This is a genomic window from Acinetobacter sp. YH12046 (assembly GCF_013419905.1).
Lineage (GTDB): Bacteria > Pseudomonadota > Gammaproteobacteria > Pseudomonadales > Moraxellaceae > Acinetobacter.
Genome location: NZ_VOZF01000015.1, coordinates 1 through 57,671, shown reverse-complemented (window position 1 = coordinate 57,671; position 57,671 = coordinate 1). Strand labels below are relative to the sequence as shown.

Annotated in this window: 51 protein-coding genes (1 of these 51 running past the window's edge); 30 read left to right on the top strand and 21 right to left on the bottom strand. The window is 41.5% G+C overall.

Features of this window, described 5'->3' with window-relative positions; genetic code table 11:
* Window positions 1-667 carry the 5' portion of a TIGR04219 family outer membrane beta-barrel protein gene (locus FTU03_RS10195; RefSeq protein WP_179992894.1) on the bottom strand. Its footprint begins 26 nt before the window's first position, so the window shows 667 of its 693 coding nt (coding positions 1-667); its start codon is at window positions 665-667; its stop codon lies off the left edge, out of view.
* A 130-nt stretch (window positions 668-797) separates the two neighbouring features.
* Here FTU03_RS10195 and FTU03_RS10190 point away from each other — a divergent pair, with 130 nt between their 5' ends.
* From FTU03_RS10190 to zupT, 4 genes are all read left to right on the top strand, one after another.
* Window positions 798-2,246 (top strand): aldehyde dehydrogenase family protein, encoded by a 1,449-nt coding sequence (locus FTU03_RS10190; RefSeq protein ID WP_179992895.1) that lies wholly within the window; start codon window positions 798-800, stop codon window positions 2,244-2,246.
* Window positions 2,247-2,839: 593 nt separating this feature from the next.
* Window positions 2,840-4,315 (top strand): sodium-dependent transporter, encoded by a 1,476-nt coding sequence (locus tag FTU03_RS10185; protein WP_125279821.1) that lies wholly within the window; start codon window positions 2,840-2,842, stop codon window positions 4,313-4,315.
* A gap of 10 nt (window positions 4,316-4,325) precedes the next feature.
* The gene (locus tag FTU03_RS10180) at window positions 4,326-4,436 is read left to right on the top strand and encodes a methionine/alanine import family NSS transporter small subunit (protein ID WP_004780392.1); all 111 of its coding nucleotides are present in this window, start codon (window positions 4,326-4,328) and stop codon (window positions 4,434-4,436) included.
* Between the two features lie 83 nt (window positions 4,437-4,519).
* Window positions 4,520-5,335 (top strand): zinc transporter ZupT, encoded by an 816-nt coding sequence (gene zupT, locus FTU03_RS10175; RefSeq protein WP_179992896.1) that lies wholly within the window; start codon window positions 4,520-4,522, stop codon window positions 5,333-5,335.
* 62 nt (window positions 5,336-5,397) lie between these two features.
* Here the strand turns inward: zupT and rsmB are convergent, their stop codons facing one another.
* Complete coding sequence (gene rsmB / locus FTU03_RS10170) at window positions 5,398-6,702, bottom strand: 16S rRNA (cytosine(967)-C(5))-methyltransferase RsmB (RefSeq protein WP_179992897.1); 1,305 nt, start codon at window positions 6,700-6,702, stop codon at window positions 5,398-5,400.
* Window positions 6,699-7,661, bottom strand: coding sequence for a methionyl-tRNA formyltransferase (gene fmt / locus FTU03_RS10165; RefSeq protein ID WP_004780397.1), 963 nt, complete (start codon window positions 7,659-7,661; stop codon window positions 6,699-6,701). The genes rsmB and fmt overlap by 4 nt, the downstream gene beginning before the upstream one ends.
* 407 nt (window positions 7,662-8,068) lie before the next feature.
* Between fmt and ilvD (FTU03_RS10160) the strand changes: the two genes are divergently transcribed.
* The 5 genes from ilvD (FTU03_RS10160) (at window position 8,069) to FTU03_RS10140 (ending at window position 14,410) form a co-directional block, all read left to right on the top strand.
* Window positions 8,069-9,898 (top strand): dihydroxy-acid dehydratase, encoded by a 1,830-nt coding sequence (gene ilvD / locus FTU03_RS10160; protein ID WP_081402678.1) that lies wholly within the window; start codon window positions 8,069-8,071, stop codon window positions 9,896-9,898.
* A 190-nt stretch (window positions 9,899-10,088) separates the two neighbouring features.
* The gene (gene ilvD, locus FTU03_RS10155; RefSeq protein WP_179992898.1) at window positions 10,089-11,774 is read left to right on the top strand and encodes a dihydroxy-acid dehydratase; all 1,686 of its coding nucleotides are present in this window, start codon (window positions 10,089-10,091) and stop codon (window positions 11,772-11,774) included.
* Window positions 11,775-11,926: 152 nt separating this feature from the next.
* Window positions 11,927-13,207 (top strand): hypothetical protein, encoded by a 1,281-nt coding sequence (locus FTU03_RS10150; RefSeq protein WP_179992899.1) that lies wholly within the window; start codon window positions 11,927-11,929, stop codon window positions 13,205-13,207.
* 21 nt (window positions 13,208-13,228) lie between these two features.
* On the top strand, window positions 13,229-13,516 hold the full coding sequence (locus tag FTU03_RS10145) for a chorismate mutase (RefSeq protein ID WP_004780403.1): 288 nt from the start codon (window positions 13,229-13,231) through the stop codon (window positions 13,514-13,516).
* A gap of 156 nt (window positions 13,517-13,672) precedes the next feature.
* Window positions 13,673-14,410 carry a sulfite exporter TauE/SafE family protein gene (locus FTU03_RS10140; protein ID WP_179992900.1) on the top strand — a complete coding sequence of 246 codons (738 nt, stop codon included), beginning with the start codon at window positions 13,673-13,675 and terminating at the stop codon, window positions 14,408-14,410.
* Here FTU03_RS10140 and FTU03_RS10135 read toward each other — a convergent pair.
* The 4 genes from FTU03_RS10135 to FTU03_RS10120 form a co-directional block, all read right to left on the bottom strand.
* Entirely contained in the window at window positions 14,407-15,312 is a 906-nt protein-coding gene (locus FTU03_RS10135) for a LysR family transcriptional regulator (protein ID WP_179992925.1), read from the bottom strand. The genes FTU03_RS10140 and FTU03_RS10135 overlap by 4 nt on opposite strands.
* Before the next feature lie 97 nt (window positions 15,313-15,409).
* The gene (locus FTU03_RS10130; RefSeq protein WP_179992901.1) at window positions 15,410-16,705 is read right to left on the bottom strand and encodes a solute carrier family 23 protein; all 1,296 of its coding nucleotides are present in this window, start codon (window positions 16,703-16,705) and stop codon (window positions 15,410-15,412) included.
* Between the two features lie 297 nt (window positions 16,706-17,002).
* Window positions 17,003-19,687, bottom strand: coding sequence for a phosphoenolpyruvate carboxylase (gene ppc, locus FTU03_RS10125; RefSeq protein ID WP_179992902.1), 2,685 nt, complete (start codon window positions 19,685-19,687; stop codon window positions 17,003-17,005).
* A 150-nt stretch (window positions 19,688-19,837) separates the two neighbouring features.
* Window positions 19,838-20,461 carry a TetR/AcrR family transcriptional regulator gene (locus tag FTU03_RS10120; protein ID WP_179992903.1) on the bottom strand — a complete coding sequence of 208 codons (624 nt, stop codon included), beginning with the start codon at window positions 20,459-20,461 and terminating at the stop codon, window positions 19,838-19,840.
* Window positions 20,462-20,609: 148 nt separating this feature from the next.
* Here FTU03_RS10120 and FTU03_RS10115 point away from each other — a divergent pair, with 148 nt between their 5' ends.
* The 4 genes from FTU03_RS10115 to dnaJ all read left to right on the top strand — a co-directional run bounded on the left by FTU03_RS10115 (window position 20,610) and on the right by dnaJ (window position 26,580).
* Window positions 20,610-21,713 carry an efflux RND transporter periplasmic adaptor subunit gene (locus FTU03_RS10115; RefSeq protein ID WP_179992904.1) on the top strand — a complete coding sequence of 368 codons (1,104 nt, stop codon included), beginning with the start codon at window positions 20,610-20,612 and terminating at the stop codon, window positions 21,711-21,713.
* Between the two features lie 2 nt (window positions 21,714-21,715).
* Window positions 21,716-24,853, top strand: coding sequence for an efflux RND transporter permease subunit (locus FTU03_RS10110; protein ID WP_179992905.1), 3,138 nt, complete (start codon window positions 21,716-21,718; stop codon window positions 24,851-24,853).
* Window positions 24,854-24,983: 130 nt separating this feature from the next.
* Entirely contained in the window at window positions 24,984-25,361 is a 378-nt protein-coding gene (locus FTU03_RS10105; protein WP_104426832.1) for a hypothetical protein, read from the top strand.
* A gap of 103 nt (window positions 25,362-25,464) precedes the next feature.
* A complete protein-coding gene (gene dnaJ, locus FTU03_RS10100; RefSeq protein ID WP_034703346.1) occupies window positions 25,465-26,580 on the top strand; it encodes a molecular chaperone DnaJ in 1,116 nt (371 codons plus the stop codon).
* 171 nt (window positions 26,581-26,751) lie between these two features.
* On the opposite strand, the gene FTU03_RS10095 is transcribed toward dnaJ, so the two are convergent.
* Window positions 26,752-26,937, bottom strand: coding sequence for a hypothetical protein (locus FTU03_RS10095; protein ID WP_004780424.1), 186 nt, complete (start codon window positions 26,935-26,937; stop codon window positions 26,752-26,754).
* Between the two features lie 856 nt (window positions 26,938-27,793).
* Between FTU03_RS10095 and FTU03_RS10090 the strand changes: the two genes are divergently transcribed.
* From FTU03_RS10090 to FTU03_RS10080, 3 genes are all read left to right on the top strand, one after another.
* Window positions 27,794-27,991: a hypothetical protein gene (locus tag FTU03_RS10090; protein WP_004780426.1), complete on the top strand. Its 198-nt coding sequence runs from the start codon at window positions 27,794-27,796 to the stop codon at window positions 27,989-27,991.
* A 539-nt stretch (window positions 27,992-28,530) separates the two neighbouring features.
* Window positions 28,531-29,352: a 4-hydroxy-tetrahydrodipicolinate reductase gene (dapB, locus tag FTU03_RS10085; RefSeq protein WP_179992906.1), complete on the top strand. Its 822-nt coding sequence runs from the start codon at window positions 28,531-28,533 to the stop codon at window positions 29,350-29,352.
* 57 nt (window positions 29,353-29,409) lie between these two features.
* A complete protein-coding gene (locus tag FTU03_RS10080) occupies window positions 29,410-30,054 on the top strand; it encodes an START domain-containing protein (protein WP_179992907.1) in 645 nt (214 codons plus the stop codon).
* A 53-nt stretch (window positions 30,055-30,107) separates the two neighbouring features.
* Here the strand turns inward: FTU03_RS10080 and FTU03_RS10075 are convergent, their stop codons facing one another.
* Both FTU03_RS10075 and dkgB read right to left on the bottom strand, forming a co-directional pair.
* Window positions 30,108-31,283 carry an MFS transporter gene (locus FTU03_RS10075; RefSeq protein WP_179992908.1) on the bottom strand — a complete coding sequence of 392 codons (1,176 nt, stop codon included), beginning with the start codon at window positions 31,281-31,283 and terminating at the stop codon, window positions 30,108-30,110.
* A gap of 9 nt (window positions 31,284-31,292) precedes the next feature.
* A complete protein-coding gene (gene dkgB / locus FTU03_RS10070; RefSeq protein WP_179992909.1) occupies window positions 31,293-32,099 on the bottom strand; it encodes a 2,5-didehydrogluconate reductase DkgB in 807 nt (268 codons plus the stop codon).
* Between the two features lie 113 nt (window positions 32,100-32,212).
* Here dkgB and FTU03_RS10065 point away from each other — a divergent pair, with 113 nt between their 5' ends.
* Window positions 32,213-33,103, top strand: a complete 891-nt coding sequence (locus FTU03_RS10065; protein ID WP_179992910.1) for a LysR family transcriptional regulator — start codon at window positions 32,213-32,215, stop codon at window positions 33,101-33,103.
* A gap of 86 nt (window positions 33,104-33,189) precedes the next feature.
* Here FTU03_RS10065 and FTU03_RS10060 read toward each other — a convergent pair whose 3' ends face one another.
* The 11 genes from FTU03_RS10060 to FTU03_RS10010 all read right to left on the bottom strand — a co-directional run bounded on the left by FTU03_RS10060 (window position 33,190) and on the right by FTU03_RS10010 (window position 43,506).
* The gene (locus FTU03_RS10060; protein ID WP_166135373.1) at window positions 33,190-34,212 is read right to left on the bottom strand and encodes an NAD(P)-dependent alcohol dehydrogenase; all 1,023 of its coding nucleotides are present in this window, start codon (window positions 34,210-34,212) and stop codon (window positions 33,190-33,192) included.
* A gap of 4 nt (window positions 34,213-34,216) precedes the next feature.
* Complete coding sequence (locus tag FTU03_RS10055; RefSeq protein ID WP_179992911.1) at window positions 34,217-34,798, bottom strand: DNA-3-methyladenine glycosylase I; 582 nt, start codon at window positions 34,796-34,798, stop codon at window positions 34,217-34,219.
* Window positions 34,799-34,821: 23 nt separating this feature from the next.
* On the bottom strand, window positions 34,822-35,067 hold the full coding sequence (locus FTU03_RS10050) for a hypothetical protein (protein ID WP_004780440.1): 246 nt from the start codon (window positions 35,065-35,067) through the stop codon (window positions 34,822-34,824).
* 15 nt (window positions 35,068-35,082) lie between these two features.
* Window positions 35,083-35,586, bottom strand: a complete 504-nt coding sequence (locus FTU03_RS10045) for a M23 family metallopeptidase (protein WP_171431287.1) — start codon at window positions 35,584-35,586, stop codon at window positions 35,083-35,085.
* 90 nt (window positions 35,587-35,676) lie between these two features.
* Window positions 35,677-36,705: an A/G-specific adenine glycosylase gene (gene mutY, locus FTU03_RS10040; protein ID WP_218947156.1), complete on the bottom strand. Its 1,029-nt coding sequence runs from the start codon at window positions 36,703-36,705 to the stop codon at window positions 35,677-35,679.
* Between the two features lie 166 nt (window positions 36,706-36,871).
* Window positions 36,872-37,231: an HIT family protein gene (locus FTU03_RS10035; RefSeq protein ID WP_005233203.1), complete on the bottom strand. Its 360-nt coding sequence runs from the start codon at window positions 37,229-37,231 to the stop codon at window positions 36,872-36,874.
* Between the two features lie 79 nt (window positions 37,232-37,310).
* On the bottom strand, window positions 37,311-38,045 hold the full coding sequence (locus FTU03_RS10030) for a dienelactone hydrolase family protein (RefSeq protein ID WP_179992912.1): 735 nt from the start codon (window positions 38,043-38,045) through the stop codon (window positions 37,311-37,313).
* Window positions 38,046-38,208: 163 nt separating this feature from the next.
* A complete protein-coding gene (locus FTU03_RS10025; protein WP_179992913.1) occupies window positions 38,209-38,898 on the bottom strand; it encodes an FKBP-type peptidyl-prolyl cis-trans isomerase in 690 nt (229 codons plus the stop codon).
* 48 nt (window positions 38,899-38,946) lie between these two features.
* Window positions 38,947-39,651 carry an FKBP-type peptidyl-prolyl cis-trans isomerase gene (locus tag FTU03_RS10020; protein WP_125279709.1) on the bottom strand — a complete coding sequence of 235 codons (705 nt, stop codon included), beginning with the start codon at window positions 39,649-39,651 and terminating at the stop codon, window positions 38,947-38,949.
* 166 nt (window positions 39,652-39,817) lie between these two features.
* Complete coding sequence (locus FTU03_RS10015; RefSeq protein ID WP_179992914.1) at window positions 39,818-42,001, bottom strand: polysaccharide biosynthesis tyrosine autokinase; 2,184 nt, start codon at window positions 41,999-42,001, stop codon at window positions 39,818-39,820.
* Between the two features lie 428 nt (window positions 42,002-42,429).
* Window positions 42,430-43,506, bottom strand: coding sequence for a polysaccharide biosynthesis/export family protein (locus FTU03_RS10010; RefSeq protein WP_179992915.1), 1,077 nt, complete (start codon window positions 43,504-43,506; stop codon window positions 42,430-42,432).
* A 745-nt stretch (window positions 43,507-44,251) separates the two neighbouring features.
* Here FTU03_RS10010 and rfbB point away from each other — a divergent pair.
* The 13 genes from rfbB to FTU03_RS09945 all read left to right on the top strand — a co-directional run.
* A complete protein-coding gene (rfbB, locus tag FTU03_RS10005) occupies window positions 44,252-45,310 on the top strand; it encodes a dTDP-glucose 4,6-dehydratase (protein ID WP_179992916.1) in 1,059 nt (352 codons plus the stop codon).
* The gene (gene rfbA, locus FTU03_RS10000) at window positions 45,310-46,185 is read left to right on the top strand and encodes a glucose-1-phosphate thymidylyltransferase RfbA (RefSeq protein ID WP_104426847.1); all 876 of its coding nucleotides are present in this window, start codon (window positions 45,310-45,312) and stop codon (window positions 46,183-46,185) included. The genes rfbB and rfbA overlap by 1 nt, the downstream gene beginning before the upstream one ends.
* Window positions 46,185-46,616, top strand: coding sequence for an FdtA/QdtA family cupin domain-containing protein (locus FTU03_RS09995; protein WP_257225621.1), 432 nt, complete (start codon window positions 46,185-46,187; stop codon window positions 46,614-46,616). The genes rfbA and FTU03_RS09995 overlap by 1 nt, the downstream gene beginning before the upstream one ends.
* A gap of 100 nt (window positions 46,617-46,716) precedes the next feature.
* Entirely contained in the window at window positions 46,717-47,805 is a 1,089-nt protein-coding gene (locus FTU03_RS09990; RefSeq protein WP_179992917.1) for an acyltransferase, read from the top strand.
* 87 nt (window positions 47,806-47,892) lie between these two features.
* A complete protein-coding gene (locus FTU03_RS09985; protein WP_179992918.1) occupies window positions 47,893-49,008 on the top strand; it encodes a DegT/DnrJ/EryC1/StrS aminotransferase family protein in 1,116 nt (371 codons plus the stop codon).
* Window positions 49,009-50,253, top strand: coding sequence for an O-antigen translocase (locus tag FTU03_RS09980; protein ID WP_179992919.1), 1,245 nt, complete (start codon window positions 49,009-49,011; stop codon window positions 50,251-50,253).
* Window positions 50,254-50,268: 15 nt separating this feature from the next.
* A complete protein-coding gene (locus tag FTU03_RS09975; protein WP_179992920.1) occupies window positions 50,269-51,156 on the top strand; it encodes a glycosyltransferase in 888 nt (295 codons plus the stop codon).
* 130 nt (window positions 51,157-51,286) lie between these two features.
* Entirely contained in the window at window positions 51,287-52,429 is a 1,143-nt protein-coding gene (locus FTU03_RS09970) for an O-antigen ligase (protein WP_179992921.1), read from the top strand.
* Window positions 52,430-52,431: 2 nt separating this feature from the next.
* Entirely contained in the window at window positions 52,432-53,301 is an 870-nt protein-coding gene (locus tag FTU03_RS09965; protein ID WP_179992922.1) for a glycosyltransferase family 2 protein, read from the top strand.
* Window positions 53,298-54,452 (top strand): glycosyltransferase family 4 protein, encoded by a 1,155-nt coding sequence (locus FTU03_RS09960; protein WP_179992923.1) that lies wholly within the window; start codon window positions 53,298-53,300, stop codon window positions 54,450-54,452. The genes FTU03_RS09965 and FTU03_RS09960 overlap by 4 nt, the downstream gene beginning before the upstream one ends.
* 71 nt (window positions 54,453-54,523) lie before the next feature.
* Window positions 54,524-55,489, top strand: a complete 966-nt coding sequence (locus tag FTU03_RS09955; protein WP_257225622.1) for a GNAT family N-acetyltransferase — start codon at window positions 54,524-54,526, stop codon at window positions 55,487-55,489.
* Between the two features lie 845 nt (window positions 55,490-56,334).
* The gene (locus FTU03_RS09950) at window positions 56,335-56,973 is read left to right on the top strand and encodes a sugar transferase (RefSeq protein WP_179992929.1); all 639 of its coding nucleotides are present in this window, start codon (window positions 56,335-56,337) and stop codon (window positions 56,971-56,973) included.
* Between the two features lie 512 nt (window positions 56,974-57,485).
* On the top strand, window positions 57,486-57,671 hold a 186-nt coding region (locus FTU03_RS09945; RefSeq protein WP_179992924.1), incomplete at its 3' end, for a transposase.

The following is a 57,671-nucleotide window of genomic DNA, read 5'->3' as shown; positions in this document are numbered from 1 at the left end:
AAGGACCTTTAAATTCTAGTTCCAAGTCTGGCGCATTATTTTGTTCGGCATCGATATTCATGATGCGATAACCGACTTTAGCCCCTACATCGACCAGCAGGTTATCAATAAAGTCATATTGCAGTTCAGCCTGAACATCAGTCTTTTTGATATCGCTACCGTGACTGTAAACCGCTTCAGCTTTAGCACTCATGCCAGTTAATGGCAGTTTTACCCCAGCTGTAGCGTAGAGTAATGGACTATATTCATCTAGATCGTACTGAGTCAGGACACCTGCATTCAGATTTCTGACTGTACCATCCAGATTAGTCAGACCCGCACCGATATCAGCATGCACAATGGTATCCAGCAGTTCGTAATACAGAATATAGTCGATATTATTGAGTTCGATATCGGCAGCATTCAGCGGGGTGCTTTGTTCGCTATTGCTGTCCAGATTCACATATTTGATTTTGGCATTTGGCAGTAGTGGTACTGGATGTTCAAATGCAACCGACAGTTGTGCCGTGCCTTGGCGATCCAGGTCCTGTTTGCTGGCATTGGCAGATTGGCTATAACCGTCAAAATTCCAGTAGCTGGCATCTGCTTTAAGACCAATCACATCGGCATGGCCTATGCTGCTCAGTCCTAATCCTAGTAATAATGCAGTGAATAATTGTGTACGCATTTCTAATTTTCCTTACGCTTTCTTTAAATTGAGCGATTTTGTTACCTAAATACATCTTCTTAAACGTAATCAGTAAGTGCATGATATAGGTAATTTCTAAAATGTATATGCTAATGTGAAGGGCAGAATAATGGGATCGACAGCAGCACAACATCATCAAGACTATCCATTATATGTGGCAGGACAGCCGGTAAAAACGGGTGAATGGCTGGAGGTCAAACATAAATATAGTCAGGAGCTTTATGCACTTGTCGCGCTGGCAGATGCTGAAACTTTAGAAAAGGCGATTCAGTCTGCGACTCAGGCAGAAGCAGAAATGGCAGCATTGGAACCTTTCCAGAAACAAAAAATTCTGCTGCATTGTGTGAAGCGGTTTAATGAAATCCGTGAAGAACTGACTGAAATCCTGATTGCGGAAGGTGGCAAGCCACGTAAAGCAGCCGGTGCAGAAGTAGAACGTCTGATCAATACCTTCCAGATTGCGGCAGATGCGGTCACCCAGATGGATCAGGGCCGTATTTTGCCTCTGGCAGTCACCGCCGCAGCTACCGGTTATCAGGGCATGGTTAAGCAAGTACCGATTGGCGCTGTATCCCTGATTAGTCCATTTAACTTTCCATTAAATCTGACTGCACACAAAATTGCGCCGGCAATTGCTGCAGGTTGTCCATTTGTATTAAAACCGGCGAGTCTGACTCCGGTTTCAGCCTTAAAAATTGCCGAGATTCTGGCAGAAACTGATTTACCGAAGAATGCATTCTCAGTTCTGCCGTGTCCACGCGATCTTGCAGATGTACTGGTTACAGATGACCGTTTTAAACTATTGAGCTTTACCGGTTCTGATGTCGTGGGCTGGGATATGAAAGCCCGCGCCGGCCGCAAAAAAGTTACTCTGGAACTCGGTGGGAATGCCGCAGTAATGATTGAGCCAGATACTGAACTCAGCGAACAGCTGATTGATCGTCTGATTGGTGGTGCTTATGGTCATGCAGGGCAGGTGTGTATCAGTGTGCAACGTATTCTGGTGCATCAGGATATTTTTGAAGAACTGAAAGACAAGCTGGTTCAGAAACTACAACATCTGAAAGCCGGTGATCCCGATCTGGAAACAACTTTGCTAGGGCCAATGATCAAGGAAGCTGAAGCTAAACGTTTGCATCGCTGGATGGAAGATGCCGTAGCGCAAGGTGCCAATGTACTGACTGGTGGTGAAGTGAAGGGTGCGATGTTTGAACCGATCCTGTTGGAAAAGGTAGACCATCAACTGGAAATTTACCGTAATGAAGTGTTTGGTCCGGTCGCTATTATTGAAGCTTATAGCGATTTTGAATCAGGGATTGCCTGTATTAATAGCAGTCGCTTTGGTCTGCAAGCCGGCATCTATACCCAGAATCTGCAGAAGATGATGTATGCCTGGGATCATCTGCATGTGGGTGGTGTCATCATTAATGATATTCCGTCATTCCGTGTTGATAATATGCCTTATGGCGGTGTCAAGGATTCCGGTCTGGGCCGTGAAGGCATTCAGTCTGCGATTCGTGACATGCAGGAAGAACGGATGCTTGTCATCAAATGTTAAGCTGACCGAATCAATCAGTACTGTTCCACAATCGGGATAATTAAGACCGGTTGTGGAATTTTGCTTTTTATTGCTTAAAAAGGTAGCAGCGTAGGCAGAAAATATAGGCTGAATAAATGAAGACACAGCTCTGTTTTTATTCAGAAGAAAATAAGCGAGGAAGGTATAAAAATACTTTTTCAATTTCTATTTAACACTTGATGAATTAAGAGCGAAAAATTGCTTGAAAACTGTAGTAAAACTTAAAAACAATATATTCCAAAAAGTTTATATACATATAACCAATAAAATCAAGGGATCAGCGTAGAATTATTGAGCATTTGATAAGAATAGATTATAAAAAAAGAATGTTTTAAGCAGAAATTACAGAAAAAAATTGAAAAAGTCAGTATTGTTGAACCATCTACAAGGTCGGCTTTCTGCTCAGACTTTAAGCAAGCTGTCCGGCTAGCTGACCTGTTTGTATATTAGAATTCGATGCCCAAAAGGTATAACTCTAATTCAAACACCCGAAATAATTGAAATGCTTCTTCAGTGCTCGCGACATAACCATAATAAGCAGTATTGAATGAAGTTTAAAGTTTAGGTGTTCTATGACAGATACTCGAGAGAATTGGTCGGCACGATCAGGATTTATTATTGCAGCCATTGGCTCTGCCGTTGGTTTGGGGAATATTTGGCGCTTTCCATACGTTGCCTATGAAAATGGCGGCGGGGCATTCCTGATTCCTTATCTGATTGCGATTTTTGCAGCAGGTTTACCTCTATTATTTTTAGATTATGCAGTCGGACATAAGTTCCGCAAAGCACCACCGATGGCCTATAAAAAACTCATGAATGCAGAATCTCTGGGTTGGTGGCAGGTCATGGTGACCCTGATCATCGGGATTTATTATGCCAGCGTCCTGTCTTGGGCCGGCAGCTATATGATTTATTCCTTTGGACAGCAATGGGGCACAGATACACAAGCCTTTTTCTTCAATAGCTACCTGCAAAATGGTGAGGGCTTAACTTTCGGTTTTGTACCGGTCCTGTTCTTTGGTCTGGTGATCGTTTGGGCAGCCGTGATGCTGATTCTTTACGGTGGGGTACGCCGTGGGGTGGAATTGGCGAATAAAATATTCATGCCTTTGCTGGTAATTTTATTCACGATTCTGGTGATTCAGGCGGTACGTTTACCGGGTGCAGTCGATGGCTTAAATGCCTTCTTTACCCCAAACTGGGAAGCCATGACTAACTATAAAGTCTGGCTGGCTGCGTTTGGTCACATCTTCTTCTCACTCTCAGTGGGCTTCGGGATTATGTTGACTTATGCTTCTTACCTGAAACGCAAAACTAACCTGACCGGTTCAGGTGTCGTGGTGGCATTGGCTAACTCGTCTTTTGAAATCCTGGCAGGTATTGGGGTTTTTGCAGCGCTTGGTTTTATGGCGTTCAGTTCAGGTGCAAAGGTTGAAGATGTGGTCTCTGGTGGTATCGGTCTGGCCTTTATTGCCTTCCCGAAAATCATTTCCAGTTTAGGTGCAGGCGGTGACCTGTTTGGCTTCCTGTTCTTTGGTTCATTGACGGTGGCAGGTATTACCTCCATGGTCAGTATTCTGCAGGTGCCAATTGCGGCATTCCAGGACAAACTTGGCTGGTCAAAGAACAAGTCAGTGACCATTATTGCGGGTGGTTCAGCAGTTGTATCTACCTTGATGTTCTCGACTCATAGTGCTATTACCTTTGTCGACATCATTGACTACTTCGCTAACAACATTGGTATTGTGGGTGGTGGTCTGTTCTCGATCATTTTATTGTCCTGGTTCCGTCGTCCATTGATGAAACAGCTGGAAACACATGTGAACGAGTTTGCCAGTCTGAAACTGGGTGGCAGCTGGAAGTTCATGCTGACTGTGATCACACCGTTATCTTTATTATCAGCATTAGGTTTAACCCTGAAATCAATCATGGCAGAGGGTTACGGTGATTATCCTGCAAGTACGTTATGGATGATTGGTGGGGGTACGATTGCATTCTTTATTCTGGGTGCCATTTTGTTCAGTCTAGTTAAAGATCGTCATAGTTAGGAGAACGAATATGAATACATCTGCATTAATTATGATGATTTTCTCCATGGTTTTATTATGGGGTGGTCTGGCACTGGCTGTCATGCATCTGGCAAAAAATCCAGAAGAACCAGAAGACTAAAAATCTTCACATAAACACATTGTTGCTGTAAATGAAAGTCATTATCATCTTTGGTGATAATGACTTTTTTAATGGGCAGACTTATGGGAATTGCTCCCGTTACCGATGCACAAGTCTATACCGCTTTTGCAGTGACATTTTTGGCAGGTCTGGCTACCCTCGTGGGTGGGGGATTGGTGCTGTTCTTGAAAAAACCGAATTACCGGGTTTTAGCCTTCGGACTGGCCTTTGCTGCCGGAGCAATGATCTATGTCTCGCTCACAGAAATTTTAAATAAATCTATTAGTTCTTTTAGCCTGGCTTTTGATGAAAAATCCGGTTTTGCTTATGGTACTTTTGCCTTTTTATTGGGTGTGGTACTGGTCTTATTGCTGGATCGATTCGTTCCTAATCCGCATGAAACCATTGAGGCTCAATCGAAACAGGATCTGAGTCAGCCGCAATTACTAAGAACAGGACTACTGACGTTATTTGCGATTAGTGCACATAACCTGCCAGAAGGATTGGCGACTTTTTTTGCGACGCTGGAAAGTCCTGCACTGGGTGCACCATTGGCGGTTGCCATTGCGATTCATAATGTGCCTGAAGGTGTTGCGATTGCATTACCGGTTTATGGTGCAACAGGCCGTAAAGACTATGCACTTGTGGCTAGTCTGGTTTCAGGCCTTGCTGAACCTCTGGGCGCTGCGCTGGGTTATTTCATTCTGGCGCCGTATATGAGCCATACTATTTATGGCATGGTGTTTGGGATTATCGGTGGGGTGATGGTTTATCTGGCACTGGATGAACTTTTGCCAACTGCGAAACGTTTTTCTAAAGGTCATGAAACCGTGTATGGTCTGGTCAGCGGGATGGCGGCACTGGCGACCAGTCTAGTGATTTTTAAATTTGTACAATAAGAATCTCAAATCAAAACAATAAAAAAGGCAGCCGAAGCTACCTTTTCTTTTAGCAATATCATTTAAGCAGTTTTTTCAATCCGGCAATAGAAGAATCCATCGCCTTGACCAGTTTTAGGGAGAAGCTGACGACCATGGATCTGTTCAATGCCCCAATCGGCTTCAATTTTAATTTCTTTAGCCTCGGGATGTTTGTTAAAGAATTCGACCATCTGCTGTTCATTTTCCGCTTTAAGAATTGAACAAGTGATATAGAGCAGGGTGCCACCGACTTTCAGTTGCTGCCACATATTTTCCAGAATCTGCTTTTGTAACTCTACCGTCTGGGTAATATCGGTTGAATGACGTAACAGACGAATATCGGGATGGCGACGCATTACACCGATGGCTGAACAAGGCGCATCCAGTACGATACAGTCCGGCTGTTCCGGTGCCTGCCAGGTAATGGCATCTGCGGCTTTAATTTCAACGTGTTCGCCTTCTAATAACAGACGTTCAAGATTCTCAGTGACACGCGTTAAACGCTTGGCATCCTGATCCAGCGCAATCAGTTTACGCGGCTGATATTTTTCTAGAATATGCGCCGTTTTACCACCCGGTGCTGCACAGGCATCAATCACAAACTTGTCATCGAGATCTGGCAACAAGGTAGCGCAGAGCTGGGCATGTTCATCCTGCACCGAAAAACCGCCGACATCAAAGCCGGGTAAATCAGGTACCTGTACATTGGCATCCAGGACAATTCCGACCTTGGAAACAGTACAGGCGTGAGCCGGAATTTCGTGCTCTTCCAGAATTTCCAGATAGTCTTCACGGCTAACCTGACGTTCATTTACGCGTAAGGTCAGTGGAGCAATCTGTTTCAGTTCATGACTCAGCTCAGTAAGCTGCTCTGGCCAGTCTTTTTTCAGACGTTTAAATAGCCAGCTTGGCAGGCCATGAGCCTGATCCAGTGCTGCCTGAAATTCCGATGTTTCACGTGAAACACGGCGCAGGATGGCATTGACTACGCCACTTAAAGCCTGATAACCAAGTTGCTTTACTGCAGTCACGGTTTCAGAAATGGCAGCATGCGGTGCAATTCGGGTTTCCAGTAACTGGTATAGGCCGACATAGAGACAGGTTTCAACCGTGTCATTATTTAAAGGCTTCACCAGCAGTGGCAGAGTAATACTTTTAAGTGCGTACCATTGACGCAAAGTACCCAAAACCAGTTCATGGAACAGGGCACGATCACGGTCAGCCACTTTCTTTAAATGCAGCGGCAAGATGCTGGCCAGAGATTGTCCTTGCTGTACAGCAAGTAAGGTACGAATCACTTGGGCACGCAAGTTAAGGTGAGATGTGCCTGATTCAGAATGACTCATGCCAATAATTGTCCTACATGTAATTTTTGGGTCTGGTTAATTTGTACCGGATTGAGCGGTTTGCCGCCCGGCCATTGCAGTGAAGTTAAACACACTGCTTTTTCATCACCACAGGCTACATGCACACCCTGTTTATCAATCGCCAGAATCGTGCCGGCTGCATGACAGTGTGCATTTTTTTCTGAGAGTACCGAACCCCAAACCCGCAGGTTGTTATTTTCATCTAGAGGGATAAAAGCCACCGGCCAAGGATTAAAGGCACGGATATTACGGTCAATATTAGAGGCAGTACAGCTCCAGTCAATTCGGGCTTCTGCTTTAGATAGCTTATGAGCATAGACGGTAAGTTCTTCGTCCTGCACTTCCCGTGCGGCTAAATACTGTTGTAATTTTTCTTCAGATTCCAGTACCGCTACAATTGCTTCCGCACCTTGAGCAGCCAGTTTATCGTGCAGGCTAGCTGAAGTATCTTCTGCAGTGATAGGACATAAAGTTTTATACATCATGTCACCAGTATCCAGCCCGGCAGCCATTTTCATGATGGTCACGCCAGTTTCGTGATCACCTGTTGCAATTGCACGTTGGATCGGCGCAGCACCACGCCAGCGTGGCAGCAGTGAACCATGAATATTCAGGCAACCATATTTAGGCGTATCCAGAACCACTTGCGGCAAAATCAGACCATAGGCAGCTACAACCATCACATCAGCATTCAACGCTTTTAACTCAGCCTGAGCAGCAAGACCTTCTTCAGTTGAAGACTTGAAATGAAGTGGCTGATATACCGGAATGTCATGTTCAAGCGCCAGCTGTTTCACAGCAGAAGCGGTAAGTTTCTGACCACGACCGGCTTTACGGTCCGGCTGAGTATAGACCGCCACAATTTCATGATCGGTTTTGAGAAGCGCAGCCAATGCAGTTGCTGCAAATTCTGGTGTGCCTGCAAATATGATTTTCACACATGAAATTCCAAATAAACTTGGCAGCTATTATAAGCTAAAAGCCAAATGGCCGCCTAATCTACAATGCACTTAACTGTTACAGCGATTATAGATTCCTACTTTTAATTAAATTTTATATAAAAAAAACTCATGCAAATTCTAAAAATTATTCATGAAAGTTTTGTATTGTCCGATCCATGATGGCGGTATAGTAGCTTTATTAAGAGATTTTTATTGTCAGCTCACCGAGACCTCTCTATAGACATTTTTGTCTGCATCTACAACGAATAGGTCATCTTGTAAAACAATGGCTTGTAGTATGATAGGTCTAACATTCGACTGATTTAAGCTCATTGTCAGTATGATCTAGCCAGAGTGAACCTTTTTCGGTTCATTTCAAGCTCAAACTTTGTTGGAAATATAAAATGCCTGACTATCGTTCAAAAACATCGACACACGGAAGAAACATGGCGGGTGCGCGTGGCTTATGGCGCGCAACTGGGATGAAGGATGAAGACTTCGGTAAACCGATTATTGCCGTGGTGAACTCATTCACTCAGTTTGTACCGGGTCATGTTCACCTTAAAGATCTAGGCCAACTCGTGGCACGTCAGATTGAACAGGCAGGCGGTGTAGCAAAAGAATTCAATACCATTGCTGTTGATGACGGCATTGCGATGGGTCATGACGGTATGTTGTATTCACTGCCTTCACGCGACCTGATTGCTGACTCGGTGGAATATATGGTCAGCGCACACTGTGCCGATGCCATGGTGTGTATCTCGAACTGTGACAAGATCACTCCGGGGATGTTGATGGCAGCAATGCGTCTGAACATTCCAGTGGTCTTCGTGTCTGGCGGTCCGATGGAAGCCGGTAAAGTAAAAATTCGTGGTAATGACAAAGCCATCGACCTGATCGATGCGATGATCGTCGCTGCAGATGATAACTATACTGATGAAGAAGTTGCGGAATACGAACGTTCTGCATGCCCAACCTGTGGTTCATGTTCAGGCATGTTCACTGCGAACTCAATGAACTGTTTGACTGAAGCATTGGGTCTATCACTTCCAGGTAACGGTTCAACTTTGGCAACGCATGCGAACCGTAAAAAACTGTTCGAACGCGCTGGTTCTCTCATTGTTGAACTGGCAAAACGTCATTATGAACAAGATGATTACAGCGTCTTGCCACGTTCAATGGTGACCAAAGCATCGTATGAAAATGCCATGACTTTGGATATCGCGATGGGTGGTTCAACTAACACAGTACTTCACCTGTTAGCTGCTGCAAATGAAGCAGGTGTAGACTTTACGATGGATGATATCGACCGTCTGTCTCGTAAAGTACCAGTGCTTTGTAAAGTTGCTCCTGCGAAGAATGACGTGCATATGGAAGATGTACACCGTGCCGGCGGTATCATGTCGATCCTCGGTGAACTGGATCGTGCAGGCCTGTTAGATACCTCTGTCGGTACGGTTCACGAAGCAACATTAAAAGATGCTTTGGACAAGTGGGACATCATCCGTACTGAAGATGAGGAAGTGTATAAATTCTTTAAATCAGCACCGGGCGGTGTACCAACTCAAACTGCATTCTCACAAGACCGTTACTACTCACGTCTGGATGGCGACCGTGAAAATGGTGTGATCCGTAATGCAGAACATGCTTTCTCTAAAGACGGTGGTCTGGCTGTACTTTATGGCAACATCGCGCTGGATGGCTGTATCGTAAAAACAGCTGGTGTAGATGAATCAATCCTGAAATTTAACGGGACTGCACGCGTATTTGAAAGTCAGGATTCTGCGGTAGATGCGATTCTGGGTGGTAAAATCACAGCAGGTGATGTAGTTGTGATTCGTTACGAAGGTCCACGTGGTGGCCCTGGTATGCAGGAAATGCTGTACCCAACCAGCTACCTGAAATCTAAAGGTCTTGGTAAAGAGTGCGCACTTCTGACTGACGGCCGTTTCTCTGGTGGTTCTTCAGGTCTGTCGATTGGTCACGTTTCTCCGGAAGCAGCTGAAGGTGGTGCTATTGGTCTGGTTGAAGATGGCGACCGTATCGAAATCGATATTCCAAACCGTACCATTCATCTGGCTGTTGATGATGCGACTATGGCCGCTCGTCGTGCTGCTCAAGATGAAAAAGGCTGGCATCCAGTGGAAGACCGTCCACGTAAGATTTCTAAAGCCCTAAAAGCCTATGCGATGCATACGACTAGTGCGGCGAAAGGCGCAGTACGTGAAATCTAAGCTGTAAATTTTTATAGCGCAAAAAAGCACTCCAGAGGGGTGCTTTTTTTATTTTTGATAATTGCACTACCTCAAATAACTGAATCAGATACACAGAGTCTTACTTTTATCTAAAGATCGCTTTCTATACAATCGAATAAAACCTAGACAGCTTTTAAGCTTCACAAGAATTACATCCAGGACGAATAAAATGAGTAAAGACAATATCCGAGAACATTCTGCTCCCGTCTATGAAGGCATCGAAAATGCACCGGCCCGTTCCATGATGCGTGCCACCGGTTTTCAGGATGAAGACTTTACTCGTCCGTTTATCGGGATCGCGTCGACCTGGGCCAATGTGACCCCTTGCAATATGCATATTGATGGCCTGGCACGTACAGTCGAGCAGGGCGTGAATGCTGCCGGTGGTAAGGGCATTATCTTCAATACCATCACTATTTCTGATGGGATTTCCAACGGGACTGAAGGGATGAAATACTCCTTGCTGTCGCGGGAAATTATTGCCGATTCGATTGAAGCAGTAGTTGGTTGTCAGGCCTATGATGGCGTGATTGCCATTGGCGGTTGTGACAAAAACATGCCGGGCTGCATCATGGGCTTGGCACGCTTAAACCGTCCGGGTCTGTTTATTTATGGCGGTACCATCAAGCCGGGTGAAGGCCATACTGACATGATTTCTGTATTTGAAGCGGTCGGTCAGCATGCCAAAGGCGAAATTAATGCGATTCAGGTGAAACATATTGAAGAAGTGTCTTTGCCAGGGCCGGGTTCTTGTGGGGGGATGTATACCGCCAATTCTATGGCCTCTGCGATTGAAGCTCTCGGCATGAGCCTGCCAGGCTCATCCGCACAGGAAGCGGTGTCTGAAGACAAGCAGATTGACTGTGCCCGTGCTGGTGAAGCAGTGATGAATCTGCTACGTCTGGATATCAAGCCACGTGACATCATGACCAAAGCGGCTTTTGAAAATTCAATTAAAGTATTGATTGCATTGGGTGGATCAACCAATGGAGTGCTGCATCTGTTAGCCATGGCGCATACAGCGGGTGTTGAGCTGAGCCTGGATGACTTTGTACGAATTGGTAAAGAAATTCCTGTAGTCGCCGATGTCCGTCCATCCGGTAAATATCTAATGTCGGAACTGATTGCCATTGGTGGGATCCAGCCATTGATGAAACGCATGCTGGATGCTGGCATGCTAGATGGTTCCTGCCTGACTGTGACCGGAAAAACACTGGCAGAAAACCTGGCAGATGTAGAAGATTATCCTGAAGACCAGCAGATTATTTTGCCATTCGACCAACCGGTGAAAAAAGACTCGCATCTGATCATTATGAAAGGCAACCTGTCACCGAATGGGGCTGTGGCCAAAATTACCGGTAAAGAAGGTCTATATTTCAAAGGACCGGCCCGCGTGTTTGAAGGCGAACAGGGTGCGATGCGCGGGATTCTGGATGGCGAAGTTCAGCCAGGTGAGGTACTCGTGATTCGCGGTGTAGGTCCTAAAGGTGGACCGGGCATGCCGGAAATGCTAAAACCGACTTCTGCTATTATTGGTAAAGGTCTGGGGGATTCAGTCGCACTGATTACTGATGGCCGTTTCTCAGGCGGAAGTCATGGTTTTGTGATTGGTCATGTCACACCGGAAGCCTATGAGGGTGGCCCGATTGGTCTGGTGCAAAATGGCGATGAAATTTCCATTAATGCGGAAACCCGTGAAATGACCTGGCATATTTCGGATGAAGAGCTTGCTGCACGTCAGGCGGCCTGGGTGAAACCGAAACCGAATTACACTCACGGGGCACTGGCGAAATTCGCCAAACTGACCTCTGGGGCGGAGACCGGGGCCGTGACTGACCTAAATCTTGAAATCTAAAGTCCTAGAAAACATTGAACATTTGTTGCTGACTTGATATAAGTTTTGCACAAGACTTATATCAGGTCATAAACATCCTCATAATAGGATGTTGAATAAAACGATCCTGCTGGCAAGGGCTGGCATGACAAAATCTTTTCGAGGCACCTCTCATGTCCCTGCTACGCCGTTGGTTTGATCCAATCCGATCGAGTTGGTTTTACCAGAAACCAGTTCGTCAAACGGTGTTATCTATTGAAGATGGCTTGAGCATCCATTTAAGACTGGATGATGTTTATAGTTATCTGGCGGTACAACAGTTACCGCAACTGGAAGAAATTCTCAGTCCGGAACTGAAGCCACTCAAAGTCATCATTTCAGATCAGCGGGCTGAGCCGCCTAATCAGATGTCTTTTGATGAATGGCAGCACTATTGCCTGAATGATGCCAAAATTTTATCTAAACAGCATCGTTTTAGCTTTCATGAGACCCCAGAATTACCGACAGCTGAAGCCTTAAAGCAGGCAGAAACCATCCTGAGAAATACGCCATTACGCGGACAGGATTTTCTGTATTTGCTGGAAGATGTCTTTCATATGCTCTGGCAAAAACAGAACGGAAAATTACGCACCTTATATGCGATGGCTAGCCGTCATCATGCGCCGCAGAATTTTCCGGAACGAATTTTTGAGCATAGTCCGATTCTGGCCAGTTATTTCCAGTTTGGCGGACGCCAGTATCAGGCGGTAGATGATCTGTTACGTCTGACCCGTCGCCTGAAACAGCAGAGATTACTGACCGGCAACCCGATTTTCCTGATCAATCATATTGAATGGCGCGAGCATCTGATCAGTGATGCCGAAGAGCTGAATGAAATCCAGTCCATGGATCCTGAATTGGATTTGTATATCGCTCTGGAAGATCCGATTTCCTGGTTGTTACTGGCTTATATCAAGGAAGAGCTGGCTGATTTTTATAATATCCAGTTGAATGTCTATCCGTTGTCTTATCAGGGACGGGACTGGTTTGACTGGAGTCTGGCGACGCGCTTATCCAAGCGGACTGAAGTCAAATTTACCCCATTCTGCCGACCAACCGAGCAGGCTGTAATGCCGATGGCGCAATTGTTTTATAGCTGTCCGGAAGAGCAACGGATTGAAGCCATGTATCAGATTCTGGAAGCGGTCTGGACCCGTGGTTATGATCTGTCTTATGCGGCACATTTCAAGCGTATGCAGCAGGAACTGAATATTACTGAACTGACCCAGGAAGATGTTCTGGCCAAGTTGCAGGAAAATGACACCTTATGTGAAATGAAGTCCCAGCCGAATTTACCGGTCCTAGAACTGCGTATTGATGGGCAAAGTTATACATTTAATAGCTTATATCGTGTCTGGATGATTGAAAGTATTTTCAGTAATGTGTTAGAAGAAAAGTATAAGAGTGATAACTAAACTGAAAGTGACTGAATAAACATGGAAAAAATCAAAGCTGAATCATTACAACATGCACGTCAACAGATCGATGCCATTGATACAGCTTTAGTTGAGCTGATCGCTGCGCGTCAATTTTATGTTGATCAAACCACCCGTTTTAAAAAAACTGAAACTGATCTGCAATCACCGGAGCGTATGGAGCAGATTGTGGAAAATGTCAAAGCCTTGGCACAACAGCAGGGCGTGGATCAGGCCTTCATTGAGCATTTGTACCGGGAAATGTTCCAGTATTTCATTCAGCGTGAACTGAAAGAGTTCCGTCCTTAAACGACTTTTAAATCCGATTTTTGCTGATGAATCTGATGAGTTTCAGCACATCCATCTGAAGCCTCAATATTTACTTGAGGCTTCCTTCTTAAAACCCTGATTTTACTCTATTCGTGATTTCTATAGCATGGGCTTAAATCAATTTAGGGTCATCAGATGACTGCTTTTGTTATTGTTATTTTTGCTTTGGCTGGTCTGATTAAAGGCACCATTGGATTAGGTTTGCCTGCGGTGTCCATGGGTTTGCTGACCATATTTATGAGTCCATTTCAGGCAGCAACTTTACTGATAGTACCTTCGATGCTGACCAATTTCTGGCAACTTTTTGCCGAAGGTCATGTACTGAAGCTGATTCGCCGTTTCTGGCTGTTGCTAGCAGGCATTATCGTGGGTTCAGTCTGGAGTATTTTCCCGACTTTAGGTCATTCTGAATTTCATAGTGAAGCTTTATTGGGCGGGATGCTTGCTCTATATGGCCTATATGGTTTATTGGCGAAACGGATGCCAGATTTAAGCCAGCATGAAAAGTGGCTTTCTCCGATTATGGGATATCTCGGGGGGGCCTTGACCGTGGCAACCGGGGTAGTGGTAATTCCAGTGGTGCCTTATTTGCAAACCCTGCATTTAAAACGTGATGATCTGGTTCAGGCCTTAGGGTTGGTATTTACCACCTCGACGGTGTGTTTGGCAATTTTCCTGCACCAAAACCCGGTAGAAGATATGCCGATTGATTATGCCATGTCGGCGATTGCACTGATTCCAGCTTTGATCGGGATGTGGTTTGGCAAAAAAATCCGTTCCCGTATCCCTGAACAGAAATTCCGGACAGTATTTTTTATCGGCCTGATCACCTTAGGCAGCTATATGATGCTGCATCAATTCGGCTGGATTTAATTCAGGATTTTTTGTACATCCGCAGAAATGAGGAACTGGCTAAAGTGCTGATAGGCGGTGCTCAGTTCATCAAAGTTCTTTGCAGCTAACAATAACTTGCGGTTGGCCCAATCTCCCGTCAGTTGGATTTGATGAAATGCATAGAGCTTCGACAAACGTTGTGCAGCACGTTTTGGCATGATCGCGATACCTACACCATTGGCCACAACTTGGGCAATGGCGGCAAAATTTGGTAAGCGTAAACGGTATTGAATCTCACAGTTCAGCAAGCGAGCCTGGGTTTCAATCGACTGCTGCAAAGAGTGATATTGCATCAGACCAACAAAGGGATAATTCAGATAGTCTGCTAATGTTAATGCCTGATTCGTTGCCAGATCATGTTGTTCAGGGCAGATCAGTACCAGAGGATCATCTGAAAACTCCAGAGTCTGTAATTGAGGGGCAGAAAAAAAACTGGAAATAAGTCCTAGCTTGGCAGTACCACTCACTAAAGCCGCAATGATGTCCTTGCTCTCTGCTTCTTTGAGGTCGATCTGGATATTTGGGTTATTCACCAGATACTGGGGCAATAATAGGGGAAGGTACTCACTTTGTGCTGAAGAGTTACACCATAAGCTGATATTGGAATGGAGTCCTTCACTAAAACCGGCCATGGCTTGAGACAACTGTTGTCCCTGTTGCAACAGGGCTTGGGCATGCTCAGCAAAGACCTGACCTGCAAAAGTCATTTTCACCCCGCCAGAATGGCGGCTGAACAGACTGACCTGATATTGCTGTTCCAGCTTTTTAATCCGCTCACTGGCTGCCTGTAAGGAAATGGCAGAGCGTTCAGCACCTTTGGTCAGACTACCTGTGTCAACTATGTTGAGAAAAAGACGTAAATCAAAAAAATCCAGACGCATCGGCAGGATGCTCATATAAAAGATCAGGCCTATTTAAACAATTCTTGCGATATAAAAAAAGCAGCCTGGAGGCTGCTTGAAAATTTAAGTCTTCACATTATTTTTTATCGACCAGGCTAAAGAACCAGTTCAGGAATAGCGCAGCAAAGGTCGCTGTACCAATTCCGCCTAGGTTAAAGTTACCGAAGGTCAGGGCAAAGTCACCCGTACCCAGAATAATCGTTACTGCTGCCACCATCAGGTTTTTATTCTGTGAAAAGTCTACTTTATTTTCGATCCAGATTTTTGCACCGGCAATAGTAATCAAACCAAAGACCACAATAGAGGCGCCGGTTAAAATCGCCGTTGGAATGGTATGAATAATTGCACCAAACTTCGGTGATAAACCGAGGAATACTGCAAACACACCCGCAACAGCAAAGATAATCGTTGAATAGACACGGGTAACTGCCATCACACCAATATTTTCACCATAGGTAGTCATACCCGGTGCGCCCACACCACCTGCCAAGGTAGTTGCAATACCGTCCGCCACAAAGGCTTTACCGATATGCGGATCTAGATTCTCACCGGTCATGGCACCCACGGCTTTAATATGTCCCAGGTTTTCTGCAATCAGAATCAGGGCAATAGGCGCAATGATCAGCATGGCATTGCTATCAAATACTGGCGCATGGAAGCTCGGAACACCAAACCAGCCAGCTTGCTGAATGGGCGCAAAATCAATTGCAGTCCCATAGCCCATTACATTACTTAAAATGTAGTAAATGAAGTAAGCCAGCAATAAACCGATCAAGAGCAATAAACGCTGTACCAGACCTGTGGTAAACACCGCAATGGAACCCATACACAGCACGGTCACCAGTGACATCCACATATTAAAGGTATTGCCCATGACGTTTTTCACGGTCACAGGGGCCAGGTTCAGACCAATAATCATCACCACCGCACCGGTCACGACAGGCGGCATCAGTTTTTCAATCCAGCGGGTTCCTGTTGCCATCACCAGAATACCCATCAAGGCATAAAGCACACCACAGGCAATAATCCCGCCAGCGGCGACACCAATATTTGGATTCAGTCCGCCAGCACCTGCATAACCGGTTGCCGCAATCACTACCCCAATGAACGCAAAGCTTGAACCCAGATAACTTGGTACACGACCACCCGTGATCAGGAAGAACAGGATGGTACAGATCCCCGACATTAAAATGGCCAGATTGGGATCAAAACCCATTAGAAATGGCGCCAGTACCGTCGCACCGAACATGGCAAAGGCATGTTGTACCCCCAAGATCAGGGTCTGGGCAGGCGGTAAATACTCTGCGGTACCTACTGGTCGTGCATCGATACTACCCTCATAAGGGCGCCACTTGGGAAACCAATTGGACATAAAATGAGCACTCAAAAGATAAATTGTGCACATCATACTCTTGTTTTTTAGAAGATTTAATCACTGAAACAAAATTTTTGTTCAAATTAATTCTATGACTTTATTTGATATTTTACCGTGCGGTAAAAGTTTTTTAAATCAAAACTAAAGTTAAATCAGTGGATTAATTCCCGGACAATTCATATTCAACTTCTATAAGTAATTTTAATTTGATATATAAATAAAGCTTTTTTTGGCTATTGACTGATCAATAAAAAAGCACATCGTGTAGATGTGCTTTAAATGGAAGGGAAAAAATCAACCGGTATTTCGTAAACCGGCGGCAATACCGGCAATACTGACCATTAGGGCATGATCGACTGGCGTGTGTTCAGCCTGCTGCTGTTCCAGATATAATCGACGACGTTTCATCAGTTCGGCTTGCAGTAAATGGAGCGGCAACAGATAAGGTTTACGCACCGTCATGGACTGGTCCAAGACACCATTACTGCTCAGCAGTTTTGATTCATCTTTTAAAGTGAGTAGGGTCTGGATGGCATCTTGCAAGCGTTGACGCAGTTCCGTGCCGAGCTCTTTCAGGTCTTCATCCTGAGTCAGATGTGATTCGTAATAGAGCGCGACATTGCTGTCTGCTTTGGACAGCACCATTTCCAGCATATCAATTAAGGTCTGGAAATAAGGCCATTCGGTTAGCATCTCATCCAGAATTGTACGTTGCCCTTGATCCAGTACTTCATTTAATGCGGCACCGGTACCCAGCCAGGCTGGTAACATCAGACGGATTTGGGTCCAGGCGAAGACCCATGGAATGGCACGCAAGGATTCAATCCCGCCGCTGACCTTACGTTTGGCAGGACGTGAACCAAGCGGCAACATTTGTAATTCCAGTTCTGGGGTCACGGTACGCAGGTATTTTACGAAATGCGGATTTTCACGTACGGTCTGGCGATAGACTTGTACTGACAGATCAGTCATTTTATGCATCAGATCACGCCATTCCGGTTTCGGTTCAGGTGGCGGTAATAAAGTCGCTTCCAGCGTCGCCGCTGTATAAATTTCCAGATTTTGTAGTGCGATTTCTTCCAGACCAAATTTAAAGCGAATCATTTCACCTTGTTCAGTCACCCGAATGGCCCCTGAAATCGAACCCGGCGGTTGTGAGAATAGTGCTTGCTGGGTGGGTGCACCACCACGGCTGATTGAGCCGCCACGACCATGGAACAAGGTCAACTGGATACCATGCTGTTTAGCAACTGCGGTCAGTTCTTCCTGCGCACGGTACTGTGCCCAGTTGGCTGACATAAAGCCGGCATCTTTGGCTGAATCCGAATAACCAATCATGACCTCATGCTTACCCTGAATATGCTGCTTGTACCAATGCATATTAAAGAGTGTCGACATGGTGTCAGCAGCGCCGTCGAGATCTTTTAAGGTTTCAAATAAAGGTACTACCCGTAAAGGCTGTTTAATCCCGGCTTCTTTTTGCAGCAGCAAGACAGCCAGCACATCACTTGGGTATTCGGCCATGGAAATAATATAGGCACCCAGAGATTCACTTGGCTGTTCAGCCAGCGTGTGCATAGTGGTAAACACTTCCTGCACATCCGGATGTTCAATCAGGCTACCCGCTGGTTCATTCAGGTGTTTAGGTAGTAGAGGCCGTTTACTTTGCAGTTCCTGCAACAGGAAGTTTTGACGGGCCTGTTCAGTCCAAGTTTCGAAATTACCCAGACCCAGATATTCAGTAATGGCTGAAATGGCCTGACGATGACGACCAGATTCCTGGCGAATATCCAGTTTGAGGAGTTCAATTCCGAAACAGTTCACCCGGTAAATCAGGTCCAGCAGACTGCTATTGGCAAGTTCTGCCAGATTGCACGCCATCAATGAGCGATAACAGGTCAGTAACGGTTTTAATAACTCATCTTTACTTTTAATGACCCGACTATCATCCGCATCTTTGCCATGCAGTTTTTCAGCCAGCCAAGCACGGGTAATTTTTAGACGTTCACGTATATCGCGTAAATATTCACGGTAAGGTTCAGGATGTTGGTGGCCTAACGCCTGTGTAATTTCATCACTGCATTGCTGAATAGAAAGTTCCCAGCGCAGGTTTTCAATATCACGCAAATACAGGTCGGCTGCTTTCCAGCGCGACAACCACAAGACTTCCTGAGTCACATTATGTGTCACATTCGGATTGCCATCCCGGTCGCCACCCATCCAGGAAGCGAAACGTACCGGAGCAACATCTAGCGGCAAAGTCTGGCCACATTGTTCCTCAACCATGCCGTTCAGCTCACGGATGAATTTAGGAACCGCATTCCAGAGGGTCTGTTCAATTGTCGTAAAGCCCCATTTGGCTTCATCCACCGGGGTTGGACGATGTTGACGGATTTCATCAGTTTGCCAGGCAGAACTGATGAGCTGTTTTAAGTCAGCCAAAACTGCCTGACGTTCACGCGGGGTCAGTTTCTGCTGGTCAAATTTGGACAGGGCATTATTGATGCCATCATATTTTTGGATCAGGGTGCGTCGGCTGACTTCTGTTGGATGTGCGGTCAGCACCAGTTCAATCTTTAATTCACAGATTTGCTGATATAAGGTTTCTGCAGAAATTTCTTGCTGTTTGAATTTCTCAAATAAAGGCACCAGAGGATTTGGAGATTCTGTACTTTCCTCAAATTCGCTTTGACGGCGACGACGTACCACATGGTACTGTTCGGCAATATTGGCAAAGTTTAAGAAATGGGTGAAGGCACGGGTCAATGGCAGGATTTCATGATCTTCTAAAGTCAGGAATAATTGTTCCAGCTGTTTTTCTGCTTCAACCTGTCCATCGCGAGCACCTTTCGATAAGGCCCGAATTTGCTCGACCTGATTAAACAAATCTTGCCCCGCATGTAACTTCAGGGTTTCTCCCAGCAAATTACCCAGTAAACGTACGTCTTCGCGTAGAGGTGCATCAATCTGTTGAACCATTTTTTATATCCCTCCGATTCTTCCTTTGACTATACCCCGACTGCATGACAATCCAAGTCTTTTGCAGACAAAAGTTGAATATCATTTGTTGATAATTGGATGAATTTTAGTCCTTATACTGTTGCAAGGATCAGGCCAGATAGAAGAAATTTAACGGGAAATCGCATATTTCAGCATAAAGATCTCGATGGCCTGCTGGATGATCTGATGGCGTTGCTGCATGTCGGGTAGCGGACTTAAGCCCAGTAAGACTTTGTGATGCCGCATACCTAACAGTAAGGACACCATCAGTTCGGTCTGATGCTGCGGATCATCAGTCTGGATAAATTGATGTTGCTGCGCCTGCTCAAAGAAATCATGCCAGGCCTGATTCAGCTTGATATGTGAGGCAGTATAAAAACGTTCCGCCAACGGATTTTTTTCATAAGCCAGTTGCATGATGAGCAGGTCCAGTTTGAGAGCTTCCGGCAGATTGGCAATATTGAATGAGCGCAGACAGATCTGATATAGCTCCTGCTGAAAATCACTATCAGGCTGCAGAACTTTAGGAGATTCCTGCAAAATTGCCTCACAGGTTTCTTCAACCGCACAGCTAAACAGCGTGGCCTTATCCTGAAAATGATTATAGACAGTGAGTTTGGTCACACCGGCTTCCAGCGCAATCTGGTTCATGCTGGAACCATGATAACCATGCTGTAAAAACAGCTGTTTCGCTGCGTTCAGAATACGCTGGCGTTTTTCCAGATCCTTGGGCCGTCCAACCGGTATTTGCACAATTTCATCCAAAAAAAATCAATATGGTCATTGTTTTAACTGCAGAATCCTAATTAGTGTACCGGGTGGTATATTAATTAAAAAATAAGCAATTTATATATCTACCTATTTTGCCCTAAAAATGATGATTAGATAAGAGCGAACAATAATGAGCACGATACAGAGCGCACTGGCTGGCATGATCGTCCTATGCAGTACGGCCTTCTCAGGATGTAGCAAGGACAGCGCTGCAGCAGAACAGGAAGTTCCATTTGTCATGGTGACCACACCGAAAACTTCACATCAGGAATTGAAAAGCTATGCCGGTAATGTCCAGGCACGTCAGCAAACAGCACTGGCATTCCGGGTAGGCGGGCAGGTCACCCAGCGCTTTGTCGATGTGGGCGATCAGGTAAAAGTGGGGCAGGTCTTGGCGACCCTAGATGTGAAAGATGCTCAACTTCAATTAAATGCAGCACGTGCCCAGCTGGAAAGTGCTCAATCGGCCAGTAAAATTGCTCAGGATGAATTACAGCGTTTCAAGCAGCTGTTACCCACCAATGCCGTGAGCCGTTCACAATATGATGCGATTGAAAATCAATACAAGGCAGCCGCGTCAAATCTGAAACAGGCCCAGTCTAATTATGATACGGCCAAAAACCAGACCGCTTATAACCAGCTCATTGCCAATAAAAATGGAGTGATTACTGCACGCAATATCGAAATTGGTCAGGTCGTTGCAGCAGGGCAGGCCGCCTTTGAACTGGCGATAGCCGGTGAGCGTGAAGTTGTGATTGGGGTTCCTGAACAGGCGATTTCCGAAATTAAAACCGGTCAGCCGGCCTGGGTCACGTTATGGTCCAAACCGAATGAAAAATTCGCCGCCTTTGTTCGTGAGATTTCACCTGCAGCAGATCAATCGCGTACCTTCCGGGTGAAAGTGGCTTTACGCGAAGGTAATAATCAGATCCAGCTCGGTCAGAGTGCCCGGGTGTTCTTCCAGAATAGTCAGGACAATATTCTTAGCGTGCCTTTATCCAGTGTTTCAGCGACCGATCAGCAGGCCTATGTAATGGTAGTCAAGCCGGATCATACCATCCGCAAAGTGCCGGTGCAGCTGGGTGCTTATGGCCGTGATTCTGTGCCAGTCTTCAGTGGTTTAAAGGCTGATGATTATGTGGTAATTGGTGGAGTGCATCTGCTGCGTGACCAGCAAAAAATCAATCCGATTGACCGTGAAAACCGTAGTGTGAAAATTCAGGCAGGGAGTTAAACATGAACTTTAACCTGTCTGAATGGGCCTTAAAGAATAAAGGTCTGGTACTGTATTTCATGATCCTGCTCGGTTTGGTGGGCATCGTATCCTATTCCAAACTGTCACAAAGTGAGGATCCGCCGTTTACCTTTAAGGTGATGGTAATCCAGACCTACTGGCCGGGTGCCAGTGCTAAAGAAGTATCCTTACAGGTTACCGACCGGATTGAAAAAGAGTTGATGACTACCGGACAGTATGACCGGATCATGGCCTATTCCCGTCCGGGGGAATCCATGGTGACTTTTATTGCCAAGGATTCCTTGGCTTCCAAGGATGTCTCAGATGTCTGGTATAACGTCCGTAAGAAAATCAATGATATTCGCCATGAATTACCGCAAGACGTACAAGGCCCATTCTTCAATGATGAGTTTGGCGATACCTTCGGTAACATCTATGTCATTAAAGGCGATGACTTCGATTATGCGACGCTTAAAGAATATGCCGACCGTTTACAGTTACAGCTGCAACGGGTCAAGGATGTCGCCAAAGTTGAACTGATCGGTCTGCAGGACCAGAAAATCTGGATCGAAATCTCCAACACCAAAGCCACCCAACTGGGTATTCCGGTGACTGCCATTCAGCAGGCACTGCAGCAGCAAAATGCCATGACTCAGGCTGGTTTTTTTGAAACCGGTTCTGACCGGATTCAGGTACGGGTTAGTGGTGCGCTGAATAATGTCGAAGAACTGCAGCAATTACCTTTACTAGTGAATGGCAAGACCATCCAGCTTAGCGATGTAGCGGAGGTTTATCGTGGCTTTACTGATCCAGCACAACCGCGTATGCGCTTTATGGGCGAAAATGGCATCGGTATTGCCGTATCGATGCGTAAAGGCGGCGACATCATTGCCTTGGGTAAAAATCTGGAACAGGAATTTGCCCGGTTGCAGAAAACTTTGCCTTTAGGAATGGATCTGCAAAAAGTATCTGACCAGCCAGTAGCGGTGAAACGCAGTATTAATGAATTTATGAAAGTTCTGGCCGAGGCCGTGATTATTGTTCTCTTGGTGAGTTTTTTCTCGCTCGGTTTCCGTACTGGTCTGGTGGTGGCCTTCTCGATTCCGCTGGTATTGGCGATGACTTTTGCCGGGATGCAATTGTTTGATGTTGGTCTGCATAAGATTTCTCTGGGTGCCCTGATTCTGGCACTTGGCCTGTTGGTGGATGACGCGATTATTGCCATTGAAATGATGGCAATCAAAATGGAGCAGGGCTTTAGCCGCTTACAGGCGGCCGGTCATGCCTGGCGGACGACTGCTTTTCCAATGCTGACCGGAACACTGATTACTGCTGCCGGTTTCCTGCCGATTGCGACAGCAGCATCCAGTACCGGGGAATATACCCGCTCGATTTTCCAGGTGGTGACGCTGGCGTTATTAGTATCTTGGATTGCCGCAGTTCTGTTTGTGCCTTATCTGGGTGACAAACTCCTGCCAGATTTCAATAAAGATCTGGTGCAGAGAGCACCATGGTATCAACGTCTCTGGGCGCGTTTAGGCAAACGCCCTGAACCGGAGCCGCTGGTGCATCATGCCGGTGAACATCATGATCCTTATCAAACCAAGTTCTATCAGGGCTTTCGCCGTTGGGTGAATATCTGTGTTACCTACCGTAAAACGGTCATCGCGGCGACTGTCGGGATTTTTGTGCTATCCATTTTGATGTTTAATCTGGTGCCAAAACAATTCTTCCCGCCATCGAACCGTGCCGAAATTCTAGTAGATCTGAAACTAGAGGAGGGCGCTTCATTAAAAGCGACTGAAGCGGCAGTGAAAAAAGTTGAAAACTTCCTGTCCAAACAGGAGGGGATTGATAACTATGTGGTCTATGTTGGTACCGGTTCACCGCGTTTTTATTTACCTCTAGATCAGCAATTGCCGCAAGCCAGCTTTGCCCAGTTTGTGGTCTTGGCTTCATCACTTGAAGACCGCAATGAAATCCGTAAATCCTTAAGCGACCAGATTCGGGTGCTGTTACCAGAAGCCCGCACCCGGGTGTCTCTGCTGGAAAATGGCCCACCCGTCGGTTATCCATTACAGTTCCGAGTATCGGGTGAAGATCTGGGATTAGTTCGCCAATGGGCACAGAAAGTTGCAGCAACGGTCGGAGACAATCCGAATACCACCAATGTGCATCTGGACTGGGGCGAGCCAAGTAAAGTCATCAAGCTGGATATCGATCAGGATCGTGCCCGTCAGCTGGGAGTAAGCAGTAGCGATTTGGCGAATTTCCTGAATAGCTCAATTTCTGGAACTGCGATTGATCAATATCGTGAAAAACGTGAACTGATTGAAATCCGTTTACGGGGTGATCAGGCTGAACGTGTCGATGTCGGTTCACTGAGTAGTCTGGCTGTACCAACTACAAATGGGAGTTCAGTTCCTCTGGCCCAGATTGCCAAGATCGAATACAGCTTTGAAGAAGGCCTGATCTGGCATCGGAACCGCTTGCCGACCATTACGGTACGGGCTGATATCCGGACGCAACTGCAACCGGCAACCGTGGTCAACGAGCTGAAAGATCAGTTGGCGCAGCTCAGATCAGAAATGCCAAGTGGCTATCTGATTGAAGTAGGCGGGACAGTCGAAGAATCTGCGCGAGGGCAGAATTCAGTGAATGCGGGTATGCCATTGTTCCTGGCAGTGGTGATGACTTTGCTGATGATTCAGCTCCGAAGTATCTCACGTGCCTTCATTGTCTTCCTGACAGCGCCATTGGGTATTATTGGCGTGGTCTTATTCCTGTTAATTTTCAATAAACCTTTTGGCTTTGTGGCCATGCTGGGCACGATTGCTTTGTCAGGAATGATCATGCGTAACTCGTTGATTCTCATTGACCAGATTGAACAGGATATTCAGGCAGGTGAATCGCAATGGAATGCCATTATCAATGCCACAGTGCGCCGTTGCCGTCCGATTGTCCTGACTGCACTGGCTGCCGTTCTGGCCATGATTCCTTTATCCAGAAGCATTTTCTTCGGACCAATGGCGGTTGCCATTATGGGAGGATTGATCGTGGCAACGTTATTAACGCTGTTTTTCCTGCCAGCCTTATATGCACAATGGTTTAAAGTGAAAAAAAGTTTAAATTCTGTTTAAATTTGTCATAATTTCAGGTGCGAAATATTGAAAATTTCAATATAGTAGTGCCTGATTTTTTAATAATTCAAAAAAGACATACTGCTGCGGAACTTGCTTGTGCTGGGCCGCACACTAAGGTTGACTAAACATGACTCAAGACACACTCACCAAGATGCGACGCTCCGTGGCGATGGCTTATGTCTTCATGTTTTTTGCTTTGTTTACAGTGGTGAGCGGCATATTCGCCTACTGGTATGCACGTAAGGTGACCCAGATTGATTATGCCGAAGTCTGGTTACAGGCACAGGCACTCTGGATCATGCGTAATATTGTAATTTATTCAGTACTCGCGATTTTTGCAGCGCTCTGGTTCATTCCATTATTTTTCTTCGCCTGGGATAGCCAGCTTTGGGTGAAAGCCTGCACAGTCGCAGGTGTAGTATTCAGCTTTATTGCCATTATTTTCCTCATTAATGCCTGGTTCAAAGGCATCTTCAAATTTTCTCAAAACAAAGCCGTATTCTAAGCTTTCAATTTTTTTTCAGAATTCCCCTTGTAAAGCTGGGTTTAACCCCAATTTTAGACCACAGTCAATATTAAATAGAATTCCGTGAGGAGCATCGCCAGACATGGCTAAACGTGATTATTATGAGGTTTTGGGCGTCTCTAAAACCGCTAGTGATGATGAAATTAAAAAAGCCTACCGTAAGTTGGCGATGAAATATCATCCAGACCGTAACCCGGACAATCCTGAAGCTGAAGAGAAGTTTAAAGAAGCTTCAGAAGCGTATGAAGTTCTGTCAGACAGCGAAAAACGCAGCATGTACGACCGTATGGGCCATCAAGCCTTTGAAGGTGGTATGGGCGGTGGTGCTGGCGGCTTCGGTGGTTTCAGTGCGGAAGATATTTTCAGCCAGTTTGGGGATATTTTCGGTGGAGCCTTTGGTGGGGGGGGCCGTGGCCAGCAACGTCAACGCCGTGGTTCAGACTTACGCTATGTGATGGAATTGACGCTTGAAGAAGCAGTCAAAGGCGTTAAGAAAACCATTACTTTTACTGCACCAGCGCCATGTGACGCCTGTGATGGTAAAGGTTCTAAAAATCCGAACGATGTTGAAACCTGTCCAACCTGTCATGGTGCCGGCCAGGTACGTATGCAGCAAGGTTTCTTCTCGGTACAGCAAACCTGTAGTACCTGTCGTGGCCAGGGCAAGATCATCAAGAATCCATGTAATAAATGTCATGGTTCAGGTGTATCTGACCGTCAGCAAACTTTGGAAGTTACTATTCCAGCCGGTGTGGACAATGGCGACCGCGTACGTTTGACTGGTAAAGGTGAAGCGATTCGTGATGGCCAATCAGGTGATCTATACGTTGAAGTCGTGGTACGTGAACACGAAATCTTCCAGCGTGACGGTGCAGATCTGTATATGGATGTGCCAATTTCAATTGCGGATGCAGCTTTGGGTAAAGAAGTTCAGATTCCGACATTAGATGGTCGTGTCAGCCTGAAAATTCCTGAAGGTACACAAACCGGTAAACTGTTCCGCCTACGTGGTAAGGGCGTGAAACCAGTACGTTCAACCATGCAAGGTGATCTGCTTTGCCGTGTTGTTGTAGAAACACCAGTGAACCTGACTGCACGTCAACGTGAACTGTTGAAAGAGTTGCAAGCGACCATGGAAGATGAGGGCAGCCAGTCTTCTCCAAAGAAAAAATCTTTCTTTGATCGGTTGTTTGACTGATCTGGATAGATAAAAAAGGACGCTCAGGCGTCCTTTTTTATAGCTTAAATTCGGAAAAGATGTATAAGTTAATTATTAGATAGAAATAATGAGAAAATTATTCTTTTAATGATATTGGCTTTTTAAGAAGGATTTATACCCCTCACGCAGAGAAATATAAATCCTGTCATATTATTGAGCTTCAGTTGCTTGAGCTTCTGATGCTGGAGCTTCGCTTGCAGGTGCTTCAGCAGCTTGAACTTCAGACGCAGCTGTTTCAGTTGCAGCAGGAGCTGTTTGTGCTACTTCTTCAGCAGCAAAAGTTTGTGATGCAGCAATTAACGCTACCCCGGCAAAAGTTAATTGAACTAATTTCATATAAATTTCCTTGTATTAAAAATAGTGTACTACTCAGTACACTTGGCAAAAATGTTGACATAAAATGTAGATATTGATGTTTTTTTGTGTGTACTTATGTTTACTAATGTAGTTTGATGTTATTTAAATAACTGAAATATAAGATTAATCATTAATCTCATAAAATTGAGCAAGTGGCAAAATATATAAGAAAATGGATTTGTTAATGTGATGTATGTCACATATTTGCACATTTAAAGGATGAAATTTAATTTAAATACTAAAAGAAAAACCCCAGCATCCTGCCGGGGTTTTTCGTATGGGTTCACTCGGTATAACTCCTGTCGTACCTTACTGTCCTTGTGCTGATCTATTGTTATTCTTGTTTGGAACTTCCTGTTCCTGATGAATTCATCATAGGAAACTTCCAGTATTCTGAATAGCAGCAAAAGGCCGAGATTGATGTGAGCCAAAGCGTACAAAGAGTCTGGTTCTTACCTTAGCCAGACAGAGAAAAATACTTTGTCTTTTAAGACCTCATCATCAGGATATGAAGATCCTGAATTAATGATCTCTCTATTCATTTAACTAATAAAATATTATGAATAATCTGGGATATTAAAAGAATTGTTACAAAAACTGGTTCCTATTAAATTTTTAGCAATCATGAGATTATTAAGAATTTGATATATAAAATTAATTTTTAGGCTGACAATCTTACTAAATAGGAAGGATTTAGAAGGTTATTTAATCTGTCGATTTCTCAAAACTTGCAGAACTTTTTCTAATTTGTAATCCTTGCGACCAAGGGTGTCTAGCTGAGCTAAGGCAGGTATTTGTTGTAGTCGGGCCGCTACAACTGATAACAGGTGCCTGTATGTTTAATTTAAAGATTTTTAATAAGATCTCTACCGAAGTCTTGACCTTAAAAAATGACCTTGAGCTGAATTCCGAGATTCAACTCATCACTAAATATAAAACATCTATTTGTGAAGACTATAAAAAAGCGATTGTGTTGATCTTTAAAGAACGTGGATATACCAGCTTGGAAGTTGGTCAACTACTTGATGCGTGATCCTTAAACATTCCTAAATTTAAAAAAGTATGGATTTACACTTCCATTTACCCAAGCAATCCATCGTGTTTCATCGAAAATAATGCCATGCGCTAAGGGCATATGCTTCAGTACGCGATGATGGGTATTTAATTCAATAATATCAGTAATACTTATATTGCTGAGGTGGTCAAACTGGAGTTTCAATATATTTCCCTTAAATGCAAATGATCTGAATATGAAAAATCAAGATCATACGTACCATGGAAAAATATTTTTTATCTTATTAAATTCAATTATTTATAATTAAAAATTAATTCTTATTAACTAGAATTTTCTTTAAGTAAGTTTATCTCTGACTAACCATTTAATCATTATTCCTGTAATGGAATTATTTTTCTTTTTACTCGTCCATAAACTATTGTTGATATGGACTGCATATCAAAATCCCTCATGACCCTCTTTAATTCTTTTCATTGATTTTTATGCGATCAATCTTAGTGTTATGAGCGAGTTTTGCTATAGTAAGAGCAATTTCGAATCAACATCAGGACTATGTTATGTCAGCGATACCACGCATTGGGATTTTAGGTGCAGGCGGCCGTATGGGACGCATCCTTATTCAGGCGGTGAAAGAAGCCGGTTACCAATTGGCAGCAGCTGTTGAGCGCCCTGAAAGCTCATTGATTGGCACAGATGCCGGTGAACTGGCTGGCGTAGGGAGCTTGGGTGTAAAGATTGTCGGCCATCTTGAAGAAGTGGTCAAAGACTGTGACGTAGTGATCGACTTTACTGCACCTGCTGCGACGGTGAATCATCTTAAAATCTGCCGTGAAAATGGCGTTGCGATCGTGATTGGTACGACTGGTATGAATGACGAACAAAAGGCTTATCTGGATGAATCTGCAAAAGAAACTCCAGTGGTCTATGCAGCGAACTATTCGGTTGGTGTGAACGTTTCGATCAAACTGCTAGAACTTGCCTCTAAAGTCTTTGGTGATACGGTCGATATTGAAGTGATTGAAGCACATCACCGTCATAAGGTAGATGCGCCATCAGGTACAGCTCTTATGATGGGTGAGGCGATTGCTGGAGCACTGGGTCGTGATCTGAAAAAAGATGCGGTATATCACCGTGAAGGGCATACGGGTCCTCGTGAACGTAAAAGTATTGGTTTTCAGACCATTCGTGGCGGTGATATCGTCGGTGAACATACTGCAATGTTTATTGGCGAAGGCGAGCGTGTTGAAATTACGCATAAAGCCACCAACCGTATGAACTTTGCAGCGGGTGCCGTACGTGCCGCAGCTTGGGTCGTTGGTCGTGATGCACGTAAATATGACATGAAGGACGTACTTGGTTTTAACGATATTCAAGTATAAATTTTCGTCAAAATCCTATATAAAAATAACTTAAAACTAAAATAAGATGACAATGGAATGAAGAAATTAATATTAATGGCGTGTGCTGTAGCCTTTGCCGCTACAGCACAGTCGACCTCTGTGCAGAATGCCAAGCTCAGCATTAATAAAAATAATATTAAAGTCTGGACCTATCAGGATGAACGTAATCCCGTTTTTCTCTATAAAGCCGAAACCACCTACAATGTCCCGATTGAGAATGCCGTTTCTCTGATTCTGGATGTTGATTATGCGGTGAAATGGGTGCCTTATATGGGCAGTATCAAGGTGCTGTCGCGTGATGATAAAAAAGGCGATTTCACCTTGTATATGGTGCTGGATTTTCCATTCCCTTTAAAAGACCGTGATCTGATTGTGCAGGGTAAAATGATTAAGGATGCCAATGGACAGATTACGATCAAGAATAAAGCGATTCAGACCGGTTATGCCCTAAATCCGAATTATGTACGTTTGACTGATTATCAGGGAGACTGGACCTTCCAGAAACTGGCGAATAACAAGGTTAAGGTATCGACTTATGGCTATGCCAATCCTGAAGGTTCGATTCCTTTAACCTTTGTGAATATGTTTGTGCAACAGCAGCCTTATCAGATGCTGCAAAAGATGAAAACCGAACTGGCTAAACCTGTGACAACGCCTGTTTTACCTGAAGCTTTACGCTAAATAGCTAATATAAAAAAGTCCGCATCAGGCGGACTTTTTTTATGAAGGAAATTTTAAGAGTATTGCTGCGCAGTCATATCTTGCTGTGGAGCCAGTTTCATTTGAATTAAAACCAGAAGCAAAGCAACAGCACTCAGACTAGCACCGGCAAATGAAACCGCACTATAGCTAAGTCCCAAATTCAGCACACTGGCACCCGCAATCGCACCCAAAGCATTCCCGAGGTTAAAGGCACCAATATTTACCGAAGAAGCCAGTCCAGGCGCATCATAAGCCACGGACATGACTCGCATCTGTAAAGGCGGAACTACAGCAAAGGCAGCAGCACCCCAGATGATTAATGCCAGACCTGCGCCAAGAGCTGTGCTTGCCAGAATCGGGAAAAGCAGCATCATCAGCATAAGCAAGATTAAAAAGCCGATCAGGGTTTTATCTAAGGATAGATCTGCAAACTTGCCACCCAGATGATTACCAATCGAGAAACCTACCCCGATCAACACCAACATCAAAGTAATCAATGCAGGGGAAGCCTGAGTAAAACTTTGCAGACTCGGGGCAATATAAGTGTATAGGGCAAACATGGCCCCCGCACTCATCACGGTAGTCAATAAAGCTAAAACAACAGGCAGGCGGGTCAGGACTTGCAGCTCCTGCCTTACATCCGGTTTCTGGCTGCTTTGGCCTTCTGGTAAGGCTTTCCATAGGGAGAACATGGTCAGCACACCAAGCAGGGAAATACCCAGAAAAGCCATACGCCAGCCGATATGTTGTCCTATCCAGGTTGCCAGTGGCACCCCGCCAATATTGGCAATGGTCAGGCCCATAAACATCATGGCTACAGCGCTGGCCTGTTTATCTTTCGGAACGACACTGGCCGCGACAACCGAACCAATCCCGAAGAAAGCACCATGGTTCAGGCTGGTAATGATGCGTGCCCCCATCAGCCCCAGATAATTAGGCGCTAATGTCGCCAGAATATTACCAATCGTAAAAATCGCCATCAGTAAAATGAGAGACTTACGTTTGGAATAACGGCTTAACCAGAGGGTCATTAGTGGTGCACCCAACATCACCCCTAAGGCATAGGCACTGATCAGCATCCCGGCACGAGGAATCGAAATCTCTAGATCACGGGCGATTTCTGGCAGAAAACCCATTGGAGAAAATTCAGTGGTACCAATTGCAAAGGCACCAACCGCCAGTGCAAGCAAAGGAAAATTAACTTTCATGGTTTCTGTTTAATCCCAGATAGGCGCAAGCTGGTCCGGATCAACCTCGCGGCCATTGCGCTCCAGGGTGCTGATCAAAGCCATTTCTTCTTGAGACAGTTGTATCTCCTGCGCTGCCAGATTGGCAAGCAGATGTTCACGTTTGGTTGAAGAAGGAATCACAGCAAAACCTTTTTGCAAGGCCCAAGCCAGTGCAATTTGTGCAGTCGAAGCCTGATGCTGTGCAGCAATTCCTTGCAGGACAGGATCATTCAGCACTTTGCCATAAGCTAGTGTCATATAAGAGGTGACATCAATCTTCTGAGATTGTAGGAAACTGACCAGACGCTGATTTTGCAGATAAGGACTGAGTTCAATCTGGTTAGTGGCGATATGCTCCAGACCAATACTATCAATCGCTTGCTGGGTCAGCTCAATATTGAAATTGGACACACCAATATGCTCGGTCAGACCTTGCTGTTTGGCTTCTAATAAAGTCTGCATCAGCTCATGAATTTGAACGCCTAAGCGAGGTGCAGGCCAATGAATGAGCGTTAGATTGACTGCATCGGTACGTAGTTTATGTAGACTCTCTTTGAGACTTGGAATCAGTTTGTCTGGTGCGTAATGATCTGTCCAGATTTTGGTGGTAATGAACAGCTCGTTACGATTAACCTGACTTTCTGCAATGGCCTGACCCACTTCTGCTTCATTGGCATAAATCTGTGCCGTATCTACAGCGCGATAACCGACTTCCAGTGCTGTTTTGACTGAATCAATGACGGTCTGTCCAGACAGGCGAAAGGTACCGACACCAAATTGAGGAACAATATTCATAGCTTTAATCTTTAAGTATTTTCGATATTGAGTATTTTGTGCTTTTTATTGTTGCGAAAAAATAGCTGAATTTGCAAAATATTATTGACTGAAAATCAATAAAAGAGTGACAAATGAAATCGACGATTGAAGAATTACAGGCTTTTGTCACTATTGTGGATAGTAGTTCTATCGTCATGGCGGCAGAACGTTTGGGGCAAACCACTTCGGGTGTCAGTCGGGCGCTGCAACGTCTGGAAAATAAATTAAATGTCACTCTTTTAGAAAGAACCACACGTAAACTCAAACTGACTCAAGAAGGCCAGCTATTTCTAGAAAAGGCACGCAAAATTCTCAATGATCTGGCAGAAGCTGAAGATGCTTTGCTGAAATCGGATAGTGATACGTCAGGATTGATTCGGGTTGATTCAGCGACACCTTTTGTACTGCATGTAATCGTGCCGCTAATTCAGGAATTTATGCAGCGCTATCCCCAGATTGAAATTGAACTGAATAATCATGATCAGGTGATTGATCTGCTGGAACATAAAACCGATGTCGCGATCCGCTTTGGAGAATTGCATGATTCCAGCCTGCATGCCAGATTATTATGCCGCAGCCGTTTGTATATTTTGGCTAGCCCTGAATATTTACAGCAAAAGGGCAGACCGCAATCAGTGGCAGATTTATCGGAGCATACTTTACTGGGATTTAGTCAGCCTACGCATTTGAACACCTGGCCGGTACGGCTAAATGGCGAACCTATCACTGTAAAGCCAAAGATTAGAGCACCCAATGGGGAAACGGTTCGTCAATTGGCTTTATATGGGGTGGGTATTACTTGTCTGTCACGCTTTCTGGTCGAGGACGACTTACAGACGGGTCGTTTAGAGGCGCTATTTGAAGAGCAGATTGAGCTACATTATCAAAAAATTCATGCGGTCTATTACCGTCAGGAGCATCTACCTAAACGGGTACATCTATTTATTGAATTTCTGGCTCAGAAGCTGGCTAAATATTTATAAACCAATTATTTATAAATACAGCCATAAAAAAATCTGCCCTAACATGATGCTAGGGCAGATCTAGATTTACTGATGATTAGTAAAAATTAGAAATCGGCTTTCAGTACAATCCGGTAACGGGCTTTGCCTGAGTGCAGACGTTCAATCGCCGCATTAATTTCCGACATGGGGAACAGTTCAATCTGTGGCGCAATATTTTTACGTGCCGCAAATTTTAGTAATTGACGTAAAGCTGCTGGTGAACCTGTCGGCGAGCCAGTCACAGATTTAGCACCACCAATCAGTGAACCTGCAGAAATTTGCATGGGTTCCAATGGTAAGCCCAGCATATGTACAGTACCATTTGGTGCCAGTGTTGATAAATAAGCCTGCCAGTCTAGTGTGACATTGACAGTACTCATTAATAGGTCAAATTTACCACGAAGCGGTTTAAGCGCTGCTGGGTCACGACTATTCACTACATGGTCTGCACCCATGGCTTTCAGCTCATCGGTTTTATCCAGATTTGAAGTAAAGGCGGTAATTTCACAACCCCAAGCTTTCAGCAGCTTGATCGCCATATGTCCCAAACCGCCAATACCAATGACACCGACGTGGTGAATGGCCTGAATCTGATGTTTTAGAATCGGGTCAAATACAGTAATCCCGCCACAGAGCAGGGGGCCAGCACTTTCTGGGTCCAGATCTTCGGGTAAGGGAATTGCCCATTGCCAGCCAGCACGGACTTTATCTGCAAAACCGCCTGCATGACCGACGATGGTTGCAACCTGACCACCGGTACACAGCACTTGCTGGCCTGAAATACAAGGATCGCAATGTTGGCAGCTTTCCGCAGTCCAGCCAATACCGACACGTTGACCTACTTTTAGACCTTTGGCTTCAGAACCCAGTTGTGTAATGGTTCCAATGACTTCATGTCCGGCCACCACAGGATATACTGAAGATCCCCAGTCATTATTGAGTACTGAAATATCAGAATGGCATAGGCCGCAGTATTCAACTTTCACTTCGACCTGATGCGGCTGAAGTTCACCTGCATCAAATTGATAAGGTTCCAGAGCAGCACCGGCAGACATTGCGGCATAGGCTTGAATAGTATTAGTGGACATAGATTCAGCTCTTATTTGAATGGGAGGATATTGTTTTAAAGTGACAGTGATTTTCATGGTCATCGACCATGCCAACTGCCTGCATAAAGGCATAACAGATCGTAGGACCGACAAACTTAAAGCCTGCTTTTTTTAAGGCTTTGGACATGTTCTGGCTTTCAATGGTTTGTGCTGGAGCCTGACGATAATCTGCAACATCATTATTTAACCGGGGCTGATGGGCAAAGGACCACAACCATGTGACCACATCAATTTCTTGAGATTTAAGCTGTTGCCAGGTCCGGGCATTATCACGAATCGCAGTTAGTTTACCGATATGCCGAATTAGACTAGCATCTTGCAGTTTTGCGGTGAGTTGCTCATCTGTAAAAGAAGCAATCGTTTCAATCGAATATTGAAAGAAATGTTTGCGATAAGATTCACGTTTTCTGAGTACAGTAATCCAGGCTAAACCGGCTTGCTGCCCTTCCAGACACAGCATTTCAAATAGGCGTTTTTCATCATGCAGCGCCTGTCCCCATTCCTGATCATGGTAAGCAGTATACAGAGAATCATCAGAGCACCAGCCACAGCGTTGGATCGTCAAGGGATGCTCCTTTTTTGATTATCTTATAATTTAAATGTCGTCCACTGATCTTGCTGATTATCCCAGTAGGAAAGTTCTGCCTGCTGCAGATCGCTGAACTGGATCCACATATCCTTACCACTTTTATCGGCATAACCAGTACTGATCAGAAGCGCCTCTTCGGTAATTTCCATGATCCAGCCCTGATAGGTCTGGCCATTGAGCACGATTTTCTGTTGATTGCCTGATTCAGCAAATTCGACCAGACGGTTGATCAACGCTTCTGACATGTAAACTTCCTAAAATTAACGTAAATATGGATAAGGGTTAACAACACCACGGCCCTTACCATTTAAATAGAGACCATAATGCAGATGTGGCGCAGTATGCCGGGCATTGCCAGTATTACCGACATAACCAATGACATCGCCCTTTTTGACATAGTCACCAACTTTCAGGCCACGCTTATGACCATCCAGATGTGCATAATAATGCCAGGCACCACCTGGACCCAGAATCCAGACTACTTTACCACCCAAATTGTTATTCCGTAAATCCGCGATCAGACCAGGCGTCGCACTACGAACCTTGGTTCCACGTGGAGCCAGAATATCAATGCCCTCATGCAAACGGCCACTACTACGCGAAGCTCCCCAAGTATCTTTCAATTCACGAGCCTGAACCCGATCTACCGGAATCGGCAGAGAAGAGGGCATACGCATATGATTCAGTTTTTTGACCAGTGCCGGATTAAGTTGAACCGCAGAAGGATGTTTCGGTGCGCTACTACACGCCACCAGAAATAACATCACCAAAGAAAGCCCGACAAACGCAAGAGAATGGCGCAAAATATTTATCCTTAAATGAGGCCAGTATGATTCTTCTTGTTCCAGACTATGTCATAAATTTACGGTAGAAATCAATTTTTTCATGGCGGTTGGAATACCTGCATTGACCGCAGTTTCCGGGTTCATCCAGAACCCCTGTAACTCAATCGCCAGATGTTCCTGCTGATCTGCATCGACTGCAAAAACCATGGCTTCAAGCTGCCAGGTAAAATGGGTGAAACTGTGGCTGATCTGGGCCTTTTGTACGAGATTTTTCAGACCGAGTTGCTGGCACAATTGTTCAAATGTATGAGTGTCTTCAATAATTGGCAGACACCAAAGCCCGCCCCAAAGACCACTATTAGGACGTTGCTGCCATAGCCATTCATCACCTGACTGAATCAACAGCACTTGAGCTGCTTTGACCGGTACCGGCTTTTTGGCTTTTTTAAAGGGCAATTCATTTTCCAGACCCTGCTGATGTGCCTTGCAATGTTGCTGCATCGGACAATACAGGCATAAAGGCTTTTTCGGAGTACAGACGGTCGCACCGAGATCCATAATCGCCTGGGTATAGTCATGATTCCGTTCAACCGGGCAAAGCTGTTCAGCAAGCTCCCACAAGGCACGTTCATGAACCGGTTTAGACAGATCATCTTTGATCGCAAAAAATCGTGCCAGCACCCGTTTGACATTACCATCCATGATCACGCCGTACTGACGTAAACCCAAAGACATTAAGGCTCCCGCGGTTGAGCGGCCAATGCCGGGCAGGGCGATCCATTCTTCCAGGCTCGTCGGGAAATGCCCCTGCCTTGCTACAATACCGGCTGCCTTATGCAAATTGCGGGCACGAGCATAATAGCCCAGCCCAGCCCAATAGGGTGCGACTTCATCCCAAGAAGCTGTACCTAAGTCCTGTACTGTCGGAAAACGTTGAATAAACCGCTCAAAATATTGCAGCACGGTTTTGACCTGAGTCTGCTGTAGCATGATTTCAGAGACCCAGACCTTATAGGGATCATCAGCCACTTGCCACGGCAAATCATGACGGCCATGCACATCAAACCATTCTAAAAGGGCATCTGAAAATACAAACATGAAGATAGAACAAACTGGAAAACGAGGCCTAGTATAACTGAAGAGACCCAGCTAAAAGATGAAAAGTCTGCTAAAACAGCAAGACTGAAAAAGAGTAAAAATGAATAAATGGAAGGGACAAGTGAACACTTCGAAAAGCATTCACTCGGGAAAAAAATTTAAATTCTTATTCTTCAATGCCCCAGCGTGCATCCAGCTTTAATACCTTGCCTTCATAACGTGGGATTATATGAATGTGTAAATGTTCTGATTTTTCCTGAAATACTTCGCCATCATTAAACCCGACATGAAAACCGGAAGGCTGATAGCGTAATTGCAATTCATTACGAGCCTGTTCAAGTAAGGACATCATGCTCTTACGTTCTTTATCTGTGATTTCAAAAAATGACGCCACATGACGTAATGGAGTAACTACATAATGTCCTTTGGACAGGGAGTTGGGTTCAGGTAACACGACAGCAAAATCATTTTTAGCCAGAATATCGTATTCGTCAAAATTACAGTACGGGCAGTTATTTTCAGTCATGATATTGGCTCCTTTCATTGAATTTATTTTTTTCATGTATGACCCAGCTCGATCATGAGCCAGATCAATTTATCTGTTATCAAGCGAGTCGTCGTGCCAGTAATTCATACATGGCAGCCAAGCTTTGTTTCTCTGCTTCAGCATTGTAGCCCAGATCTACACCATTGGCCTTGGCGCGCTCATCCGCAAGCGGGTTGCTAAATCCATGCTTGGCATTTTCAAATACAATCACATTATGCTCGACCTTAGCCGCCTGCATTTCTTCTTTAAAGCTGGCGACATCATCCAGACTGACCATACTGTCCTTTTCACCATGTAGAACCAGAATTTCTGCCTGTACTTGGCCTTCTTGTGCAGGTGCTTTAGGAGACAGGTTTGCATGGAAAGTAGCCACAGCTTTTAACGGTGCATTTGAGCGAGCCAGATCCAGAGCCACTTTACCGCCGTAGCAGAAACCAATCGCAGCCAGTTTTTCCGGATTGACTTCATCCTGTGCCGCCAAAGTATCTAAAGCAGCTTTCGCACGGTTCACAATAGTGTCCGGATCTTCAAACGTCTGCATCATCCATTGATAGGCTTGATCAGAGTTGGCGGTCACTTTCTTGTCACCATACATATCAATTGCCAGCGCTGCATATCCATGTTCCGCCAGTTCACGGGCACGCTGTTCAGTATAGTCATTGCGGCCCCACCATTCAGGTGCCACAATAACACCTGCCACAGGTGCATCAGTTTCTGGTGCGGCAAAATAACCAATCAAAGTGCTGCCATCCTGAGCAGTATATTGAATTTCGCGGGTCTTGATTGCTGCCATGCTGAAGTCCTCTATTGTTGTTGAATATTTTGATTAAACTATAAAATAGCAAAACTGCTATGAATATACATGAAAACCGCCAACTAATTCGTTTCTCATCAGTACAAAAAAAGAGAGGCAAATAATTTGCCTCTCTTTTTAATTTTTAAAATTAAAGGAATTTTTATTTAATAATTTCCAGTAGTTCGATATCAAAGATCAGGGTACTATTTGGTTCAATAATATCTCCCGAACCAATCTGTCCATAGGCCAGATCAGCAGGAATAAAGAAACGGTATTTAGCACCGACTTTCATGAGCTGTAAGCCTTCTGTCCAGCCAGTAATCACCTGGGTGGTACGGAAATCGACTGGCTGCTGGCGGGCAATCGAACTGTCAAAAACGGTACCATCAATCAGGCGACCTTCATAATGCACGCGGACATTACTGTTCGCGCTTGGTGATTTCCCTTTACCTTCTTTCAGCACCAGGTATTGCAGACCAGATTTGGTGGTTTTAACGCCGGGCTTTTTGGCATTTTCCTGCAAGAAGGCTTTGCCAGCTTTGGCATTTTCTTCAGCTTTCTGTTTCAGCACAATCAGTTCTTTGGCATCACTTTGACGTTTATACTGAGTCAGCACTTGGGTCATTTCTTCATCGCTTAAACTGGATTGTTGTCCAGCAGCGGCTGTCTTTAGGCCCTGGCTAAATGCATCTAAATCAAGATCCTTTAAAGTGTCAGCATTACTACGACCCATCAGATAACCAAAGCTGTAGCCAATCTTCTCAGCTTCACTACTTGTATTATTGATCTCTTTAGCAAAAAGGCTGCCTGAACTGAGCAGCAAAACCATTAAACTGATTTGTATTTTCATTATCAATTCTCAAAAATAAAGGAGAGCTGGTCGCTCTCCCTATTTGTATTATTTTACTTCGATTAATTCCACATCAAAAATCAAAGTGCTATGCGGAGGAATCGTACCAGGGACACCCTGTTCACCATAACCCAGATTTGACGGAATATATAGAGTTGCCTTACCGCCTTCTTTCATCAGCTGCAGACCTTCAGTCCAGCCTGGAATGACTTGATTTAATGGAAACTCGATCGGTTCACCGCGTTCTACTGAACTGTCAAATACAGTGCCATCTACCAGTTTACCAGTGTAATGTACTTTCACAATTGAAGAGGCTTTTGGCTGTTTACCTGTACCTTCTTTCGTGACTTGGTACTGTAAGCCGGAAGCAGTTGTTTTAATACCTGCTTTTTTCGCATTTTCAGTCAGGAAAGTATCACTTGAAGCTTGAGCCTGTTTTGCACTATCAAGCTGCTTTTGTTGCATTTCTTTCTGGAACTGCTCATAAGCTGCCTGTAATTCTTCTTCCGTATAGGCAGGTGCAGAACGCGCATGTCCTTCACGTACACCGGTCACAAAACTGTTAATGTCCAGCTCAGGAGGAGTTTGGTGAGCCACTTCATAACCGAGTGCATAGCTGATTTTAGAGACAGCAGAGGCATCTTTAGATGCTTTTGTAGTTTGAGTAGCAGGGTTTTGAGTTGCATAGTAAACAGGTACTAGCGCGGCACCGCCTAAAAGAACAGCGACGGCAATCGGTAAGGCCTTACTCATGTATTTGTCCAATCTAATGTTATCGTTGAGGTTCAGTCCATCTTAGCAGAAAATTTTAAGAAATCTTGTAGAACGGGTGGTTTTTTAGCAAGTGAATACCTGCATTTGGTACGACTCAAAAAAGAAAAAACCAGCAATGATTGCTGGTTTTTTGGGAGCTATCAGATTAGCTGGTTTTGGCTTTCGGCTTATAACTATACGTATAATCATAGCTATAGCTGCCACCGGCTGAACGCTGGATATCGTTCAGGATCAGACCATTGACAGTACTGCCAGCCTGTTTAAAACGGTTTACTGTAAGCGCCAGTTCCTTCATCTGGGTTTTTGCATAGCGCGCTACAACCAGATTGAGTCCGACGTATCGGGATACAATGATCGCATCCGTAACAGCCAGTACCGGTGGAGTATCAATGATAATATGATCATAGTGCGGGATCAGTTTTTGCAACAATTCCTGGAAGCGTTCTGAATTTAGAAGCTCGGCTGGATTAGTTGCATTTTCACCACAGCTGATGACATTTAAGTTCGGCACATTGGTAGTTTGTACCACTTTATCCAAAGATACGTGTTCATTCAGATATTCAGTTAATCCATACTGGTTATCCAGATTAAAATATTTGTGTATATGACCACGGCGCAGGTCTGCATCAATGATCAGTACACGCTTATTTTTCTCTGCCATGATGACGGCCAGATTGCTGGCAACAAAAGATTTTCCAACTTTTGGTGCTGGCCCTGAAATCATCATGATATTGTTTTTAGCCTGAGTCAGGGCAAAGTGGCTCGCTGTACGAATGCTTCTTAAGCTTTCAACTGCCATATCATCACTGTGTTTCAGTGCCAATAAGAAAGGCATTTTTTTCTTTTTCAGTAATTTCAGGCCAGGTTTCTGAACAGTAGAGTGAGCGATATTGGCATAGACTGGAAGATCCAGCTGGTATTCGATCTGACTGCTATCTTTCACACCAGACCGTAACATGTTACGGAATAATGCCACCAGGATGCCCAGGAAAATACCAAAGCAGAAGGTTAAAAATAAAATCAGTGGCTGTTTCTGTTGAATCTGGTCAACTGGCTCAAGTGCGGTATCAATAATATGAACATTACCGCTTTCACCTGCTTTAGCAACACGCAGTTGCTGATAAGAATTTACCAGATTAGTATACAGTTGCTGTTTCACTTCAACGTCACGAGACAGTTGTAAATACTGGCGTTGAATCTCTGGGATATTTTTAAGTGTTGAATTCAACTCACGAATCTTGCCATTCACTACGCGAAGTTGGGCGGTAATTTCACGCATGGCCGGATGGGCAGCTGCATACTTGGCACCTATTTCCGCCTGTCGCTGTTCAAGTAGGGCTCTTTGTGATTCTAAATTCACGCTCTGATTTAAATATAATTCTGATTCTCTGGTGATATCCACAGTATTATATTTTTGGCGGAAGCGATTGAAGGCAAACTCTGCATCATCAAGCTGTTTTCTTAAATCCGGCAATTGTTCATCCAGGAAAGCCAGTGTTCGTGCAGTGTCTGTTGAACGGCGTGTAATATTATGCTGGCTGTAAACTGCTAAAATCGTATTCAGGACTTTAGTAATGTGCTGTTTATCTTGACCCTGATAGCGAAGTTGCAAAACGCCGCTCAGATCACCTTTTTCTGTAATCGTATAATTGGCAAGAATAGAATCGATCGCTGCAGGCAATGAGAGCTTTTTCACCTGATAACTGTTATCAAGATTATCTTGAGTAAAGATGGCAATTTTCCAGTCGCCCTGTGCAGCTTTAGCCTCAACCGGCTGGTTTAGTGCGCCTTGAAAGACGATTTCTTCGGTCAGTGGATTGATCAGGCTAAAGCTCTGTTGTTGAAATTTCAGCAGCAAATTTTTATCCAGATAGGCTACAGGGACTTCAAACTGACGGATATCAAAACTTTTTTGACCATCTTTAAAGCGTACAGTTTCGGTCTGATATTCAGTTTGAGAAGTTCTGCCTTGAATCAAACGGTTAATAAAAGAGTCTTCGGTGCTGGCAATATGCAGATCCAGATTTAAACGGTCAATTACGGATTCGAGAATCGTACGTGATTTTAAAACCTCAATCTCGGCATTGGATGAAGACATCTGACTCACAATGCTGGATAGGCTACCAAGTAAAGCAGCTGAAGAGCCTCTACTTTCTTCGACCTGGACGATTGCATCAACCTTATAGTTAATCGCTGCGGTACGTAGGTAAAGCAGCACTACAATCAGGCTGAGCAAACCACATAGCAGGATGAGCTTCCATTGCGCGAGCAGGGAAAAGAACACCCCTTTTAGGTCAATCATATTATCGGTATTGTTATTTTTGTTCATAATTTTACTATCTAAAAGTTTAAAAGTGATTTTTCCAGTCATTGATGCCGTTTTGAATTAACTCAAAACGGCATCAATGACTTGCTGCCCCTGCGAGAAAGGATCCTCAATATTCTGTTTTTTTATCCTCTCTGAGTATGTCGAGTCCGCTAAAGACCAGACATTCTGATTATGATCAGAATAATGTTGTCTTTAATTTAATCTGTTTCATATTCGGTTTTTGAGCACCATGGAGTTGCAGGTGAAGTCCATGGAGGAATTAAAAATAGTGTTTTTATTGCTAGTCCCGGTCATTATTTCAATGACCCAACCTTATAGATTTAATCTGAAAATACGGGTAAATATTATAAATAAATGTTTAGCTATTGATTGATGATCAACATGTCCAAAACAGATTGCTAAAAGATTTTTAATTTTCATACTTTCACCTATCGTATAGCTGAACCAGCGACATATGAAAATGGAAGAATCTGGCTCACTACACGTTCCCAACGGGTCAGACCGGTAGCATCAACATAGACAATATCGTTACTATTCATCTTGAACTGTTTAGCCAGACCAAAATCTCCCAGATTTTTTAGACTTAAGTGATAGATTTCAGTCATCTTGTTGTCAGAATTGCCACGCAAGACATAAATTCGACTCGGATTGGCAGAATATGGATTAATCCCTTCGCTTTCACCCAGTACATCAGCGAGTGTCATGCCCTGATCACGGATAGGTAATGGTTTATTGGTGCCGGCTTCACCCATGACATAGATTTTCTGGTTTTCCCGAGGACTGATATACAGCGTGTCATTGGGTTGAATCAGTAGCTTATGCAAGGAATAACCCGCTTTTTCCAAAGCAATCGTATTCAGATCATAGGTCACTCCTTGGCGTACGAGCTGGATTGAAGTGGAATCACCTTGCTCATTAATCCCGCCAGCCAGGCCCAGCGCCGTATACACACTTACCGGCTGATCAGTCAGATAAAATTGTCCAGCTGATTTCACATTCCCTACTACTGAATAACGCTGTCCCTGATAGGAAATCACTCTCACGACCACATCTGGATTATTCAAATAAGGAATTAACAGACGTCGTACTTCCTGATTCACTTGTGGAAGGGTTTTCCCGGCTGCTTTATAACGATTGATGAATGGAAACTGGATATAACCATTCCGGTCAATTTGATAACCATTGTTATTGTCACTAGCTGTAGGAACTGCACTAATTTCAGGATAAGCCCATAACTGGAAAGATAAAATATCTCCTGGATTCAAGCGGTAATCCTGCACCTCAGTCTGAAAGAGAGGAGTATAATGACTGAGATTATGCGTTTGTGCAGACTGTACTACAGGTAATGTATCCTGAGTCAGTTTCACCAGATTGACTGGAGTTCCCAGTTCAGTTTGATAGATTCCTTCTGTCGGTAAATCATACGTTTGAAAGCCGGATGTTGCTGCACATCCAACCAGAGATAGGCTTAAGGTAAAAGTACCTAAAAGGTGTCTATAGTTCACTCGAAACCCCTTTATTTTTATATGTTCAGAATTGGTATTTATTAATAATTATTAATTTTTTTGAATTCGGTTTATGTGATTAACGTCTAAAAAATATAATAGATCACATACCTTGTCTATAGCTATTCTTAAGTCAATTTAATAAGTCTGAGCTGAAATTTAACTGTAAGATTGACGAAAATAGAGTGAAACCGTGATTAAATAAGCTGTAGAGATATAGTGAATTGCTTAAGATGACATAAGAATATTAATTGTTTCCAATTGTTATTTTTAAATAAGTACTGTTCTTTACTGATAGAAGGAATTAAGCCCTGAAATTAAAATAGAAAAGTATTTTCATATAATTTTTATCTAATCTAGAGGTTTTTTAGATCATTGATTTTTCTTAATATTCAATTATATTTTAATGGATTTTAAAATAATTTATTTTTATAGTAATCAAAATAATCTGTTGTTAATTAAAATAATATTTAATTCGTTTTGATGATTGTTAAATTAATATTAGTGGAAAATTATCTAAAAACTTGAAACCTATATCAGATGGATTAAGTTTAAAAAAAATTATCCAGATTTTTAAAATGTAACTACATTTGATGATTAGCTGTTCTATGGGTGGTTTGTGTAATAAAATTAATATATCTTATAGACAAATCAATAAAAACAGATATGCCTAGACGGCAACAACACATTAAAAATAATTTGTGAAAAGTAAAATAAAAAATATTAAAGGATACTCAAAATGGTGATGAATATATTGGTAACCGGTGGGGCCGGTTTTATTGGATCTGCCGTCATTCGGCATCTCATCAATGAGACTGAACATCATGTATTAAATATTGATAAGTTAACTTATGCAGGTAATCTGGAGTCACTGATTTCTGTATCGGATCATCCCCGTTATCAATTTGCGCAAACTGATATTTGCGACCATATCTCTTTAACCCGATTATTCTCAGAGTTTCAGCCAGATATCGTTATGCATCTGGCTGCAGAGTCTCATGTAGACCGTTCGATTGATGGTCCGGCAGAATTTATTAATACAAACATTGTGGGAACTTACACCTTATTAGAAGTAGCCCGAAAGTATTGGCAGAACCTATCTACAATTAAAAAGTCTAAATTTAAGTTCCATCATATTTCAACGGATGAAGTATATGGAGACTTAGAAGGTACAACAGACTTATTTACTGAAACTACGCCTTATGTACCAAGCTCACCTTATTCAGCGAGTAAAGCCAGTTCGGATCATTTGGTTCGGGCCTGGCATAGAACCTACGGTTTGCCAGTCGTAGTCACGAACTGTTCAAATAATTATGGTCCTTATCACTTTCCTGAAAAATTGATTCCTTTAATGATCTTAAATGCCCTGGATGGTAAGCCATTGCCGGTTTATGGCAATGGTCAACAGATCCGGGACTGGCTTTTCGTAGAAGATCATGCGCGTGCTTTATATCAGGTTGCCACCGAAGGCATCGTGGGGGAAACCTACAATATCGGGGGGCATAATGAAAAACAGAATATTGAGGTGGTTAAAACCATTTGTAAAATTCTGGATGAGCTCAAGCCCCGTCCGGAGGGAAAAACTTATGCAAGCCTCATTACTTTTGTTAACGATCGGCCAGGGCATGATTTGCGTTATGCGATTGATGCTTCAAAAATCGAGCGCGAACTGGGCTGGAAGCCACAAGAGTCCTTTGAAACAGGTATCCGGAAAACGGTGCAATGGTATCTGAATAATCTGGAATGGTGTCAGCGTGTTCAGGATGGTTCTTATCAACGTGAACGTTTAGGGGAGGCAGTATAATGTTAAGAACGACAAAAGGGATTATCTTGGCGGGCGGCTCAGGTACACGTTTGCATCCTATTACCAAAGGAATTTCGAAGCAGTTACTTCCAATTTATGACAAACCAATGGTTTATTACCCATTGTCTGTATTGATGTTGGCAGGTATCCGTGAAGTCCTGGTGATCAGCACACCAGAAGATATTGAAGGATTTAAGCGCTTGTTAGGGGATGGTTCACAATTTGGCATGGAGCTGAGCTATGCGATTCAGCCTCGTCCTGATGGTCTGGCACAAGCCTTTATCCTGGGTGAAAAATTTATCGGTCAAAGTAATGTATGTCTGGTATTAGGCGATAATATTTTCTATGGTCAAGGTTTTACACCGATGTTACGTCAGGCGGCAGCACGGCAAAAAGGTGCAACAGTATTTGGCTATCAGGTGAAAGATCCTGAACGCTTTGGCGTCGTAGAATTTGATGAACAGCAACGGGTAATTTCAATCGAAGAAAAACCCCAAAATCCAAAATCTAACTTTGCGGTGACGGGTTTATATTTTTATGACAATGATGTCATCCAGATTGCCAAACAGGTCAAACCTTCTGAACGGGGTGAGCTGGAAATTACCTCGATTAACCAGGCTTATCTGGAACGCGGTGATTTAAATGTTGAACTACTGGGACGTGGATTTGCCTGGTTAGATACAGGTACCCAAGGGAGTTTGCTTGAAGCCGCTCAATTTGTTGAAACATTGGAAAGACGTCAAGGCTATAAAGTTGCCTGCCTGGAAGAAATCGCCTTGAACAATGGCTGGTTGAGTAAAGAGCAAGTTTTAGCGATTGGCCACACCATGCATAAAAATGGCTACGGTCAATATTTGATTTCTTTGGTGGGGTAATGACCATGAACTTAATTGAGTGGATTGAATTACCTAACCTGGGAGATCACCGCGGCAGTCTGATCGTCGCAGAAGCCAATCGGAATATACCTTTCAGTATACAGCGACTTTATTATATTTCTGGTGCTCAACCCGATGTTCCACGCGGTTTCCATGCACATAAGCAACTTCAACAGATTGCTTTTGGAGTCCAAGGAAGTTGCAAAATGCTGATGGATAATGGCAAAGAAAAACAGGAAGTTTTGATTGCTCAGTCTAATAAGGGATTATTAATCCCACCTATGGTTTGGCATGAGATGCATGATTTTTCAGAAGATTGCATCCTATTAGTACTGGCAAGCGATCATTATGATGAAAGTGATTACATTCGTAATTATGACCAGTTTCTAAAAGAAGTAGATCAGACTTTGGTTGAGCAGATCACTAAATAATAAAATTAAAGTTAATTCATTAGAATGAAGCCCTTGCAAAAGAAGAAGCCTCAGAAGATAGAATTATAAAATAATAATAAATATTAAGGAGATATATGACGTGATTAAGCCGCTTACATCATTGCGTATGTTTTTCGCACTTTTTGTTTTTCTGAGTCATTTGGCTTTTCTAAAAGAAACAGATTATGCCAATATTTTTAATAGTATCTTTGACGAAGGCTTTTTAGGGGTCAGCTTTTTCTTTATTTTGAGTGGATTTATCTTAGCCTACAATTATAAAGAAAAGTTTTTAATCGGAAATATTTCAAAAAGAGAATTTTATATTTCTCGTTTAGCCAGAATATATCCAGTACATATTGCCACAACCATACTGGTATTTTTATTAACTTTTGCTCAGTCTGGGAAAGGTTGGGAATATTTAATCCAGCATGTTTTTCTGATTCAAAGCTTTTTTACATCAGAAGAGATCCATTTTTCATTGAATTCTCCTTCCTGGAGCATCTCGGATGAAATGTTCTTCTACCTGCTGTTTCCATTTGCATTTTTAATTTCTGAAAAAATCAGAAGTTATATTTTTATACTATATCTTATAGGTATTTTGATTCTAAATATTCAGCTTGATAAAAATCAGGATCACTATTGGTTATATATTTCACCATATGTGCGTTTTTCTGACTTCTTACTGGGTATTATCCTTTTTGATATTTTTGAAAAAGTAAATGTGGGCTATTCCAAAATTAAGCAACCTATAGTTATATTTGAATTAGGGGCTATTTTACTTTTTATTTTATTCTTTGTATTTCATAATAAAATAGATATAAGTTATAGATATTCAATTTACTATTGGGTGCCTATGGCAGCAATTATTTTAATTTTTGCCCTGTCTCATGTTGCCCAGAAAAAAAGTATAATTACCCAGTTTTTATCAAATAAATACATGGTGTTAGCAGGGGAAATCAGTTTTTCTTTTTACTTGCTACATGTTTTGGAAATACAAATTTTAAATTATATAAGAAAAATATTTTCATTGAATATGGACTTAATGCTGTTTTCCTTTTTTATATTTATTGTCACTCTAATCACTAGCTTTTTAATGTATAGGTTTATTGAAAAACTACTAAATAAGAAAGTAAAACAATTTTTATTGGAGCCAAGCTTTAAATCTAAAGGTTATGAACTAAATAAATAGGATTGTATTTAAATACTATAGGTATATTAATTTTAATTAATATGAGATTAAAAAATAAATATAAATTTTTATATGAGATTGATAAGAATGATTCCTTTTCTTGATCTGAAAGCAATAAATACTCAATACCGTGATCAACTGATTGCAGCTTGCACTCAGGTAATCGACTCTGGTTGGTATATCTGTGGCAAAGAATTAGAAAAATTTGAGCATAATTTTGCAAATTATTGTGGAACACAATATGCCATAGGTGTTGCTAATGGCTTGGATGCTCTTATTTTAACGCTACGCGCATGGAAGGAATTAGGAAAACTCAAGGAAGGAGATGAGGTTATTGTCCCTTCAAATACCTATATTGCAAGTATCTTAGCAATTTCACAAAATAATCTGAAACCGGTACTGGTTGAACCGGATATAACGACTTTTAATATTGATACCAAGAAAATTGAAGCAGCCATAACTCCAAAAACAAAGGTAATTTTGCCTGTGCATTTATATGGACAACTTGCTGCAATGCCAGAAATTATGAGCATTGCTGAAAAGTATAACTTGTTAATTTTAGAAGATTCGGCCCAAGGTCATGGTGCTGAAATAAATGGTCAAAAAGCAGGAAATTGGGGAGATGCTGCAGGTTTCAGTTTTTATCCAGGTAAAAACTTAGGCGCACTCGGTGATGGGGGAGCAATTACCACTAATGATGCTGAGTTAGCGCAGATGCTTAAAGCTATACGTAATTATGGTTCACATGAAAAATATAAAAACCTGGTACCGGGTGTAAATAGTCGTCTTGATGAAATTCAGGCTGCCATCCTGAATGTGAAACTTAAATTTTTAGATCAGGAGAATCAGCATCGTCGACATATTGCAGATCTATATTTAAAAGAAATTCACAATCCAGCAATTGAGCTACCGTGCAAAAATATAGATACCGAGACTTATGCTCAACATGTCTGGCATTTATTTGTGATCAGAACAAAATATCGGGAAAAATTACAACAATATTTAGCAGAAAACGGGGTACAGACACTCATTCATTATCCAATTCCTCCTCATCAGCAGCAGGCTTATCAGGAATGGAATGGCTTAAGTTTTCCAATTTCAGAACAAATTCATGCGGAGGTCCTAAGCTTACCAATTGGACCCACTTTATCTATGGATGAAGCAAAGCAGGTTGTTCAGTTATGTAATGGTTTTCAGGCATAGATGAATCTATTTAGGACCAGTGTACTGAATGGTGTAGCCGTTTTGATTAAAACCATCACCATGTTTGTACTGAATAAAATTCTGGCTGTATATCTAGGACCCACTGGATATGCAGCGATCGGCCAATTCCAGAATTTTATTCAAATGGTGACGACCTTTGCTGGTAGTGCCATTAATACCGCAGTAGTTAAATATACGGCTGAATATCATGAAGATGAGACTAAACAACGTGCGGTCTGGAAAACAGCAGGAAGTATTGTTTTTCTATTTAGTTTCGTTTTCGCGATTCTAATACTTATTTTTCAAAAACAGCTAGCATTATATATATTTCAATCACTTAAGTACCAAACGATTTTTATATGGTTTGCTATTTTTTTAATATTTTTCAATTTTAATACGCTATTTTTAGCCATATTGAATGGGAAAAAAGAAATTTTAAAGCTGGTGCTTGCAAATATTGCCGGTAGTTTATTTGCACTTGTGATCACTGGTGTTTTGGCAATCAAGCTGCAGTTATATGGGGCTTTAATTGCATTATCCATCTATCAGTCAATTGCATTTGTAGTGACATTAATACTCTGTCATAGAACAGACTGGTTTGAGTTTTCCTCACTATTAGGAAAAATAGACCGAGGAATTACCAAAAAATTTGCCTCATTTATTCTCATGGCATTAGTCAGTGCGATCTGTGTGCCGCTATCGCAAATGTTAATTCGGACTTACTTGACCCAAGAATTTAGTCTGGCTTATGCGGGCTATTGGGAAGCGATGATCCGTCTAAGCACAGTATATCTTTTGCTTGTAACCACTACATTAGGCGTGTATTACTTGCCGCGCTTATCAGAACTAAATGCAATTGATGAAATTAAGAAAGAGGTCTATTTAGGCTATAAGTTTATTTTTCCACTTGCTGTTCTAGGCGGAATTTGCGTTTTCATATTACGTGATTGGATTATCAACTTATTATTTAGTCCATCTTTTGCCCCTATGCAGGATTTATTTCTTTGGCAAATGATGGGAGATGCCTTGAAGATAGGAAGCTGGATACTGGCTTATTTAATGCTCAGCAAAGCAATGACCAAACTCTATATTTGTACAGAGATTATATTTACAGTGTCTCTCATTGCTTTAACTTATATATGTACTCAAGTGTTTGGTTTCGAAGGTGTTTCTATTGCTCATCTCATAAATTATGGGCTGTATTGGATCGTAATCAGTTTATTTATATTTAAACAATTAAAATAAAGAGGGAATAATATGATGATAAGTGAACAATCCTTAGTCTCTATAGTTATACCAAGTTATAATCATGAAAGGTTTATACGTGATAGCATCAAGAGTGTCATTGACCAGTCTTATCAGAATATTGAGTTAATTATTATTGATGATGGATCTACAGATGCTTCAGTAGAAAAAATACAAGAATTAATTCCATTATGTGAAAAACGGTTTACCCGATTTGAGTTTAGACATCGTCCAAATAAGGGCTTGAGCGCGACTCTAAATGAAGCATTAGAATGGGCACAGGGGGAATATTTTTCCTCCCTTGCTTCTGATGATATAATCTTAAAAGATAAAATAAAAATACAAACCAAATTTCTAAGCCAGAATAAGAACTGTATAGCTGTATTTGGAGGAGTATCAATTATTGATAATGATTCTAATCTTGTGAAAAATAGAGTTAAAAAAAGAAAAAGTTATACCTTCGACCAGATTTTATTGTTAGAACATGATTTGCCGGCTACTACACAACTTATTCGTACTCAAGCTTTAAAAAAAATAGGTGGCTACAATGCAGAAGTACAAATAGAAGACTGGTATATGTGGCTACTTTTAGCGCAAGCAGGGGAGTTATGCTATCTTCCTGTGCTTTTTGCAAAATATAGGTTGCATGATAGTAATATGCATAAGCAAACGACTCTTATGCACGATTCAAGAATGATGATTCTAAGTGAATATCAGAATCATATTTTATTTAATAAAGCAAAAAAAAGAGCTTTATGGATTAATGCATTTGAGCTAGGGCTATTATCTAAAAAGAAATCATTAGAAAAGATGATAAAAATTTTAAAAGAATATCCTTCAGAAATTTTAACATATGATTTTTTTAGATTTTTTTATTGGCTACTAATTAAAAAAGATTTTTAATAATTAAAAAATTTTATATAAACAACTATATTTTAACTTTATTTAAAAAATAATTTAGTTAGTAATATAAAAATATTAATCATTTCTTTTGCTGATTCTAGGCATTAGATAATAATAAAAGGAATGGATAATGATTATTTTAAATGAAAGTGATTCAAAGAATAACATTATTTTTTTAGATGATATTAATTTAAAAGATAAAGTGGTTATATATTTTATCTTGCTGTCATTTTTCTTATCTCAGTTTTATTTTTGGTCTAGTGGGGTTCCACAATTTAGTCACCTTTTTATTATGGCGGCTATATTTTTATTATTCAGCCGTAGCTCAAAAATAACCATCGAATACTCAAGTGTAGCCTTAATCTTTGTCGCATATACAGTTTGTGTAAATTTTGCTTGGTATTTGATCGTTCTAGATCCCAGTTATATGGTTTCTACCATTTACTGGATCTTTAACTTGTTGTTTTTTTTATTATTAATGAATTTGAGTTCCTCTCAAGTTAACTTTTTTTATGAAAAAATACTGTTTCTTATTCCATTTTCCTATGTAATAGAAATTGCGATCTGGGCAAGTGGATTAGGTCGTTACAATTTTGAACCACGATATAATGGTCTTTTTAATGATCCCAATCAGATGGCATTTTGGGTTTTAACTACCTGTGCTATCTTTTTATATATTTCTGAAAGTAATTTAAAAAAGATAATCGTTTATTTTTTAGCTTTATTCTTAATTCTTTTGACCATGTCAAGATCTGCTTCAATTGGCTTCTTAATGCTGACTTTAGGATTTATATTTAGTCAAAAAGGAGATCTGAATAAAAGAATATTTGTATTTTTTGGAATATTAGTCATTTTTAGTACCCTCAGTTACTTTTTATATCATTTAGGAGCTTTTGATAGTGTTGTTCTGCGTTTTGTCGAAGCCCTGGATCAAAAAGACAGCCAGGCAGAAGGACGAGGTCTTTTTAACTTCCTTGAATATCCTCAATATTTAATCTTTGGTGCTGGCCAAGGTGCACACTGGTTATATAACCCGAAAGGAAACGAAATTCATTCAACCTGGTTAGGTATTCTTTTTTATTATGGGATCGTCGGTATCTCTTTATTTTTAATATTTTTATATCAAATATTTAAAAAATTATCATTTTCAAACAAGCTGATATTCTTGGGGCCGATGCTATATGGGTTTACAACTTATAGTGCGCGAACACTCATTTTTTGGTTTTTATTGGCTGCTTTTTTACTATTTTCAAATAATAATAAGGAAGAATAACAATGTATATTTCTATAGGAATTCCATTTTTTAATGCTGAAAAATATTTAGAAGATGCGATTAAATCGGTATTAGCGCAAACTTTTCAAAATTGGGAATTAATTTTGGTAGATGATGGATCAATAGATCGATCTTTAGAAATTGCCCGCTCATTTAATGATCCGAGAATCCGTATCATAGCTGATGGGCATAATAGAAGATTACCTTACCGTTTAAATCAGATTATCAATGAAGCAAAGTATGATTTTATTGCACGTATGGATGCTGATGATTTAATGGCAGTGGATCGTCTTGAAAAACAGATTAAAGTACTAAATGAAAATCCAGATATTGATGTTGTAGTCACCAGCTTATATTCAATTGGAGACAAGAATGAAATTTTAGGAAAGAGAATCTATTCTAATCATCAAATGCAGCCCAAAGAAATTTTGCAAGGTGTTACTAATATACTGCATCCTTCATTACTTGCCCGAAAGGCGTGGTGTAAAAGGAACCCTTACCAAGTCGACAATTGTCTAGCTGAAGATTATGAACTATGGCTTTCAGCTGCGATAAAAAATGATTTTAATTACGTGGTCTTACAGGAACCCTTATATTTTTATAGAGAAGTTGAAAATGTAAAAAAAGAAAAAATGATCCGTGGTTACAATACCCAGATCGGAGTAATCAAAAAATATTATAATAGTACTATTTCCGATCTTGAAAAAAATAAGATTGTTTTAAAGTTTGAAATTAAAAAAATTATTGTAAAAGTACTAAATTTTTTGAACTTAATGCAGATACTACATAAGCGTAGAGTTACATCAGTCTCTGACTCCGATAAAAATTTTTATGCTGCACAATTAGAACTCATAGAGCGTATAAAGCCATGATCTCTAAAAAAATTATCATCATTGGAACAACTGCCTCTAATCTTTACGGTTTTCGAAAAGATTTTATTTTGTCTTGTCTGGCACAGAATTATCATGTTTATGCCTTTGTATCTGAATATACAAATGAATGGTTGGCCAAAATTCAAGATTTAGGAGTCACCTTAGTGACATATCAGCTTAGTCGAGGAGGATTGAATCCCTTGGCTGATTTACGTTCAACTTATCAGCTGGCTAAAAAAATAAAAGAAATTCAACCTGATATCGTATTCTCCTATTCAACTAAGCCTGTTATCTATGCAACGCTAGCTGCCTATAAGACTAAAGTGCCGTGTATTTATGGCATGATCGAAGGACTAGGATCACCTTTTACTATTCATAAATATGGCCAAAGCTTAAAGGCTAAATTCATACGTTTTGTGCAGGTGTCACTATATCGGCTTGCATTTCCATATCTAGATAAAATTATTTTTTTAAATCATGATGATCCTAAGGATTTAGTCCATCATTATAATTTGCCACATAAAAAAAATGCGATTGAAGTCTTGGGGCCGATTGGCCTTAATTTACAAGATTATGCTTATACAAAATGGAATAATCAGGAAAATATATCATTTATATTTATAGCTCGATTGATCGCTGAAAAGGGAATATTTGAATATATAGAAGCAGCAAGAATAGTAAAAAGAAAATATCCTGAAGTTGTATTTAAAATTATTGGTGGATTAGATCCTGAAAATCCAACTGGCTTAAAGCAAGCTGAATTAGATCAGCTAATACAAACAGGTATTATCGATTATAGTGGTTTTGTGACTGACGTAGACCGAAGAATACGTAATAGCGCAGTTTTTGTATTGCCGTCTTATTATCGAGAGGGGGTGCCCCGTAGTACACAAGAAGCAATGGCTATAGGACGTCCGGTAATCACCACCGATGTTCCAGGCTGCAATGAGACTGTAGTTGATGGATTGACAGGTTTCCTTATTCCTAAATGGGATGTGGCTGCATTGGTAGAGAAAATGACTTATTTTATAGAACATCCTGAACAAATAAATAAAATGGGCTATCAAGGATTTCTCTATGCTAGAAAGAATTTTAATGCGGATCATATAAACCATAGACTATTACAAATGATGGGCATTAATAGGCTTTAAAAAAGTAATAGTATTTTCCTTAATAAATAGAAAATTATATTTGATTTAAAAATAATAAATAGGATATAGATATGGGTATTATAATGAAAGAGGACTTAGGTTTTCAAATACATAAATATGAAGCTTCAGATAAAATAATATGGAATGAGTTTTTATTAAAATGTAAAAATTATCATTTTATGTTTAATCGCGACTTTATGGAATATCATGCTGATCGATTTGAGGATCTCTCACTAATATTTAAAAATGAAAAAGGGAAAATTGTAGCCTTATTGCCTGGAAATATTAAAGATAATATTTTTTATAGTCATCAAGGTTTAACTTTTGGTGGTTTTTTAATTAATAGAGATATTCATGCAGCTGACATGCTAGAATTATTTACTTTACTAAAAATTTATTTAAAACAAAAAAATATTGATAAAATTATATATAAATGTATTCCTGTTATTTATCATAATTATCCGGCTCAAGAAGACTTGTATGCTTTATTTCGAAATGATGCCAAGCTTTATCGACGAGATATTAGCGTTTCTATTGCTCTAAATGAAGAATATTCATACTCAGAAAGTAAAAGAAGATCAGTCAATAAGCTTAAAAAAAATGGGGTCAGCTGTGAGGAGGTAGAACAGCCTAGTATGGTTTGGGGAGTAATCCGAGAAGTACTCCATCAGCATCATAACCAACAACCTGTACATAATGAAGATGAAATAGATTTATTAAAAAGTCGTTTCCCTAATAATATAAGAGCATATAAATGTTGTCTTGATGGAAATATTGTGGCAGGAGCAGTGACTTTTGAAACAGAAAGAGTAGTTCATACTCAATATTTGGCTAGTAATGATAAAGGTAGGGAGAACAAGGTATTAGATTATCTCATTGATCATTTAATAGACAAAAGTAAGAAAAATGCCAAAATATTTGATTTCGGTACTTCTAATGAAAATGAAGGGAAATACTTAAACATTGGATTGATTGATCAAAAAGAAAGATTTGGTGCACGTGGTATCGTACATGATTATTATAGTATAGATTTATGATTATTTAATTTTAACTAGAATTACTCCACCTCATTATTAGCCAGAGGTGGATTTCTAATTTTCTTAAATTTTATATCTTATCTGGTTTTATATATTTAAGACTGCCTCAATAGAATAAAAATAACGTTATCTTGGTTATATAATTAATTAGAAATATATTAAATTATAAAATTAAAATGGAGTTCTATTGTGATATAGCGCTCACTAATTATTTATATATTACATTTTGTCACATTTTATTTAGTGTGAGATTTGCTATATTTTAAAAAAATTATTTCTCTTAATAATAAAATATATTTCATTATCAACTGATCTATTGTAATTATAAATTATTTACTTTAATTTGGTGTAAGTAATTAATATTTATACAAAAAAATATAAATTTAATTTTATTATTAAGTGAATTTTAATTAATTTTAGTTAAATATATATTTTAATAAAAATAATAATAATATTTTTAAAAAGCAAAAATATGGAATTGGCTAACAATAGTCTCCCTACTTTAATAAAAATACAATTGATATGATGCGTAGATAGACATAGTGAGGTGTTTATTAATGGATCTACAACAAGAAAAAAATAAGATCGAAAACTTTGTGAAAAACTCTATTACAACACGTAAATCTTTATTTATTGAAAAAGATAATATTTTCTTAAAAAAAAACCTTATAGAAAAAGAAGGATATCAGAACCAGATCATTCAATTTTCTCCACGGATAAATAAAGCGGCTAAGCTAGATAAAAAAAAATCCTGGTATTATCGGGGGAAGAAAGATCTAATTTTAAAAAATGCCTTAACATCTTACCCTCATCTATATTCTAGTGCTGACCTTTATAGGAATGATATAAAAGTTGCTAAGCGATTAATCGATATTATTATTTCTCTTACTGCTATATTTATATTATTGCCTGTTTTTATCGTCATTGCTTATAAAGTACGTAGAAATCTAGGCTCACCAATTTTCTTTTATCAAGAACGACCTGGTAAAAATGGAAAGCTCTTTAAAATGATTAAGTTTCGTTCTATGAGAAATGCATTTGATCAGGATGGTAATCCTTTACCAGATAAATTTCGAATTACACCCTTTGGTCAAAAACTACGTTCTACCAGCTTGGACGAAATGCCTCAGCTTATAAATGTCTTAAAAGGGGATATGAGTATTGTTGGGCCTAGACCTCAAATGAAAGAATTTCTAGAACATTATACGGCTGAACAAATGCGAAGACATGAAGTAAAACCCGGTATGACAGGGCTTGCTCAAGTCAGTGGACGTAATAATTTATCTTGGGAAGAAAAATTTGACTTAGATGTTCAATACGTTGAGCAAAATAATATTTGGCTAGATTTTAAAATTATGTTTAAAACAGCTAAGGTGATGTTTAATCAAGAAGGAATTAATGCGCCAGATCAAGAAGTTGGTGCAGCACGATTTTGTAGAAAGGAGGTCACTGAAAACCCTTTACGTGCAAAAGAAGTGAAATAATTTAATAAAGTTCATTATTACTAAAAAATATTTTAACTTCTCCTAATTATTTTTTAGAAGATTCCTTTTATTTTAATAAAGGTTTATTATTTTTTTAATTATTTCTGGTTGAAATATATTAATCTTATTATTAGATGCTTTTACTAGTTATATTTAATATCTAAGAAAATTTTATAATATTGTATATTTACGATTTTCCATATTAAAAAAATAAGCAAGTAAGCTGATAAAGGCTTATCTAATAAAAATTATTCATTTAAAATAGAGTTTATTAATAATTTAATATCTAAAAAAGATGCTAATGATATTAATAATAAAAAATAGATAGTTAAATTTTTGATATTTTAGAATCAAGGTTGGTATTTAAATTTATTGAAGTAAAAAAATTTATATTAAATATTATTTTTAATTTTATTAGTCATTATAAGACTATAACTAATTTCATAGTAGAATAAATAGGCTTTGTTGCACAAACCTATCTGTAAAGGCTTTTTCAGCGATATAATTTTCAAATGAAGAAGCCTACACATAAAATCTACCGCACAACCAATTGGCCCGCATATAACCGAGTACTCATGAGTCGCGGAAATATTGCCATTTGGTTTGATCCTGCTACGCAATGGTATGCTCCATCAAAAGGCAAACAAGGGCGAAATCAAACCTACTCCGACGCAGCTATCCAATGCTGCTTAATGATT

Excerpts from the sequence above, each read along its gene's own strand:
- FTU03_RS10190 (WP_179992895.1), top strand. The coding sequence starts at position 798 with ATGGGATCGACAGCAGCACAACATCATCAAGACTATCCATTATATGTG.
- FTU03_RS10185 (WP_125279821.1), top strand. The coding sequence starts at position 2,840 with ATGACAGATACTCGAGAGAATTGGTCGGCACGATCAGGATTTATTATT.
- FTU03_RS10180 (WP_004780392.1), top strand. The coding sequence starts at position 4,326 with ATGAATACATCTGCATTAATTATGATGATTTTCTCCATGGTTTTATTA.
- zupT (WP_179992896.1), top strand. The coding sequence starts at position 4,520 with ATGGGAATTGCTCCCGTTACCGATGCACAAGTCTATACCGCTTTTGCA.
- rsmB (WP_179992897.1), bottom strand. The coding sequence starts at position 6,702 with ATGAGTCATTCTGAATCAGGCACATCTCACCTTAACTTGCGTGCCCAA.
- ilvD (WP_081402678.1), top strand. The coding sequence starts at position 8,069 with ATGCCTGACTATCGTTCAAAAACATCGACACACGGAAGAAACATGGCG.
- ilvD (WP_179992898.1), top strand. The coding sequence starts at position 10,089 with ATGAGTAAAGACAATATCCGAGAACATTCTGCTCCCGTCTATGAAGGC.
- FTU03_RS10150 (WP_179992899.1), top strand. The coding sequence starts at position 11,927 with ATGTCCCTGCTACGCCGTTGGTTTGATCCAATCCGATCGAGTTGGTTT.
- FTU03_RS10145 (WP_004780403.1), top strand. The coding sequence starts at position 13,229 with ATGGAAAAAATCAAAGCTGAATCATTACAACATGCACGTCAACAGATC.
- FTU03_RS10140 (WP_179992900.1), top strand. The coding sequence starts at position 13,673 with ATGACTGCTTTTGTTATTGTTATTTTTGCTTTGGCTGGTCTGATTAAA.
- FTU03_RS10135 (WP_179992925.1), bottom strand. The coding sequence starts at position 15,312 with ATGCGTCTGGATTTTTTTGATTTACGTCTTTTTCTCAACATAGTTGAC.
- FTU03_RS10130 (WP_179992901.1), bottom strand. The coding sequence starts at position 16,705 with ATGTCCAATTGGTTTCCCAAGTGGCGCCCTTATGAGGGTAGTATCGAT.
- ppc (WP_179992902.1), bottom strand. The coding sequence starts at position 19,687 with ATGGTTCAACAGATTGATGCACCTCTACGCGAAGACGTACGTTTACTG.
- FTU03_RS10115 (WP_179992904.1), top strand. The coding sequence starts at position 20,610 with ATGAGCACGATACAGAGCGCACTGGCTGGCATGATCGTCCTATGCAGT.
- FTU03_RS10110 (WP_179992905.1), top strand. The coding sequence starts at position 21,716 with ATGAACTTTAACCTGTCTGAATGGGCCTTAAAGAATAAAGGTCTGGTA.
- FTU03_RS10105 (WP_104426832.1), top strand. The coding sequence starts at position 24,984 with ATGACTCAAGACACACTCACCAAGATGCGACGCTCCGTGGCGATGGCT.
- dnaJ (WP_034703346.1), top strand. The coding sequence starts at position 25,465 with ATGGCTAAACGTGATTATTATGAGGTTTTGGGCGTCTCTAAAACCGCT.
- FTU03_RS10095 (WP_004780424.1), bottom strand. The coding sequence starts at position 26,937 with ATGAAATTAGTTCAATTAACTTTTGCCGGGGTAGCGTTAATTGCTGCA.
- FTU03_RS10090 (WP_004780426.1), top strand. The coding sequence starts at position 27,794 with ATGTTTAATTTAAAGATTTTTAATAAGATCTCTACCGAAGTCTTGACC.
- dapB (WP_179992906.1), top strand. The coding sequence starts at position 28,531 with ATGTCAGCGATACCACGCATTGGGATTTTAGGTGCAGGCGGCCGTATG.
- FTU03_RS10080 (WP_179992907.1), top strand. The coding sequence starts at position 29,410 with ATGAAGAAATTAATATTAATGGCGTGTGCTGTAGCCTTTGCCGCTACA.
- FTU03_RS10075 (WP_179992908.1), bottom strand. The coding sequence starts at position 31,283 with ATGAAAGTTAATTTTCCTTTGCTTGCACTGGCGGTTGGTGCCTTTGCA.
- dkgB (WP_179992909.1), bottom strand. The coding sequence starts at position 32,099 with ATGAATATTGTTCCTCAATTTGGTGTCGGTACCTTTCGCCTGTCTGGA.
- FTU03_RS10065 (WP_179992910.1), top strand. The coding sequence starts at position 32,213 with ATGAAATCGACGATTGAAGAATTACAGGCTTTTGTCACTATTGTGGAT.
- FTU03_RS10060 (WP_166135373.1), bottom strand. The coding sequence starts at position 34,212 with ATGTCCACTAATACTATTCAAGCCTATGCCGCAATGTCTGCCGGTGCT.
- FTU03_RS10050 (WP_004780440.1), bottom strand. The coding sequence starts at position 35,067 with ATGTCAGAAGCGTTGATCAACCGTCTGGTCGAATTTGCTGAATCAGGC.
- FTU03_RS10045 (WP_171431287.1), bottom strand. The coding sequence starts at position 35,586 with ATGTTATTTCTGGTGGCGTGTAGTAGCGCACCGAAACATCCTTCTGCG.
- mutY (WP_218947156.1), bottom strand. The coding sequence starts at position 36,705 with ATGTTTGTATTTTCAGATGCCCTTTTAGAATGGTTTGATGTGCATGGC.
- FTU03_RS10035 (WP_005233203.1), bottom strand. The coding sequence starts at position 37,231 with ATGACTGAAAATAACTGCCCGTACTGTAATTTTGACGAATACGATATT.
- FTU03_RS10030 (WP_179992912.1), bottom strand. The coding sequence starts at position 38,045 with ATGGCAGCAATCAAGACCCGCGAAATTCAATATACTGCTCAGGATGGC.
- FTU03_RS10025 (WP_179992913.1), bottom strand. The coding sequence starts at position 38,898 with ATGAAAATACAAATCAGTTTAATGGTTTTGCTGCTCAGTTCAGGCAGC.
- FTU03_RS10020 (WP_125279709.1), bottom strand. The coding sequence starts at position 39,651 with ATGAGTAAGGCCTTACCGATTGCCGTCGCTGTTCTTTTAGGCGGTGCC.
- FTU03_RS10015 (WP_179992914.1), bottom strand. The coding sequence starts at position 42,001 with ATGAACAAAAATAACAATACCGATAATATGATTGACCTAAAAGGGGTG.
- rfbB (WP_179992916.1), top strand. The coding sequence starts at position 44,252 with ATGAATATATTGGTAACCGGTGGGGCCGGTTTTATTGGATCTGCCGTC.
- rfbA (WP_104426847.1), top strand. The coding sequence starts at position 45,310 with ATGTTAAGAACGACAAAAGGGATTATCTTGGCGGGCGGCTCAGGTACA.
- FTU03_RS09995 (WP_257225621.1), top strand. The coding sequence starts at position 46,185 with ATGACCATGAACTTAATTGAGTGGATTGAATTACCTAACCTGGGAGAT.
- FTU03_RS09985 (WP_179992918.1), top strand. The coding sequence starts at position 47,893 with ATGATTCCTTTTCTTGATCTGAAAGCAATAAATACTCAATACCGTGAT.
- FTU03_RS09980 (WP_179992919.1), top strand. The coding sequence starts at position 49,009 with ATGAATCTATTTAGGACCAGTGTACTGAATGGTGTAGCCGTTTTGATT.
- FTU03_RS09975 (WP_179992920.1), top strand. The coding sequence starts at position 50,269 with ATGATAAGTGAACAATCCTTAGTCTCTATAGTTATACCAAGTTATAAT.
- FTU03_RS09970 (WP_179992921.1), top strand. The coding sequence starts at position 51,287 with ATGATTATTTTAAATGAAAGTGATTCAAAGAATAACATTATTTTTTTA.
- FTU03_RS09965 (WP_179992922.1), top strand. The coding sequence starts at position 52,432 with ATGTATATTTCTATAGGAATTCCATTTTTTAATGCTGAAAAATATTTA.
- FTU03_RS09960 (WP_179992923.1), top strand. The coding sequence starts at position 53,298 with ATGATCTCTAAAAAAATTATCATCATTGGAACAACTGCCTCTAATCTT.
- FTU03_RS09955 (WP_257225622.1), top strand. The coding sequence starts at position 54,524 with ATGGGTATTATAATGAAAGAGGACTTAGGTTTTCAAATACATAAATAT.